We start from the raw sequence: 56,097 nt of genomic DNA, 5'->3' as shown, positions 1-56,097 counted from the left end.
CCACGGGCAGCTGATGTACGACGGGTCGCTGGGCGGGCTGCACACGGCGGGCGGGGCGGGGGAGAGCGAGCGGACCCTGGTGGTGGACCTGGAGCGGGAACTCGCGCCGATCGAGGTGGCGGGGGCGCGGGTGGTGAAGGTGGAGGGACCGCGGCAGTGGCTGGCCTTCCCGGCGCGGGCTTCGGCGGCTCCGCTGGTGGCGGCGGTGGCGGCCGAGTATCCGCTGCTGGACCTGTCGGTGCGGGAGCCGGACATCGAGGACGTGATCGCGCGGATGTACGCGGGGCGGGGGTAGGGCGGGGCGGGCGAGGCCGGGCGGGGCGGTTCGGGCGCGGGCTGTGCGCGGGCTGTGCGGTGGGGCCGGGGATAAATCAGGGACAACCCTGAGGGGGAGCCGGGTCCGAGCCATACAACTCTGAACGGCGACTGCTTAGGCTGGTCCTCATGAGTGACGAGCGGCCTGAGAAGCCGTTGCCCCAGGAGCCGGTGCCGTTCGAGAAGCCGCTGCCGGATCTGCGGGCCTCGGACGCGGACCGGGAGCGGGTGGTGGAGCGTCTGCGGGACGCCGTCGCCGAGGGCCGGCTCGACATGGAGGAGTTCGAGGAGCGGCTGGAGGCGACCTACGCGTCCCGCACCTACGCGGAGCTGGAACCGCTGACGCGCGATCTCCCCGCGCTCGGCGCGACGGCGCCGGTGGCGGCCGCCCCGGTGGGCCCGGTCGGCCTGACGGGGGTGCCGGCCGGATCGGACTCCGGGTGGCCGGCCCGGATCGGGGGTGGCGGCGCGGTCGGCGGCCCCGCCATGGCCGTCGCGGTCATGTCGGGCTTCCAGCGCAAGGGCAACTGGACCGTGCCCTCCCGCTTGCACGCGGTGGCGTTCTGGGGCGGCGGTGAGATCGACCTGCGCGAGGCGAACTTCGAGCGGCGCGAGGTCGTGATCAACTGCGTCGCCGTCATGGGCGGCATCGAGATCACCGTGCCGCCGGGTGTGGAGGTCGACGTACGGGGCATCGGCGTGATGGGCGCCTTCGACCAGCGCGACAACCCCGGGCCGGTGGAGCCGGGGGCCCCGCGGGTGGTCGTGACGGGCTTCGCGTTCTGGGGTGGCGTGGAGATCAAGGTCAAGCCCCCGAAGAGCGCGAAGGCGAGCAAGATCTCGAAGTCGAAGCCGCGCAAGGAGCTCTAGGGACGGCGGCAGCGGCGGTCGCCGGGCCGCAGGAGCAGGAGGAGCGGCCAGAGCAGGCAGAGCGGCCAGGGCAGGAGGAGCGGGAGGAGCCGACCGGCGCGCCGGGAACTCCCAGGGCGCCCCGGGAGTCGGATGCTATGGAGACCGAACCGGCGCCCGGGGGAAAGCAGGAGCACGTGGAGCAGGGCAGCAGCACGAAGAAGGCGGCGCCGCGGGGCGGCTTCGTCTTCAGCGAGGCGGACGAGGAGCGCCGGCGCGGCGTCCGGCAGATGAAGCGGATCGCCACCGGCCTGCTGCTCCTCGTGGCCCTGGTCTACGTCGCGGCGAAATGGGCGGAACACCACGGTGCGGGCGGCTGGGCGGGCTATGTCGCGGCCGCCGCCGAGGCGGGCATGGTCGGCGCCCTCGCCGACTGGTTCGCCGTCACCGCGCTGTTCCAGAGGCCGCTGGGGCTCCCGATCCCGCACACGGCGATCATCCCGACGAAGAAGGACCAGCTCGGCATCTCCCTCGGCGAGTTCGTGGGGGAGAACTTCCTCTCCGCCGACGTGGTGCGTACGAGGCTGCACGCGCTCGGCATCGGCGGCCGGCTCGGTGCCTGGCTGGCCGAGCCCGCGCACGCGGACCGGGTCACGGCGGAGCTGGCCACGGCCCTGCGCGGGGCGCTGACGGTCCTGCGGGATTCCGATGTGCAGGCCGTCGTGGGCGAGGCGATCACGCGGCGTGCGGAGACGGCGGAGATCGCTCCGGGCATCGGCAAGACCCTGGAGAAGGTCGTCGCGGACGGCGGCCACCGCCGGGTCGTGGATCTCGTGTGCGCGCGGGCGCACGACTGGCTGGTTCTCCACGCGGACTCGGTGGAGGCGGCGGTCCAGGGCGGGGCGCCGGGGTGGACCCCCCGCTTCGTGGACCGCAAGATCGGCGACCGGGTCTACAAGGAGCTGCTTCGCTTCGTCCAGGAGATGCGGGACATGCCGGAGCACCCGGCGCGCGGGGCGGTGGACCGCTTCCTCGCGGACTTCGCGGCCGACCTCCAGTCGGACACGGAGACGCGGGCGCGGGTGGAGCGGCTCAAGTCGGAGCTGCTCGCGCGGGACGAGGTGCAGGACGTGATCGCCTCCACCTGGATGGCCGTCCGGTCGATGATCATCTCGGCGGCGGAGGACGAGCGGAGCACGCTGCGCCTGCGGGTCCGGTCCTCGCTGATGGCACTGGGCGCCCGACTGGCCACGGACGGCCGGCTCCAGGACAAGGTGGAGGGCTGGATCGAGGGCGCGGTCGTGTACGTGGTCACCACCTACCGGGCGGAGATCACCTCGCTGATCACGGACACGGTGGCGGGCTGGGACGCCGAGCACACCTCCCGCAAGATCGAGGCCCACATCGGCCGCGACCTCCAGTTCATCCGCATCAACGGCACGGTCGTCGGCGCGCTGGCGGGGCTGCTGATCTACTCCGTGTCGCGTGCTGTGGGCGCGTAGCGGGGCGGGGCGCGTCGGGGTGGGAGGCCTGCGACGGGGGAGGGCGGCCGGGGCGGCAGCCGCGCAGCGCCCCGGCGCGGAGCCGGTTCGGCTCCGCCCCTTCGCCGGTCAGTCGCGGTCGGCGACGGCCCAGGCCGTGGCGGCCACGACGCCCGCGGCTGCGAACACGGCCGGCCAGGCGCCGACCTTCTTCGCCAGCGGGTGCGCGCCCGCGAAGCCGGCGAGGTACAGCGCGCCGAGCCCGGCCGCGACGGGTACTCCGCCGCGCTCGTGCCACTCCCGCCCGGCGGCGATCCCGGCGGCGCCGAGCACGACCCCGCCGAGGGGTCGCTTCTTGGTCCACCGGGCGACGGCGTACCCGCCGACCAGTCCGGCGGCCGCCACTACGGAACTCGGTACCCGTGCCATGCCCCACCACTCCTTCACGTGACAACCGGATCGCGCCGCACCGCGCCGCACCGCGCCGCACCGCGCCGCACCGCGCCGCACCACATATTCGGCGGAACAGTACGCTCATCAGGTCGTACGCTCATAGAAACGTACGCCCGTCCTCCTCCGAGGCTAACGCGGACCCTTGACCACCCGTCGGGCGCCCATCGAACCCGCCAGCACCAGCACGGCTCCGCCGATCACCGGATCCGGCACCGCCTCCCGTACGCCGTGCGGCAGCACCGCGACCACGCCCAGGACGAGAAGGAACGCGAGCACGCATCCGCCGGCGACCCGAAACAGTCTGTCCACGCACTGCTCAACGCGGCCGCCCCGCACCCGACACGGAGCGGGGGAGGGGATTTGTCGCACACTCGCCGGATCCGTGTGATGTCTGCCCAGGCAACCGGATGGGCATAAATTCAATCTCCCACCCAAAGGGGCAAACCACCCAGCCCCCTCCACCCCCAACCTCAACACCAGGAGCAAGGACATCGTGATCTGCTACGGACAGGCCGTCCTCGACCTCGCGGACGAACTGGTCGACGCCTACGCCGACGTCTTCTCCGCCCCGCCGTGGAACGAAGACGAAGAAACCATTCGCCAGTTCGCCGCCCGCCTCCCGGCCGACGCCCGGCGCCGTGGTTTCCGTACGGCCCTCGCCCAGTCCGCCGCCGGCATCGACGGCTTCGCGACGGGCTGGATCACCCCGGCGGCCTTCCCGAAGAACCGTGCGTACGCCCAGGTCGCGGCGCAGCTCGGTCCGGCCCGGGTGAAGGAGCTCCTGACCGGCGCGCTGGAGATAGACGAACTGGCCGTACGCCCCTACGCGCGCGGCCGCGGCACCGGCCGCGACCTGCTGATCGAGATCACCGCCGACGCCCCGGACCGCCGCGCGTGGCTGCTGACCAGCCGCCTGGCCAAGGAGACGGTGGCGACGTACCGCCGCCTGGGCTGGCACGAGGTCACCCCCCTGCCGGGCACGGAAACGGGCGTGATCGTCTTCCTGTCGCCGGACCACCCGAACCGGGCGGCCTAGCCGACCTCCCACGGCAGCTCGGCCCCGGCCGACTCGGCCCCCCGGGGCCCGCGCCGCCGCCGGCCCCCGCTCCGCCGCCGGGGCGAGCCACCGGGCGGTCGACCTCAGCGGGCGGGACGGGGGCGTGGCGGGGGCGTGGCGGGGCAGTAACTCCGGGCGGAGAGGCCCGGAAGCTCAGAGGCCGCCCTCACCGTCTCCGGCATCCCGAGCGCCCGCCCGCTTCGCGCGGCCGCCGACTTCGCCGCCCGCTCCGAGGCTCCCGAACTGATCCGGTCGGTCCTGGCCCACGTCGTCCAGGCGGGCTGGTGCCACCCGCACGACCTGCACACCGAGCTGCGCGCCTCCCGCCTCCTGACCCGCCCCGCGATCCGCGAGGCCGCCGCCGAACTCCTCGCCGGGGTCCGTTCGGTGGCCGAGGCCCAGGCCCGCGACACCCTCTCCGCGACGGACCTCCCGACCCCCCTGTGGAACGCCCGCCTCTACACCCCGGATGGCACCTTCCTGGCGAGCCCGGACGCGTACTGGGCCGACGAGGGCGTGGCCCTGGAGATCGACTCGGCGGAGTACCACTACACCCGCGACTCCTGGCACGCCACTCTCCGCCGCCTGCGCCTGGAATCCCACGGCATCCTCGTCGTCAGCGCCACCCCGTCGATGATCCGCGACACCCCCACCGAAGTCCTGGCCGCCCTGCGCACCTTCCTTACCCTCGCGACCCCCCGCCCGACCCCACCCACAGCCCTGGCCCGCGGCCACCAGCAGCTCCCGCTTCCGTTCCGCGCCTGAGATGCCACGGCCAGCAGGTACGCCACCGGCAGCTACGCCTGCTGCGAGGGCAAGATCTTCGCGATTTCGGCCTTCAGCTCATCGGGCGTGCGCCACGACGCTTCCCTGTGGCTGCGATGACACATGCGGTGGCAGTTGGCGCAGAGCAGAGCGAGATCACTCAACTTCGTCTCGCGAGGGCCCGAGATGTGGAGTGGCAGGACATGATGCACTTCGATGTAGCCATCACCAAGAGATCCGTATGCGGAACGGAAGTCGAAGGTGCAGACAGCGCACTCCAGGGGCAGCCCGAGTTTGCGAACCTGGCTGATCTTGCGCCTGCGCAGCGCTGGGTTCCGCTCGCGAGAGATCGCCCAGCGCGCAAGCAGCCGGCCTTCAGCGGCGGTCGTCCCGTCCTCGTCTGCTTCGTCGGGCTGCTCGGGGATCAACGCAAGCTGGCCGGACCCGATGCCGTCTTCGATGGACTGGGCAGCCTGGAGCATCGCGGCTTCACGGGTGAGGAACGCGTCGATGATCAGCTTGTCCAGACTTCCGCCCTTCGTGGGCTTGCCCGGGTACTCGGGATGGTTGGAAGCAAGATCGGTGGTTTTGCGGGAAACGCTGCCGACCGACCTGTACTCGGGAAGGTGCGCGGCCAGGCCTGTCCGCCCGGGCAGAGGCAGGGACCGGAGCAGATCAGAGAGGTCAGTCACAGCGGGATCGCCGACTCTGAGCTCCCGCCAGCCGTTCTTGACGACGAGCGCGCAGGCCAGCAGCAGTTCATCCCAGGTCCACGCAGGGCTTCGCATGGCAGATATCGTACTGACGTTCGCCCGTGCGTGCGGAGAGTACCGATCGGGTCCAATGGTGTCGCACAATTGGGGAGGTCGTTGTCAGTGGGGTCTGTCACCCTCTGTGAGGACGGATTGCATGGTGTGTCCGTCGCGCAAATCTGGAAGGAGGGTGCATGACCAGCACTGAGAAGAAGTTCACCTCGTTTGAGATCTGCGCAGGGGCAGGTGGGCAGGCCCTGGGGCTCGAGCGGGCAGGTTTCGATCATGCGCTCCTCATCGAGATGGACGAGAACGCGTGCAACACCCTGAAGGCCAACCGGCCGGCATGGGAAGTGCACAGAGGTGACCTGCGCGCCTACGTCGACAGTGGGGCCGCCCTCGACCTCAAGGGCAAGGTTGACCTGCTTGCTGGTGGCGTGCCCTGCCCGCCCTTCTCTCTGGCGGGCAAGCAGCTCGGCAAGGACGACGAACGTGATCTATTTCCGACGATGATCAAGCTGGCCAGTCAGCTGGAGCCGTCAGCGGTCATGATCGAAAACGTCAGGGGCCTGATGCAGGCCAAGTTCGACGGCTACCGCAAGGAGATCATCGCGGAGCTCGAAGGACTGGACTACCGGTGTTCCTGGCAGGAACTCCAAGCCAGCGACTTCGGGGTGACACAGCTCCGCCCCCGAAGCGTTCTCGTGGCGCTGAAGCCTGACTACTGGAAGCACTTCGATGAGGACGGCTGGCATCTGCCTGCCCCCGATCAGAAGGAACCACTCTCGGTCGGTGATCTCCTCAAGCCCTCGATGCAGAAGCGCGGGCTCAAGGGGAAGGCGCTCAAGGAGTGGTACGCGCTGGCTTCCAGAGGTATCGCCCCAACCCTTGTGGGCGGCTCAAAGAAGCACGGCGGGGCGGATCTAGGACCCACACGGGCCAAGAAGGCCTGGGCGAACCTTGGCGTTTCGGGACTTGGCGTAGCCGATGAGCCCGACAAGACAGGTGCGACGAAAAACCCCGCGCGTGACCTTGGAGAGGCTGGCAAGACTCTCCCTATGATTACGGTCAAGCAGGCTGCACTGATCCAGGGATTTGGTCCTGAAGATGGCGAGCCGGCCTGGGAGTTCACGGGGCGTAAGACCGCGGCTTACCGTCAGGTGGGGAACGCGTTTCCGCCTCCCGTAGCGAAGGCGGTGGGTCTCCAGATCAAAGCAGCGCTGGAGGCGCACAGGCGGCACACGGCTGAGGGACCCGCGGTCTCGGTCTCATTTCCCAGCCCCGCGGAGCCGAGTGGCGATATCGACAATCTGACTGGCGCTCGCCTCTGGTGAATCGTGCTCCCAGAAGCGGAGCACGGTCCAGCCGGCCTCACGCAACCGGGAATCGGTGTCCCTGTCGCGGGCCATGTTCCGGGTGACCTTCTCTGACCAGTAGCCACTATTGGTCTTCGGTGGCACATAGTGAGCAGGGCAGCCATGCCAGTAGCAGCCGTCGATGAAGACAGCTAGCTTCGCCGGACGGAAGACAAGGTCTGCCGTCCGGCGGAGATCAGGCAGGGGTTTCGCTGCGACGCGGTATCGGAGACCCCGGGCGTGCACCAAGCGGCGCACCAGCTGTTCAGGTTTGGTGTCGCGGCTCTTAATGGCCTGCATGTTTCGGCGCCGGGCGGCGGATGACGCCCAGGACCCGACAGGCGGCTCCCAGCTCTCCTGGCCCGTCATGGCTGTGTCCTTCCTCGGCGCCTAGAGGATGTTCCCGCTGTTCCGGAGGTCCTCGGTCAGTTTATCGAGTCCGTTCATGGCCATGGTCCTGGCAGCGTGGTCACCTTGTTTGCGCAGGGTGTCCAGATCTGGCCAGGCGAGCGGGCTACCGCTCTTGGGCAGATCGATTACCGCAGACCAGGCACCCACCCAGCTGGGGCACAGGTGGTAGATGCGGTCCTCAATGCTCTCCCGTGGGACGCTGGCGGCGCGGGGGAATTCCGCGGTCGCCATGGCATATGGGACATCTGGCCGGTACTTGGTCAGTGGAACCATCTGGGCTGCTTCGGTTCCGCGGTCGGACCTCCAAGACCACTTCGAGGAGATGGCAGCCACGAGCCGCGAACCGGAGTCGGTGACCAGGATGTCGCTTTTCCGGTCGCCAACGTCCCGGCGCATGTGAAGGCCACGGATATGCGTAAGAGGGACCTCGTGGCGAACCTGCCAACCCTCGGGAAGGCTGCACTGCAAGTAATGCATGAGAAGGTCACGGAAAAGTGCCCCTCGGGCACCACCGCTCAAGTTGTCCGGGCGTTTCAGGTCGATACCGTTGCGGTTGACTGCGTCAGTCCAGAGGGCGAGCAGGGCAATCTCCCCCGAGGTCCGGCGACGGTATGGGAGGCTCCCCGGCTTCTCGGAGTCAGAGATTGCGTCGTGAACCCTGCATGTTCGGACCTCGGGATTCCAGTTAACTATTCCTGATACAGAAGAAGCCCCGGTGATTTCTGTACCGTGAGCGTCAAATGCGGAATATCCGGCATCCAGGAGCCATTGGGGGGTCCATCCCAGCGCTCCGGACGCCTCGCCGAGAGTCTGGCCGGCCTTGATTGTAAAGTTCGCCGCATCAGACAAAGTGGAATGATTTGGCCAGCAGAGGCCTAGAATGATCGCGCTGATCGATTCAGGATTGTCGAGGTGCTTCTCGATCAGATGCTTCTGTGTGGAGCTCAGGGGCATTTCATTCCGCGATTTTCTGTGATAGGCGGGCTATCTGCCGGCGGCGGTATGGTTCGGCAGGCTGGGTGCTGGGTGTATCGGGTCGCTGCCCAGCGCGATCTTCCATGCCTGTCCGTCGAGCTGGACCACGCCGTTGTCGCTCTGGGGTGGTGCAGGAGTGACTCTGATGCTGACAAACTCACCTTCGCGGGGAATGGTCGCGCCGAGGAGAGCTGCAATGTTCCGGTGACTTTCATAGTCCCCCATGATGAGGATCCCCCTTTTCTGCAGGGCGCTCCTCGATCCGCCATTGCCTCGGACCCGCTTCATGTAGTCTTTCTGCTGGGCGACAGTCCGCACGACATTGCGGCCGATCCGCCGGTTCTGCACCCTTAGGAACAGTTCATTCAGCCGGGCTTGGCCAGAAGTGTGCGCGAAGATTCTTCTGCGATCCTCAGGGTCCATATGCAACAGGATGTTCTCTGGGAGCGGCGCATCCCTCCAGAGCCATCTGATCTTGTCGCGGTGAGTCGCGCTGAGTGTCATTTTTTGATCGCGATTGTTTCCCCGGTTTAGCCATTCTTGCCGAATCCTGAGCAGTCCTGCACTCCACGAGGTACTGACGTCGTCCGCCCAGACGAGCAGGCACACGTGACCTAGCGCCTCGGGTGGAATCATCCAGGACCCGAACCGTTGCGAGTACTTGCAGTCGACATCAATGCTGGCGATTTGGTAGTCCATTGCATCGCCGTCTTCGAATCTGAATTCACGCTGAAGGTTGATCTCGACAACAGTTCCTGCGTGCGTCTTCTCCGTTTTAGACAGGGTTTCCCAGTCGTATCTTCCTGTGACCTCGCCATTGAGCAGTTGATCTATGGTGTCTCGCAGGACCCTGGCGAATCGGTCGCCAGTCGGGTCCAGGCCGAGGAGCTCGCGATAGACGGCGTCGAGTTCGCTATCGTTGTCAGAGGGCCGAGTGGCCGAAATGTTTGTTGCGGCTGAAATGTCGAATAGAGGCGTGGGTTCGCCGTCCCAGTTCACTGATTGCCGGTTCGTGCGTGGCAGTCCGCGTACGGGCGGCCCGACGTGCACCAGCACGGGGTGGACGGGGTCGGGGGCCATGAGGTGGCTTTGCCGCGGGCCGCGAGGGTGGTGGCGTATTCCGCCAGGAGGGACGGGGAGGATGGGGAGGTCTTCTCCGAGGCGGCGAAGGCTTCGTACGAGGGGACGCTCGCGGTGACGATGCCGAGGTTGGTCGTGCCCGAGGCGGCCAGGGTGCGCAGGGAGGCTTCGACCTGGGCCAGGTGGGCGTCGTGGGAGGGGTATTCGGCGGCCAGGGTGGGGTACGAGGTGAGGAGTTCCGCCAGCTCCCGCGCCGGCCAGTGGAGGATGGCCACCGGGAAGGGACGGGAGAGCGCGGCGCGGCGGTCGCCGAGTTCGGCGCGCAGACGGGCGATCTCGGCGCGCAGCTCGGCGGGGTCGTCGGAGCCGAGGGCCCAGATGCGCTTGGGGTCGTGGAGTTCGTCCAGCGGGATCGGGCCGATGTGGCGGGTGTCCGCGACCATGTCCCAGTCGTCGTGCGGGAGCCCCAGGAGGCGGCGTACGCGGTGGCGTCCGGTCAGGAGCGCGGTCGTCGCCTGGGTGAGGGGGGCGTGGTCCGGGATGAGGAGGGTGGCGGCCTCGGTGAAGCACTCGTGCGAGGCTTCCAGCTCGTCGTGGGCTTCGAGCGCCTCGGCGATGACCTCCCAGGGCGCGGGGTCCTCGGGAGCGGCCGCGCGGATGCCGGAGATCAGGGCGCGGGCCTCGGGCTCGTGGCCGTACTCCCACAGGTTGGCGGCCTGGAGGGCCTTGATCAGGGAGGGGTCGGCCGTTTCCCCGGCGAGGAGTTGGTCGTAGAGGGCGCTCGCCCGTTCGCGTGCGTCGGCCAGTTCGAGGTGGGCGGCGGCCTGGAGGAGCAGCGGCTCCTGGTCCTCGGGGTAGCGGGTCGCCGTGCGGATGAGGCGCTCGGCTTCGGCGATGTGCTCGGCAGGCGTGTCGGGGCGCATGGTTGACACCGTACTAGCGCTGGTCAGTTGACGGGGGAGGACTTAAGGTGCCGCCCGTGCGAGATCACGTGCGGGTCGTGGTGCAGGGGAGGGGCCGGCGTTCGCGCCGGGCCGGTCTCGCGGGGGTGCTGTGGGCGGCCGGGGAACTGGCCGTGACCCTCGGCGTGGTGGTGTTGTTGCTCGTGGTGCACCAGGTGTGGTGGACCAACCGGCAGGCCCTCGCGGCGGCGCACGAACAGGTGACGGACCTGGAGGGCGCGTGGGCGGCCCTCGGACCGGAGCCGGAGCCGGAGCCGAGCGCGGGTGCGGGTGCCGGTGTCGACGCCACGCCCACGCCGGACCCCGCCGTGACGCCCGAGGACGCGTCGGCCGCGCCCGACGAGAGCCCTGCCGGCCGGTCTCCGGGCCCCGTGCGCAAGCCGTCGGTGCAGGAGGCGGCGTACGGGGTCCTGCGCATTCCCCGTCTCGGCGTCGTCGTGCCCGTCGCGCAGGGGGTGGACAAGCGGTCGGTGCTGGACAAGGGGTACGCCGGTCACTACGTCGGGACCGCGCAGCCCGGGGCGGAGGGCAACTTCGCGCTCGCGGGGCACCGGAACACGCACGGAGAACCCTTCCGCCACATCAACCGGCTGAGGACCGGGGACGAGCTGATCGTCGAGGTGAGGGGGAAGCGGTTCGTGTACGTCGTGGGCAAGACCTTGAGCGAGACGACCGAACGCGATACCGGGGTGATCGCGCCCGTCCCGCGCAGCATCGTCAAACCGGACTACGGCTACGACGAGCCCGGCGCGTACATCACGCTCACCACGTGCACGCCCGAGTACACGTCCAAGTACCGGCTCGTGGTGTGGGGGACGCTCAAGCGTTGACGAGGGAGACGGGCGGTCCGGCGGGGAGGTGCCGGCACGTGATCCACAGCCCTGCCCGTTGTCGGCGGGGGCGGCTAGGATCGGTCTCGAGTTCGACTTCGCATTCGACTTCGGTTCGGGTTCGATGTGGACTCCTCGTCGTGGTTGAGCTGGAGTCGTAGCGGGTTCTGGAGCGGGAAGGGGCGGGTCACATGGCAGGGCGCAGCAGTCTTCGTCCCGCGCGCTTCGCGCCGCCTGCCGCCGGGGGCTCCTCGCGGCTCGTCGCCCGGCTGCTGTCCGTGCTCGTGCCGCTCGTCCTGCTCGCCGGATTCCTCGGGCTGTTCGCCGGTGAGGGCGGGCTCGGAGCGGTCGTGGTCGCCCTGGCGGCCACCCTCGCCGTGGGCGCCTCGGCCATGGCCGCGCGGCTCGTCCGACCCGTGCCGCCGCACCGAATACGCACCGCGATCCGTGATCGTGAGCAGCGCACGGCGTTCCTGCCGCAGCGCGATCCCGATGCCTCGGGCCGGTCGCGGCCCAGGGCACCCGGCCGTCCGGTCCCGACGGCCGCGTAGGGGCGCGCAGCTCCTTCCGATCCTCACGGTTCTTCCCGGTCGCTGACCGTCGACCGCTGATCGCCGATTCCGCAGATCCAGATCCAGTTCCAGATCCAATTCCGGATCCACATCCACTGGTCTGCCGAACCACCGGTCTGCTGCCCTCGGCGCTCTGCCGATCCAGAGAACCGCTGATCACTGTTGTCGCCCCTCGCGGGTCGTCACGCCGAAAACGCATCTCTTTTCGACGTTCGACGAGACCCTTCGGAGGGCCCACGTGTCCGTATTCACCCATCTTGTCGCTCTGCTGGGCCGGTTCCTGGAACCGGTGCTGGCCGAGTCAGCGACCGCTGCCGCGATCGTGTTGTTCACCGTGCTCGTGCGGCTCGCGCTGCACCCGCTGAGCCGGGCCGCCTTCCGCGGGGCGACCCCGGTGGCCGGCTGCCTGCCCGTGCTGCTGCAGTTGCCGGTGTTCTTCGTGATGTACCGGGCGTTTTCCTCGGCGGAGATCGGCGGGGCCGCCAACGAGTTGCTCGGGCACCGGCTGTTCGCCGCGCCGCTGGGGGACCGGTGGGCGGACGCGCTCGGGGAGGGCGGCCTGTTCGGGGCGCGGGGGCTGGTGTTCATCGGGCTGTTCGCCGCCATCGCGGCGGTGGCCGCGTGGAGCGCGGTGCGCGGGCGCAGGACCGCGGCGCTGGCGGCCGGCGTCGCTGCGGAAACCGCTGCTGCCGGTGTTGGGACGAAGTCCGGCGGGACGGCCGGTGCTCGTGCCGGGGCCGGGGCCGGGGCCGGTGTCGGTGGTGCCCGTGCCCGCGCCCGTGCGGGTGCTGGTGCCGGTGCCCGCGCCGGTGTCGGTGGCGCCCGTGTCGGTGCTGGTGCGGGGAGCGTGGTGACTGCCGAGCAGCAGGAGGTCATGCGCAAGCTGGGCGGCGTACTGCCCCTGCTGTCCTTCGGGACGCTGATCACGGCTGCCGTGGTGCCGCTGGCCGCCGGGCTGTACCTGGTCACCACCACCGCCTGGTCCGTGGCCGAGCGGGCGTGGCTCCAGCACCGCAAGGAGCGGGCCGGGCGGAAGACTGCCGAGACTGCCGGAGCAGGGCGTTCCAGTCTGTGAACGGGGTCTTGCGGATTAAGTCGGCATCTTGGAGGATCGACCAATCCTCCGATGGCCGCAACCCATCGGCCGGCCCAGGGCACGCCCATGGGCCGACCACCCACGACCACGGGAGAATGCCCATGAAGCTGCTGCGTGTAGGACCCGCCGGGTCGGAGCGCCCCGCGCTGCTCGACCAGGACGGGACCCTGCGGGACCTGTCCGGCCTGATCACGGATGTGGACGGCGCGCTGCTGGCCGACGACTCCGTGCTGACCCGCGTACGGGACGCGGCCGGGTCCGGTGAGCTCCCGGTGCTGGACGCCGAGGGGCTGCGGATCGGGTCCGCCGTGGGCCGCATAGGCAAGGTCGTGGGCATCGGCCTGAACTACCACGGGCACGCGGCCGAGGTCGGCGCCGAGGCGCCGGCCGAGCCGATCCTGTTCCTCAAGGCCTCCGACACCGTGGTCGGTCCCGACGACACCGTGCTGATCCCGCGCGGCAGCGTCAAGACCGACTGGGAGGCCGAACTCGGCGTCGTCATCGGCGCCACCGCCCGCTACCTGGCCTCGGCCGAGGAGGGTCTCGCGCACGTCGGCGGCTACGTGCTGGTCAACGACGTGACCGAGCGCGCCTTCCAGACCGAGCGCGGCGGCACCTGGGACAAGGGCAAGAACTGCGAGACCTTCACCCCGCTCGGCCCCTGGCTGGTCACCGCGGACGAGGTCCCGGACCCGCAGGCGCTGGACGTGAAGCTGTGGGTCAACGGCGAGCTCAAGCAGGACGGCCACACCTCGGACCAGATCTTCCCGGTGGGCGAGGTCGTCCGCTACGTCAGCCAGTTCATGACCCTGTACCCGGGCGACGTCCTCGTCACCGGCACCCCGGCCGGCGTGGCCGCCGGCCAGCCGGAGCCGAAGCCGTTCCTGCGGGCCGGTGACGTCGTGGAGCTGGAGATCGAGGGCCTCGGCCGTCAGCGCCAGGCGTTCAAGAGCGCGTAGTCCCGCCGCGCGCGGACGCGAGGGGCGGTGCCGTCATCGACGGCACCGCCCCTTTCGCGCCCTCCGGCCCTGCTCGCCCGGCCGCGCGTCCTCCGACCCTTGGTCGCCTGGCCTCCCGTCCTCGGGCCTCGGCCGTCTGGTCCTCGGGCCTGGGGCGTCTGGTTCCCGGCTCCGGTCGTCTGGTCCTTGGGCCTGGGTCGTCTGGTTCCCGGCTCCGGTCGTCCGGTCTCCGGGCCTGGGTCGTCTGGTTCCCGGGCTTCGGGCTTCGGCCGTCCGGTCCCCGGCTTCCGGCCCGGACCCTCGGCCAGGCCACCGAGCCACCGGACCGGGCGACCGGGCCGGTGGGCCTGGCCTCCGGTATGCGGACTCCCGGCCCGGTGGCCTGCCCCCGGCCGCGTGGTCGCTTGGCTCCCCGGCCGCTCGGCCGCTCGGTCGCCCGGTGGCCCGGTCGGGTGGTGTGCGGGCGGCCGGCTGGTCCGGTCGCTCGGTGGCCGGGGCGCCCGGGCGTGCCGGGGGTGTCGGCGTCCTCAGCCGAGCTCGACGGTCACCCCGGCCTGCGAGGACTTGCGCGCCGCCTCCAGTACGTCGAGGCAGTGCGCCGCCTCGAGTGCCGTGACCGGGGCCGGCCCGCCGGTGCGCAGCGCCTCGGCCACGGCCGCGTAGTACGCCGGGTAGTCGCCCGGGGCCGTCGGCACCTGGGTCCCGCCGCCGGTCAGCGGCGACTCCCCGGAGCCCAGCCGGCCCCAGAGGTGCTCGGGCTCCTCGCCCCACGTGCGCCCGGGGTCGCCGGGCCGCAGCCCGTCGCGCAGGGCGCCCTCCTGCGGGTCCAGGCCGTACTTGACGTAGCCCGCGCGGGAACCGAGCACCCGGAACCGCGGCCCCAGCTGGGCCGTGGTCGCGCTCACGTACAGGTGCGAGCGGACCCCGCTCGCGTGCGTGAGCGCGATGAAGGTGTCGTCGTCGGCCTCCGCGCCCGGGCGGCGGACGTCGGTCTCCGCGTAGACCCGTACGGCAGGCCCGAACAGCACCAGCGCCTGGTCGACGACGTGGCTGCCGAGGTCGTACAGCAGGCCGCCGATCTCCTCCGGGGCTCCGGACTCGCGCCAGCCGCCCTTGAGCTGCGGGCGCCAGCGCTCGAAGCGGGATTCGAAGCGCTGGATCTCGCCGAGCTCTCCGTCGGAGAGGAGGCGGCGCAGGGTGAGGAAGTCGTTGTCCCAGCGACGGTTCTGGAAGACGGAGAGGAAGGTCCCGGTCCGGTCCGCGAGCGCGGCCAGCTCGCGGGCCTCGGCGGCGGTCGCGGCGAGCGGCTTGTCCACGACCACCGGGATGCCGGCGGTGAGGGCGGCGGTGGCGAGCGGGACGTGCGTCTTGTTGGGGGAGGCGATGACGGCGAGGTCGAGGGTGGGGCTCTGTTCGAGCAGCTCGGTGGCGGTGGCGGCGATCCGGACGTCCGGGTAGGCCTCGCGGGCCTGGGCGGCGCGGCCCGGGTCCGAGGTGACGACGGTGTCGAGGACGAGGCCGTCGGTCGCGGACACGAGCGGGGCGTGGAAGACGGAACCGGCCAGTCCGTAGCCGACGAGTCCGACGCGGAGGGAGGTGGCGGGGGCGGTGTCGTTCATGCCGAACACTTTGGCAACAGTGTTGCCTAAGTGCAAGGAGGGTGGACAATGGGCAGGTGGACTGGGGTAGCAGGGGCAATGTGAGCGGCGTGAATCTGCCGGTGCTGCGCGGGCACAACGACGCGCTGGTACTGGACCTGCTGCGCGGCGCCGGTCTCGCCGGCCTCCCGGGCCTCGGTCGCGGTGATCTCGCCGACCGTACGGGTCTCACCCCGCAGGCCGTCAGCAAGATCACGGCGCGGCTGCGGGCGGAGGGCCTGGTGGCCGACGCGGGACGCGAGGCGTCGACGGGCGGCAAGCCGCGGACGCTGCTGAGGCTGGTGCCGGAGGCGCGGTACGCGGTCGGGGTGCACCTGGACCGCGACGAGCTGACGGCGGTACGGGTGGACCTGGCTGGTCGCGTCGTCGCCCGCTGGCGGGGCCCGCTGGACTTCGGGGCCGGTCCGGACGGGGCGGTGGAGGAGCTCGTACGGGCGGTCGCGCGGGTGGGGGACGGCGGCGCGGCCGGGCGGCCGCCGGTCCTGGGCGTCGGCGTGGCCGCGCCGGGTCCGCTGGACTGGCGGACCGGGGTGCTGGGGCGGGTGACGGGACATCCGGAATGGGAGGGGTTCCCGTTGCGGGAGGTACTGGAGGGGCGGCTCGGCCTCCCGGTACTGGTGGACAAGGACACGAACGCGGGGGTCGCGGGCGCGGGCTTCGGCGGGGTCGGCTTCGGTGGGGTCGGCTCCGGGCCGACTGGCTCCGGACCGGTTGGCTCAGGGCCGGTCGGCTCCGACGGGGCCGGACTTGGCGGGGCGGACGCCGGCGGGAGCGCCTTGGGCGAGGGCGGCCGCGGCGGTCGGGGCTTCGGCGCGGCCGGGTCCGGCGGTGCCTCCTTTGGTGCGGCCGACTCCGGTGGGGGTGGCTTCAGTGGCGGCGGCCTGGGGGGCGGCAGTTTTGGTGGGGGTGGCTTCGGTCTGGCCGTGGCGTACGTACACGTCGGCACCGGGCTGGGCGCGGGGCTCCGGCTGGGCGCCGGCGGAGAGGTGTACCGGGGACGGCGCTCCGCGGCGGGGGAGTTCGGGCATCAGGTGCTGAGGCTGGACGGGCCGCCGTGCCGGTGCGGTGGGCGCGGGTGTGCGGAGGTGCTGTGCCTGGAGGCGGTGGCCCAGGGTCGGTTGGAGGAGGCCGCGCGGATCGTGGGGGAGGCGGCGGCGAACCTGGTCGCGTTGCTGGATGTGGACCGGGTGTTGCTGGGAGGGCGCGTGGTGGAGGCCGCGCCGGGCGTGTTCCTGGACGGGGTCCGGGCGGTGGTGGGGAAGAGGTCGCTGGCCTTGCCGCTGTCCCTGGCTGACGGTGAGGGAGTGAGGGTCGACCTCGCGGAGGTCGGCGTCGCGGAGGGGGCGGCGGAACTCGTCCTCGCGCCGGTGTTCGGGCGGGGGGCGGGCTGAGCCCGGCGGACGGGCGGGCGGCACGGTGCGGGCGGCGCGGCGGTGGGCAGGGCGCGGCAGTGGTGGGCAGCGTGGCAGTGGTGGGCGTGGCGCGCTGGGGTTTCGGGCTTCCGGTGAGGTCAGGTGGGGGTGGGTTCCCGGGACCGGACGCACGGGCCGGCCGCGGGTTCCCGGGACCGGACGCACGGGTCGGTCGCTGGTTCTCGCGCCCGCAACGCACGTGACCGTGGGTTCCGGGGCCTCGGAGAGTGCCGGTCCGCGGGTTCCGGTGCCCGGAACGCCCGCGCCGCGGGTTCTTGCGCCCGGAGCGCACGTGACCATGGATTCTCGCACCCGGAACACGCGTGTCCGTGGATCCCGGTCCCGGGAGGCACGTGAGGGTGGGTTCCCGGGCCCGGAACCGGAACGCACGTATCCGTGGGTTCCCGGGGCCACGGAGAGCACAGGACCCTGGGTTCCCGAGCCCGGAACGCACATGACCGCCATATGGGGGGAATCGCGGAGGACTCGGGCGTGGTGGTGGACAAGGGGTCGCGGGCGCGTGGGAGGGTGCGGGCAGGGCCGAGGTGATGGTCACCTCGTCCGACGATCGTCCTGTCCGTCGGCGAGTAGTGAAGGTCTTCCATGCGACTGCGCAAAGCCCTTGCCCTCTCCGCCGTTCTCGCCGCCGTCGCCGCCCCCACCGCGGCCGCGGACATCGGCACCGGCGGCGGGGCCCACCCCGCCCCCGCGCTGCCCTCCCGCGTGGAGGCCGTCTGCGGCGACGGGAAGAGCCCCCAGTTCCCCATCAGTGCGCGGATCCGCGGCGGCCCGGCCGTGTACCGCGCCGGCGGTGCCCCGCAGACCTGGTACCTCGACCTCACCAACACCACCGCCACCGAGTGCACCGCCATCCACCCCGTCGTCGTGCTCACCGACACGGCCCGCGTGCTGCGCCCGGCGCATCTCCAGATGGAGTTCGACGCGAAGGCCGGCACCTTCCCCGTCAGTCTCGAGCACACCGACCGGGACGAGATCATCGCCGTCTTCGACGGCGGCGACGCCTTCGCCGGCTTCGCCGTCGGCCCCAACGGATCCCTGACCGTCACCGTCCGCCTCGCTTTCGCCGCCGACGCCCCGCACGGAGAGGTCGTCGCCGACGCCGCCCTCGTCCAGCGCAAGGGGGACGACGGCGACTGGATCGGCGAGGCCGGCGGCTACCGCTTCGACGTCCAGGGGCCCGACGCCGAAACCGGCGAGGCGGGCGCGCTGGCCCGCACCGGCCGCAGCCGCGAGGCGTGGGTGTACGGGGCCGGCGCCGCGACCGCCCTCGCCGTCGGCGGAGGGCTCGTCCTCGGAGCCCGCCGCCTGCGCGCCACCCCGTCCGCCTGAACGGAGCCGAGCACGGGAGCCGAGTCCCCCGGCCGACCTGCCCCGGCCGAACCTGCCCCGGCCGAACCTGCCCCGGCCGAACCCGCCCCGGCCGACCTGCCCCGGCCGACGTGACCCCCCGCGCCCCCGATCACCGCGCCCCGTATCCCGCCGTGCGGCCCACGTAGAGTCCGAGGGTGGAAGAACCGACCCAGTACGCGCACCACCAGCCCGGCCTGCCCGTCCGATCCGGGATCCCGGAGCACGGCCGCATCCCCAAGTACTACGCCGTCAAGGCCCGCATCGCCGGGCTGCTCGACGAGCTCGGCGAGGGGGGACCGCTGCCCACCGAGCGGGACCTCGCCGAGCGGTACGAGGTCTCCCGCGAGACCGTCCGCCAGGCCCTGCGCGAGCTGCTGCTCGAGGGCCGGCTGCGCCGCTCCGGCCGCGGGACCGTCGTCGCCGGGCCGAAGCTCGAGCAGCCGCTGTCGCTGGCCAGTTATACCGAGGGCGTACGACGCCAGGGACGCACGCCCGGCCGGCGCCTCATCGGCCTGGAGCGGTTCCCCTGCCCGGCCGACGTGGCGACGGGCATCGGCGCCGAACCGGGGGAGCCCGTCTGGCACCTGGAACGGGTGCTGCTCGCCGACGAGGAACGGGTCGGACTGGAGAGCACGTACCTCCGCGTCGCCCGCGCGCCGCGCCTCGACCTCGATTTCCAGCCGGACTCCTCCTTCTACGGCTACCTCCGCGACAGCCTCGGCATCTCCTTCGGCGAGGCCGACGAGAAGCTGGAAACGGTCCTCGCGACCCCCCGCGAGGCCCTGCTGATCGGCACGCCGCCCGCGCTCCCGATGCTGCTCATCCACCGTTTCTCGCGGGACCGGGACGGCCGGCCGCTGGAGCGGGTGCGTTCGCTCTACCGTGGCGACCGGTTCAGCTTCACGACCCGCCTGCGCCCCTCCGCGACCGAATGAACCACCACTGAAGCGCATCAATCCGACATCTCTTCATCACGAAAGCATAATGGGTCTAGTCCAAGCGTCGGGGGCTGTTCACCGGCGCGTCGCCCGCGCGATCCTCCCGGGTCACGGGCCGCCACCACCGTGGAGCACGTGAGAGTCATAGTCGTCGGAGGCGGCGTGGTCGGCACCATGCACGCCTGGCAAGCAGTCGAACGCGGCCACGAGGTCGTCCAGATCGAGCGGGAGGCCGAGGCCCGCGGCGCGTCACTGCGCAATTTCGGCCAGATCTGGGTCAGCGGACGGGCCGGGGGCGAGGAGCTCGCCACTGCCCTGCGGGCCCGTCAGCTCTGGGAGGAGATCGGGGAACGGGTGCCCGGCCTGGGCTTCCGCGCCATCGGTTCCCTCACCCCGGTCCGCAACGCCCGCGAGTTCGCCGTCGCCGAGGCGGCCGTCGTCCGCCCCGACGCCGCCGCCCGCGGCTACGCGCTGGTCACCGCCGAGGAGGCCCGGAAGATCAACCCGGCCCTGCGCGGCGCCTTCGAGGCCGCCCTGTGGTGCGAGCGCGACGCCGCCGTCGAGCCGCGCACCGCCCAACCCCACCTGCGGGAGGCCCTCAAGGCCTCCGGCCGCTACACCTTCCTCCCCGGCCGCGAAGTCCGCGAGGTCACCGGCTCCGGCCCGCGATCCGGCGCCGGCCCAAGCTCCGGCTCCGGCTCCGGCTCGGGCCCGAGCTCCGGCCCGAGCTCCCGCTCCCGCCTCGGCCCCGCCGCCGTCCGCGACGACCACGGGGACGTCCACCAGGGCGACGCCGTCGTCCTCGCCACCGGTGCCTGGCTGTCCGGACTCGTCCGCGAGCTGGTCCCCGACCTGCCGGTGCGCCGCGTCCGGTTGCAGATGATGCAGACCGCCCCCCTCGGCGAGGCCCTGACGACCTCGGTCGCCGACGCCGACAGCTTCCGCTACTACCCCGCCTACCGGAGCGGCGCCCTCGACGCGCTCAACGCCGAGCAGGCCCAGGCGCCGATCGCCGCCGCGCACAAGATGCAACTGCTGATGGTCCAGCGCCGGGACGGCGGACTGACCATCGGCGACACGCACGAGTACGAGCACCCCTTCGCGTTCGACACCCTCGAAGACCCCTACGAGCACCTCGCCGAGGTCGTCGAGTCCTTCCTGGGCCGCCCGCTGCCGAAGATCAGGCACCGCTGGGCGGGCGTGTACGCGCAGTGCACCGACACCACCCGCGTCGTCCACCGCCAGCAGGTGAGCGACGGCGTCTGGCTGGTGACCGGACCCGGCGGCCGGGGCATGACCTGCTCGCCCGCCATAGCCGAGACCACCGCGAACGAACTGGGCTGGTAAGCACGATGACCGACAACACCCCCCACGCGCCCCACAATCCCCCCACCCCCCACACCCCCGCCGCCCCCGGCAAGCTGGTCGTCCTCGACATGGCCGGCACCACCGTCGCCGACGGCGGCCTCGTCGAGCGCGCCTTCGAGCGCGCCGCCGAGCGCCTCGGGGTCGAGCCGGGCAGCGCCGACCACGGCGCGAAGCTCCAGTACGTCCGCGCCACCATGGGCGAGTCGAAGATCTCCGTCTTCCGCCACCTGTTCGGCGCCGAGGACCTCGCCCAGCGCGCCAACTCCGCCTTCGAGGAGGCCTACGGAGAGCTCGTCGACGGCGGCCTCGTCGCCCCGGTCCCCGGCGCCCGCGAGGCCATCGAGGAGCTCCGCGCGCAAGGCCGCACCGTCGTCCTGACCACCGGCTTCGCCCGCGCCACCCAGGACGCCCTCCTCGACGCCCTCGGCTGGCAGGGCCTGGCCGACCTCACCCTGTGCCCCGCCGACGCGGGCGGCCGCGGCCGCCCCTACCCGGACATGGTGCTGACCGCCTTCCTGCGCACCGGAGCCGTGGCCGACGTGCGCGAGACCGTGGTCGCCGGTGACACGGCGTACGACATGCTCAGCGGCGTCCGCTCCGGAGCCGGGATCGTGGCGGGCGTCCTCACCGGCGCCCACGACCGCGAGGCCCTGCGCTCCCACGGAGCCACCCACGTCCTCGGCTCCGTCGCCGAACTCCCCGCGCTGCTCGACCGGCAGGACCACCCGCAGGACCACGCGCAGGAGCCGCACCCGACGCGGCGCGAGCAGGAGCCCGGCGCGTGAGCGGCATCCGCTTCGACTCCGTCTGCGTCGCCTACGGCGGCCACACCGTCCTGGACCGGCTCGACCTGACCGTCGAGCCCGGCGAGGTCATGGCGCTGCTCGGACCCTCCGGATCCGGCAAGACCACCGCGCTGCGGGCCGTCGCCGGATTCGTCCGGCCCCTGTCGGGCCGGGTGCTGATCGGCGGCCGGGACGTCACCGGGCTCCCGCCCCACCAGCGCGGCATCGGCATGGTCGTCCAGCAGTACGCGCTCTTCCCGCACATGCGCGTCGCGGACAACGTCGCCTTCGGCCTCAAGGCGCGGAAGACACCCAAGGCCGAGATCCCCGGCCGGGTCGCCGAGGCCCTGGAGATGACCGGGATGGAGGCCTACGCCCGGCGCTACCCCCGCGAGCTCTCCGGCGGACAGCAGCAGCGCGTGGCCATCGCCCGCGCGCTCGCCATCCGCCCCGGGGTGCTGCTGCTGGACGAGCCGCTGTCCGCGCTCGACGCGCAGCTGCGGTCCGGGATGCTCGCCGAACTGGCCCGGCTGCACCGCGAACTGCCCGACGTGTCGATCCTCTACGTCACCCACGACCAGGTCGAGGCGCTGACCCTGGCCGACCGGATCGCCGTCATGGACCGGTCCCGCCTCCAGGACTGCGGCACCCCGCAGGAGCTCTACCGGGCCCCGCGCACCGAGTTCACCGCCTCCTTCGTCGGCAACGCCAACCTGCTGCCCGTCACCGTGGCCGCCACGGGCGCGGTCTTCGCCGGTCACCCCCTCGCGCTCGACCCGGGCCGCGCGGCCGTCGGCGCGCGCGCGACCCTGTGCGTACGCCCGCACCTGCTCGGCCTCGGCGCCGGCCCCAACGCGCTCAGCGGGACGATCACCGAGGTCCAGTGGCGCGGCTCGACCCACCGGCTCCACGTCGACATCGAGGGCCACCGCGTCACGGCGGACCTGCCCGAACTCCGGGAGACCCCGGCCCTCGGCGACCGCGTCACCCTGCACTTCGAGCCGCGCGACGCGGTCCTGCTCTCCGCGGGGGTGTCCGATGGCTGAGGCCACGGAGCGCCGCACACCCCCGCGGGCGGCCGCGGCGCCGGACCCCGAAGCTCCGGCACCGTCCCACCAGCCGGTACGGAGCCCTGCCCCGGGCGAGCCCGGTCCCCCGGCCGGAGCCCCCGACGGCTTCGCGGCGCGGGCCGCACGGGCGCCCCGTACCGTGCCCGGCTTCCTCTGGGCGATTCCTCCCGTGGCCGTGCTCGCCGTGGTCTTCCTCTACCCGCTCGCGCTGGTCGTCCAGCAGTCCCTGCGCCCCGAGAACGGCGGCGGGGCCTTCGACGCCTACGCCTCCGTCTTCGCCTCGCACTCCTTCCGCGAAGCCCTCGGCACCACGGTGTGGCTGGCCGTCGGAGCCACCATCGGCTGTCTCGTCCTCGGTTTCGCGCTCGCGCTGGTCATCGCCTTCGTCCCGTTCCCCGGGGCGCGCGCCGTCGCCAAGTTCATCGACGTCTTCCTCTCCTTCCCCTCCTTCCTCATCACCCTCGCCCTCCTCTTCCTCTACGGCACGGTCGGCATGGCCAACGGCCTGTGGAGCGAGGTCTTCGGGGCGGGGGACGGACCGTTCCACTTCCTGGCCACCCCGTGGGGCGTCCTCCTCGCGGAGATCACCTACTTCACGCCCTTCGTGATGCGCCCGCTGCTGGCCTCCTTCTCCCAACTGGACACCGCCCAGCTGGAAGTGGCCTCCTCGCTCGGAGCGAGGCCCGCCCGCGTCGTCCGGCGGGTGATCCTCCCCGAGTCCCTGCCGGCCCTCGCGGCCGGCGGCAGTCTGGTCCTCGTCATGTGCCTCAACGAGTTCGGGATCGTCCTGTTCACCGGAGCCAAGGGCGTCACCACCCTCCCGACGCTCGTCTACGGCAAGGCGATCCTCGAATCCGACTACGCGGCCGCCTGTGTGGTCGCCGTCGTCAACATCGCGATCTCCGTCGGCCTGTTCGGCCTCTACCGGGTGGTGAGCAAGCGTGCTGGTGCATAGCAGGACCGGCCGGTGGGCCGCCTGGGTCCTCTTCGGCCTCCTCTTCCTGCCCCTCTTCGCCCTGCCGCTCCTCGTGGTCGTGGCCGCGTCCTTCTCCACCCACTGGTCCGGGGCCTTCCCCTCGGGCCCGACCACCGAGAACTACGCCGCCGCGGTGCGGGGCGAATCCCTCCGGGCGCTGACGACCTCGCTGGTCACCGCCGTGGCCGCCAGCCTGCTCGCGCTCACCGTCGGCACCTGGGCCGCGCTCGCCGCGGCGCGGCTGGGCCGGCGCGCCCGGCGCGCCCTGGACGCGCTGTTCGTGCTGCCGGTCGCCGTGCCGTCCGTGGTCGTCGGCCTCGCCGTGCTCGTCGCCTTCAGCAAGCCGCCGCTGCTCCTGAACGGCACCGGCTCGATCGTGATCCTGGCGCACACGATCCTCGTCACCGCCTTCGCCCACCAGTCGGTCTCGGCCGCCCTGGCGCGTCTCGATCCCGCGTACGAGCAGGCGGCGGCCTCCCTGGGCGCCCGCCCCGCGTACGTGCTGTGGCGGGTCAGGCTCCCGCTCCTGCTGCCGTCCCTCACCGCGGCCGCCGGGCTCTGCTTCGCCCTGTCCATGGGGGAGCTGAGCGCCACGATGATGCTCTACCCGCCGGACTGGATGCCCCTGCCCGTCCGCGTGTTCACCGCCACCGACCGCGGTGCGCTCTTCAGCGGCTCCGCCGTCGCCGTGGTCCTCATGGCCACCACCCTGCTCGTCCTGCTCGCCGTCTCGCGCGTCCGCACCAGGGCCGCGTACCGCTAGCGCCGTGACCGCACCACCCCCTGGCACCGCCCCCGCACGTCCGCAAGGCCCCGCCGACTCCCTTTTCCCGTAAGGAAGTGCCATGCCCAGATTCACGCTCCCGCGCGTCACCGCCGCCGTCACCGGCAGCCTCGCACTGGCCGCCGGCCTCACCGCCTGCGGAGGGTCCGCCGCCGTCGGCTCCAAGGACGGCGCGCAGAAGACCGTCACCGTCTACAGCGCCGACGGCCTCAAGGGCGACAAGGGCGACGGCTGGTACGACAAGGTATTCGCCGACTTCACGAAGAAGACCGGCATCGAGGTCCGGTACGTCGAGGGCGGCTCGGGCGAGATGGTCCAGCGCGCCGTCCGCGAGAAGACCAACACGCAGGCCGACGTACTGATCACGCTGCCGCCCTTCATCCAGCAGGCCGGCGGCAAGGGCCTCCTCCAGGCGTACGCGCCGCAGGGCGCCGACAAGGTCAACGGCGCGAACAAGTCCGCCGACGGCACGTGGACCTCGGTCGTCAACAACTACTTCGGCTTCGTCTACAACAAGAAGGAGCTGCCCGCGGCCCCCAAGACCTGGGAAGAGCTGCTGGACGCCACGTACAAGGGCAAGCTCCAGTACTCCACCCCGGGAGTGGCCGGCGACGGCACCGCCGTGCTCGTCAAGTCGATGCACGACTTCGGCGGCAAGGAGCCGGCGATGGAGTACCTCAAGAAGCTCCAGGCCAACAACGTCGGCCCGTCCTCCTCCACCAGCAAGCTCGCGCCCAAGACGGACAAGGGCGAGCTGCTCGTCGCCAACGGCGACGTCCAGATGAACTTCGCGCAGTCCAAGTCCATGCCGAACCTGGGCATCTGGTTCCCCGCCAAGGACGGCGGCAAGCCCACCACCTTCGCCCTCCCGTACGCGGCGGGCCTTCTCGACAAGGCCCCGCACGCCGAGAACGGCAAGAAGCTCCTCGACTACCTGCTCAGCGAGGACGCGCAGAAGCTGGTCAGCGGGGTCGGCGGCGGCTTCCCGGCGCGCACGGACGTCCAGCCCACCGATGCCAACGCCGTCGAACTCACCAGGCTCATGGGCGGAGTCGAGGTCTTCGAGCCGGACTGGTCCGACATCGACAAGAACCTCACCGGCTACGTCGACGCGTGGAAGTCGGCCACCGGAAGCTGACCGGTAGCCTCCCGGCCACCCACGACCGGGACAGTGACACCGAGATAACGGGTCTGGACCGAACCCTCGTCCTCGGTCCGGCCCCGCCGTACGCCCGTACGCCCGTACGCCCGTACGCCCGCACGCGCCCCGCGCCTTCCCCACGACTACTCCCGGAGGAGTACGTGCCCACTGTCCTGTCCGGACGGACCCTCGCCGTGGCGGCCACCGCCACCGCCCTGCTCGCCACCGGCCTCGGCGCTCACGCCGCGACGGCCGGAGAAACCGCCGCCGCGGTCACGAACAAGGTGCTCGTCATCGGTATCGACGGCACGGTCCTGGACCGCGTCAAGGCCGCCGACGCCCCTCATCTGAACGGCCTGATGGCCCAGGGCCTGACCGCCCGCAGCACCCTGTACGCGAACCCGATGGCCGCCACCTCCTCGGGCCCCGGCTGGTCCACCATCGCCACCGGTGTCTGGCCCGACAAGCACGGGGTGAAGGACAACTCCTTCACCGGCAAGAACTACACGGCCCACCCGGACTTCCTCACCCGCATCGAGAACGCCAGGCCGGCGCTCAACACGTACGCGGCCGCCGACTGGGAGCCGGTCACCTCCACCGACCAGAACGGCCCGGTCTTCTCCGCCAAGGTCGACAAGAGGCTCAACCTCAAGGGCGACCGCGACGGTTACGGCAGCGAGGACCCGAAGATCGCCGCGGCCGCCTCCGCGGAGCTGCGCGACCAGAACCCCGACGCCGCCTTCGTCTACCTCGGCGAGATCGACCACGCGGGCCACACCTCCGGCGCCGCGAGCCAGGAGTACCTGAACGCCATCGCCCGCGTGGACAAGCTGGTCGGCCAGCTCCTGACCGCCGTCCAGTCGCGCCCCACCTACGGCCAGGAGAACTGGAAGATCCTGGTCACCACCGACCACGGTCACACCGACCCGGGCGGTCACGGCGGCTCCGGCATCCAGGAGCGCGGCACCTTCGTCATCGCCAAGGGCGCGGGCATTCCCGCCGGTTCGGTACGCAGCGACGTCAGGCTCGTCGACGTCGCGGCGACCGCGCTCGCCCAGGTCGGTGTCCCGGCCGGCTCCGCCGTCGACGGCATCCCGCTGGACGCCCCGGACGACGGCGACGCCTTCGACACCCTGCGCCCGGGCCTCCGGGCGCGCGTGGACGAGACGGGCATCCCGGCCGCCACCAAGGGGTTCACGCACGCCCCGCCGGCCGGCTGGTCGGTCGACAACTCCAGGATGGGCACCGGCGGTGTCTCCGAGTGGGCCGGCTGGGCCTTCGCGACGGACGAGTTCTGGAGCCAGTCGCAGCGCGACCAGTGGCGGGAGCTGAACGTCCGCTCCCGTGACGTGTTCGCCGTCGCCGACTCCGACGAGTGGGACGACAAGAGCCACACCGGCTCCTACGACTCCACCCTGATCACCCCCCAGTGGGCGGTCACCGCGGGCACCACGAGGAACCTGACCTTCCAGACGCACTACCGCCACGAGGCCGGCCAGAGCGCCCAGGTCCTGGTCTCCTACAACGGCGGTGCGCCGACGGTCGCCAAGAGCTACACCGCCGACGCGGTCGCCCAGTCCGAATCGATCGCGCTCCAGGTTCCGGCCGGCGCCACCGACGTCCAGGTCCGCTTCCGCTACAGCGGCAGCAACAACTGGTACTGGACCGTCGACAACGTCCACCTGGGCTGATCCGTGCCCTCCGGTCCGGGCCGTGGACGCCCCGCCCGTCCGCGGTCCGGCCCGGATAGGGTGGTAGAGACCAGAGGTCACCGTGGTCAGACGCCACCGAGAGCGGAGAACAGTCCAGTGGCAGAGCGCAAGCCGATCGAATCCTGGCTCACCGACATGGACGGGGTCCTCATCCACGAGGGCACCCCGATCCCCGGCGCCGCCGCCTTCATCAACCGGCTGCGCGAGTCCGGCAAGCCCTTCCTGGTGCTGACCAACAACTCGATCTACACGCCGCGCGACCTGCAGGCCCGGCTCAGCCGGATGGGTCTGGACGTCCCGGTCGAGAACATCTGGACCTCGGCGCTCGCCACCGCGAAGTTCCTCGACGACCAGCGTCCCGGCGGCACCGCGTACGTCATCGGCGAGGCCGGCCTGACCACCGCCCTGCACGACATCGGCTACGTCCTGACCGACCACGAGCCGGACTACGTGGTCCTCGGCGAGACCCGGACGTACAGCTTCGAGGCCATGACCAAGGCGGTCCGCCTGATCAACGGGGGCGCCCGCTTCATCTGCACCAACCCGGACGAGACCGGCCCCTCCACCGAGGGCCCGCTGCCCGCCACGGGCGCGGTCGCCGCGCTGATCACCAAGGCGACCGGCAAGAAGCCCTACTTCGCCGGAAAGCCCAACCCGCTGATGATGCGGACCGGCCTGAACGCCATCGGCGCGCACTCGCACACCAGCGCGATGATCGGCGACCGGATGGACACCGACATCCTGGCCGGGCTGGAGGCGGGCATGCAGACCTTCCTCGTCCTGACCGGTCTGACCTCCACCGAGGACACCGAGAAGTTCCCGTACCGGCCGACGATGACGTTCGACTCCATCGCGGACCTCGTCGACCTCGTCTGAGGCCTCCGATGAGGGCGTACGGCTGACTCGTACGGGCCAAGAGAGCGCCGCTCCGGATGCGGAGCGGCGCGTCGCGCGTGAATCTCCTTGATGAGGAGGTTCACCATGCGCACCGATCTGATCGCTCTCCGTGTCACCGGGGTGGCCGTCGCCCTGTCGGCCCTTTCCGCCGTGGCCGCACCCATCGCCCTCGCGGAGGAGGGGAACCGCGGCAGCGTCTCGGCCGACCCCAATCCGGCCGAGCCCGGGGCGCAGGTCAAACTGCGCGTCCGGGGCTGTGACGACGACTGGGCCATCGCCCAGTCCTCCGTCTTCGTCTCCGAGGTACGGCTGTCCACGGGGCGCGACGACCGGCACACCCTGTGGGGCGACGCGATGATCCGCTCCTGGGCCGAGCCCGGCCGCCACGACATCAGGGTCAAGTGCGGGGGCCACGGCGACCGCGAGTGGGGCTCGATCGAGATCGAGCGCCGCCGGGAGCACCACCCCGACCCCCACCACACGCCGGTCTGGCCGGTTCACGCGGGCGGCGGAGGCATGTCCGAGGAGATCGCCGCGAAGTCCAGGACGAACGCGGCGGAGCAGTCCAAGGCCGCCGACGTGGCCCGGGCCGCCGACGCGGCGCAGCTGGCCGCGGCGACGAAGAAGAGCCACGGGGGCGACGGCCCCGGGCTGCCGCAGACGGTGATCGGCGCCGTCCTGGCCGCCGTGGCCAGCCTGGCGGTCGCCGGCCGGGCGCTGAGCCTGCGCCGCCGCCGCAGCGGCGGGTGAGCGGCGGGTGAACGGGGAGCCGAAGGGCTCCGGCGGCTCCCGGCTGCTGACCTTCGCCGCCTGGTCGGTGCTGGTGCTCGGGCTGTGGCTGTGGGGCCGCGAGATCACCGGGGTACCCGGGGCGCTGCCCGGTCAGGCCGGTGGGCCGGCGGCCCCGGGGATGCCCTCGGCGCACGTCCCGCTGGGGCCGGCCCCGCCCGCGCGGGTCGACGTGCCGTCCATAGGCATCCAGGCCCCGGTGATCACCCGGGACCTGGACGCACAGGGAGCGATCGAGCCGCCCCCCTACGGGAACCCCGGCACGGTGGGCTGGTGGCGCGGCGGCGCACAGCCCGGCACGGCCGGGACCGCGCTGATGGTCGGCCACGTGGACACGCAGTCGAAGCCGGCGGTGTTCTACGGCCTGAGCTCGGCGAAGCCGGGCGACAAGATCCGCGTGGTGCGGGCGGACGGCTCGGTCGCGGAGTTCACGATCGAGGACGTACGGGTCCACGAGCGCGCGGGCTTCGACCCGGCCAAGGCGTACGGCCCCCGGGTGAAGGGCCGGGCGGAGCTGAGGCTCGTCACCTGCGGCGGCTCGTACGACAAGGCGGCCAAGCAGTACTCGGCGAACGTGGTCGTGTCGGCGTACCTGACGGGCGCCGGGATCCGGCCGGGAACGGCGGCGTAGACCCCGTCCGGGACGGGCGGTCCGCCCCGCCGCGGACGGAAACGAAGAAGCCCCCCGCAGCTTTCGCTGCGGGGGGCTTCTTCCGTCTGTGCGCCGCCAGGGACTCGAACCCCGGACCCGCTGATTAAGAGTCAGCTGCTCTAACCAACTGAGCTAGCGGCGCTTGGTGACAGGGAAAACTCTACCCCACCTGTAGGGGTGCTCGTGACAAGCCGCGCCCGCGCTGTCCGATTAACCCATGTTTAGGGGTTTTGTCGTGCACCATATGTCTGGGTCACCCGGATCTGACGCCTCGCCAGATGCGGTCCCGGCCGCCAGCGGACGAACAGGGAGTGACGGAACCGCATGACGATGCAGCCTCCGACGCACGTGGACGAAGTGACGCCGGCATTCCCGGCCATGCCGATGGCCGCCTTCGAGGAGTACGAGCCCGCCGGCGACTGCCCGTGCCGGGGCTGCGCCCAGCGCCGCCGCGGGCTCGCCCGTGCCCGGGCCATACCGCTGCGCGACGGCGGCCATCCGGCCGCGCGCGGCGCCCGCCGCGCGCTGGTCCTGGCCACCGCCGCGGGGGTGGTCCTCGGCGGCGGCGCGGGATCGGCGGTCGCGGCGGGCGGGCCGGGCCCCGGCGGCACGGTGTCGCTGGACGACCCGGGGCAGCCCCAGGGCAGCCGGGGGCCGCTGCATGGAGGCAAGCAGGGCACGCCCGCGAAGCCGGCGGGCCGGCCGGGAGCGCCCTCGGCGGTGAAGCGGACCGACCGGGCGACGATCATCAACCGGGCGAAGCTGTGGCTGGACGCGCAGGTCCCGTACAGCATGTCCGAGTACTGGGCGGACGGCTACCGGCAGGACTGCTCGGGCTACGTCTCGATGGCCTGGAACCTCGGTACGAACGAATGGACCGGCAGCCTCGACAAGTTCGCCACCCGGATCACGAAGGAAGAGCTGCTGCCGGGGGACATGCTGCTCTTCCACAATCCGGCCGACCCCAACAAGGGCTCGCACGTCGTGCTCTTCGGCGGATGGGGGGACGAGTCGCGGACGTACTACATCGCCTACGAGCAGACGAAGCCCACGACGCGCCGCCAGGCCACGCCCTACGGCTACTGGAGCAACGCGACCAAGTACCTCCCGTACCGCTTCAACGGGGTGAAGGGCGCCGTCGTGCCCGGGACCCCGGTCGCCGACGGGCCGGCTCCGGGCGGCACCCCGGCGGTGTCGGCCACCTTCCCCGGGGCGTCGAAGTTCGGGCCGGGCGCGGACAACGCGTACGTCGCCCAGCTCGGGCGGATGCTGTCCGACCGGGGCGGCTTCCGCTTCTACCCGCGGGGCGTCAGCACGCGGTGGACCGACGCCGACCGGCAGGCGACCCAGGCCTTCCAGCGCGCCCAGGGCTGGACCGGCGCGGACGCCGACGGCATCCCGGGCGCGCACACCTGGCGGCTGCTCGCCCAGCACCAGGGCAAGGACATCCCGCCGACGCAGGGCGCCGCACCGAACCCGCCGACGAAGGCCGGCGCACCGAACCCGCCGACGCAGGCCGGCGCTCCGGGGCCGGCCGGCAAGCCCGCCTACCCCGGCAAGGCGACCTTCCGCCCAGGGGTGTCCCACCCGTCCATCGCCGCCCTCGGCCGCCGGCTGGTGCAGAAGGGCTTCGGCGCGTCCTACACGGCCGGCCCGGGCTCCCGCTGGAGCGAGGCCGACCGCCGCAACGTCGAGGCCTTCCAGCGCGCCCAGGGCTGGCGCGGAGCCGAGGCCGACGGCTATCCGGGCCCGGAAACCTGGCGCCGGCTGTTCGCATGACGAGGGAGGCAACGATGTACCCCACGCGCACGACATCGACCACGGGCACCTTCCACCCGACGGCGCCCACGGCTCCGGCCACGGCCACCGGCCCGGACACGGCCCCGGTCGCCGCCCCGGCGCATTCGGCGGCCCGGGCGCGGGCCGTGGACCCGCTCTTCGACCCGCTCGCGGACCCGCTCCCCGAGCAGCTCGCGGACCCGTTCCTGGACCGGCTCCTGGATCCGCTCGCGGACCCGTTCCTGGAGCCGCTCCTGGTCGGGGCCGCGGGACCGGCTCATGGCCCGGCTCCCGTCCCGGTTCCGGAAGCCGGGGTCCTCGCCGCGGGCCGGGCGATGCCCGAGGTGCCGGGACAGTCTCCGGAACCCCTGGCCGCCGCGACCGGAGCGGCCTGGCCCGAGGCGCACACGCACACGCAGGCGCCGGGACCCGGGGCCGTCGCGTCCGGCCGGGCGGTCCGCGAGGCTCCCCCGGCCGCGGACGGTCTCGACTTCCTACGGGAAGCCGTGCCCGCGATGGCCGGGGCCTCGGCCGACGGCGAGAACCCGCCGGGGCGGCCCGCCCGGGCGCAGGAGCCCGCGGGCGGCGACGTACCGGTGGCGCGGGCCCGGGCCGAGGCGGGGGTGGACATCCCGCACCCCCAGGCGGAGGAGACGCACGCCGCACCCGCCGCCCCGCGCCCGCGGAACCTCGAGGCCGAGACCGCCCGCCCGCACCGGCAGGACGACGCCCGGCCGGTGTCCGCGCCGACGCGGGAGCAGCCCGCGGCGGGCGTGGCACTCCTCGCCGGCGAGGGGCCCCGGCCGCCTGCCCCGGGAGCCGGACCGGCCGGGTGGGACGAGTACCGTCCGGACCCCGTCGCCGGGTACGGGTACGGCTCCCCGGGTGAATCCGCCATGGCGGACGGTCCTTCGGCCGGGGCGGTCCGTGTCCCGGTGCTCGATGGAGCCTTCCGGCAGGCGCTCCCCGAGGGCGAACCGGCCGACGCGCGGGAGCCGTCGGTGCCCGCGCCGGCCGCTGCCGCGCCGGCCGGCCCGGGGGAGCGGACCGCACCCGCGGCGGCCGAGCCCGCGGCGACCGCACCCGTGGGGGCCGAGCCCGCCGCTGTGCGGGAGCTGCCGGTTTCCGCGCTGACCGCTGCCGAGCGCGCCGCTGGGCGCGCGGCGTCGGCGATCGCGCCGGCCGCTGCCGGGCCGGCTGATGTCCGGGAGCCTTCGCCACGGGTTCCGGCCGCTGCCGCGTGCGGCGGCGCCGGGGAGCCGTTCGCGCCCGCCCCCACGGCCCCGGCCGGGCCGCAGGACCTGTTCCGGCCGGAGCCCGCGTCCGTGCGGGCACCCGCTCACGCTCCCACCGAGGGGGACCCGGCCGGTGGGGGCATCGTGCCCGGTCCCGGTCCCGATCCCGGCATCGTGGAGGCGGTCGCGCGGGCCGTGGCGCGGATGGAGGAGGCCGATACGCAGGACCTGCCCCGCGTCGGTGCGGTGCGCGGGGTCGCGGTGAGCGAGGTGCCGGTGCACCTGCCGTTCCTGGGCGCCACCCAGCCGCACCTGTCGCAGTCGCAGTCGCAGTCGCAGTCGCAGTCGCAGTCGCAGTCGCAGGTACAGGAACGGGCACAGGCCGAGCCGCATGCCCAGTTCCTCGGCCACGGCTACGGCCAGGGCCACGACCACGGCCAGAGCCGCGGCCAGGCCCCGGGTCCGGGTCAAGCCCGGTCGCGGGGCCGGACCCAGCCCGCCGCCTCCCGCCGGGTCCCGGCCGCGGCCCGTCCCTCCCCGGGCCGCCGCGTGCCCCGGGGTGACGACCGGCTGCGCGAGCACCGCGGGCCGGTGCTGCCCGGCTGGATCGGCGTGGCCGTCGGCGGGCTCGCGCTCGCCGGCTGCACGGCCGTGCTCTGGCGGGCCGGGGCCGTCCCCGACTCCCTCGCCTTCGCCTTCGGCGTGGAAACCCGGCCCTACCGCGGCCTCCAGGCCCGGTTCTGGCCCCCGCTCGCCTTCCTCGGCATCGTCGCGCTCCTCGCGCTCGGCGGTCTGGGCCGCGGCCGCGCCGGGCACGCCTGGGTGCTGACCCTCTTCGGCCGCTACCGCGGCACCGTCCGGCGCTCCGGGCTGACCTGGATCAGTCCGCTCCTGCTGCGCCGCCGGGTCGACGTCCGGCTCCGGCACTGGCGCAGCGACCCGATGCCCGCCGTCGACTCCGGCGGGCTCGCCCTCCAGGTGGTCGTCCAGGTCGTCTGGCAGGTGAAGGACACCGCCCGCGCGACCCTGGCCGTCGCCGACCACGTGGACTACCTCGCCGAGCAAGTCGAATCGGCCATGGCCCGCGTCCTGTCCCAGCTGCCCGCCGACGCCTTCCACGACGACGCTCCGACCCTGCGCGACGCGGAGGCCGTCGGTGACGCGCTGACCCGGATGCTGGCGGCGGAGACCGAGGCCGTCGGGGTGGAGGTGTTCTCGGCGCAGCCGACCCGGATCGAGTACGCACCCGAGGTCGCGGAGGCGATGCGGCGGCGCAGGGTCGCGGCGATCGACGCCAAGCACCGGGACACGGTCCTGACCTCGGTGGTGGACGCCGTCGACGACACCGTCCACCGGCTGACCTCGCGCGGGCTCGTGGAGCTCGACGACTACGAGCGCAAGGCGCTGGTGAAGGACCTGACCGTCGCCTTCTACACGGGCCGGGCGGAGTAGCGCCCCCGCGCACGGCCTCCAGGCGCTACGGGCGCTCCAGGAGCTACGGGCGCGCAAGAGAACGGGTGGATCCGGTGGGACCGGGCCACCCGTTCTTCCGTTGGTCTGGACATGGCCAACTCCCGTCAATACTGTGGTACTTGGTCTAGACCTAACCCGTCATGAGAGTCGCGAACGAGCCGTGCCGCCACCACCGGTACGGCTCATCCCCACGCGTGCGCGCGCTCTCGCCGAACCTCCCCCCACGTCCAAGGAGCATCATGCGTTCCTTCCGCATGCCCGGATCCCGGAAAGCCGCCGCCACCGCGGTGGGCCTCGGCGTCGCCACGGCCCTCGCGCTCGTCACGGCCCCCACCGCGAGCAGTCACGGCTACACCGACACCCCCATCAGCCGCCAGAAGCTCTGCGCCAACAAGACCGTCGCCGACTGCGGGCCCATCCAGTGGGAGCCCCAGAGCGTCGAGGGCCTCAAGGGCTTCCCCGCGGCCGGTCCCGCCGACGGCCACATATGTTCGGCCAACCACGCCGAGTTCGCCCAGCTCGACGACCCGCGCGGCGGAACCTGGCCCGCCACCCCGGTGGCCAGCGGCCAGAGCTACAGCTTCCGCTGGCAGTTCACCGCGAACCACTCGACCACGGACTTCCGGTACTACGTCACCAAGAACGGCTGGAACCCCGCCAAGCCCCTGACCCGCGCCGACCTCGACCCGCAGCCCTTCCTCACGGTCGCCTACAACGGCGCCCGCCCGGCGATGACCACCGTCCACCAGGGCACCATGCCGAGCGGCAAGAGCGGCCGGCACCTGATCCTCGCCGTCTGGACGGTCAACGACACCGCGAACGCCTTCTACTCCTGCTCCGACGTTCAATTCTGACAGTACGTCAGCTATTCTCCGGCGGCATGCGGACGACGACGACACCCGAAACCGTCGCGGAGCTCATCGCGCGCCAATGGGGCGATCACCGGCCCGGACTGAAGTACGCCGACGGCGTCCTCAGCCACCACCGGACCGCCCTGGAGGCCGCGGCGCGCGCCGCGCTCCTCGTCGACCTCCTGCCGCCGGGGGCGGAGCCGCACATCGGGGTGCTGCTCGACAACACCCCCGAGTTCCCGTTCTGGCTCGGCGCGGCGGCCCTCGCCGGGGCCGCCGTGGCCGGGATCAACCCCACCCGGCGCGGCCCGGAGCTCGCCCGCGACATCCTGCACACCGACTGCCGGATCCTGGTCACCGAGCGCGTGCACCTCCCGCTGCTGCGCGGCCTCGACCTGCCCGGCGTCCGCCTCCTGGTCACGGACACCGACGCGTACGCGGCCCTGCTCGCCCCGTACGCCGGCGCGAAGCCCGGCGACGCGACCCTCGGCTCCGGGCCCGGGCCCTCCTCCCGGCTGCTGCTCTACTTCACCTCCGGCTCCACCGGCGCACCCAAGGCCGCGATCTGCACCCAGGGCCGCGTCGCCGGCGCGGGACACTCGCTCGCCCGGCACTTCTCCGTCACCCCGGACGACGTCCACTACATCTGCATGCCCCTCTTCCACGGCAACGCCGTCATCGCCGACTGGCTGCCGGCCCTCGCGGGCGGAGCCGCGGTGGCCCTGCGCCGCCGCTTCTCGGCCTCCGCGTTCCTGGACGACGTGCGCGCCTACGGGGCGACGTACTTCACCTACGTCGGCCGGGCGGTCCAGTACCTCCTCGCCACCCCGCCCGGCCCGGACGACCGCGCGCACGCCCTGCGCCTGGGTTTCGGCACCGAGGCCGGGGCGGTCGACGCGGCGCGCTTCCACACGCGCTTCGGGGTCCGCCTCGTCGAGGGCTACGGGGCCACCGAGGGCGGGGCCTCCGTCCAGCGGACCCCCGACACCCCGCCGGGAGCCCTGGGGCGCGCGGGCGCGGGCGACGACCTGGCCGTCGTCGACCCGGAGACGGGCCGGGAGTGCCCGCCGGCCGCCTTCGACCCGCGGGGCCGGCTGCTCAACGGCGCCGAGGCCATCGGCGAGCTGGTCAACAAGGGCCGCAGCCTCTTCGAGGGGTACTGGCGCAACCCCGACGCGGAGGCGGAGCGCACCCGCGAGGGCTGGTACTGGACCGGGGACCTCTTCTTCCGCGACGCCGAGGGCTTCCTCTATTTCGCGGGCCGCGCGGACGACCGGCTGCGGGTCGACAGCGAGAACCTGGCCGCGGCGGTGATCGAGAACGTCCTGGCCCGCTGGGCGCCGGCCGCCGCGGTCGCCGTGTACGCCGTACCGGACGAGGTGGCGGGCGACCAGGTCATGGCGGCCGTCGCCCTGCGGGAGGGAGCGGGGTCCGCGTTCTCCCCGGAGGCCTTCGAGGCCTTCCTCGCCGCCCAGCCGGACCTCGGCACCAAGATGGCCCCGCGCTACGTCCGGATCGTCGAGGCCATGCCGACCACGGCGACGAACAAGGTCCACCGGGTCTCCCTGCGCCGCGCGGGCTTCCGGACCCCGGACCCGGTCTGGTGGCGCCGGCCCGGGGAGGCCTCGTACCGCCGGATGGATCCGGCGGATCTGGAGGCGCTCCTGGCCTCGTACGAGGCCCAGGGGCGGGCCGATCTGCTGGGGCGCTGAAAGCGGTTTTGAGCACCCCGGAGGAGCAGGTAGTATTTTCTCTGTCAGCAGGCGCCGCTAGCTCAGTTGGTTAGAGCAGCTGACTCTTAATCAGCGGGTCCGGGGTTCGAGTCCCTGGCGGCGCACCTGTCCTTCGGGCGGTTTCCGGTTCACCGGGAACCGCCCGAAGTGTTTTCCGGGTCCGTCGGCCGCCCCGGCCGGAGTGTTCCCGAGCTTGGTCCGGGACCCCCGCCGCTGGTCAGAGGGTGAGTGACAGCAGGAGCGGCGCTGCCTTCCGGTTCAGTACCTCGGCCGCGGCCCGCAGCCGGTGGGCGTGCTCGACCGGCAGCGAGAGGGCCAGGCAGCCCACCGAGGAGCCGGCGGTGATCGGGACGGCCGCGCAGACCGTGCCGACCGCGTACTCCTGAAGGTCGAGCACCGGCACCGTGGCCGGCTGGCTGTCCAGCTTCGAGAAGAGGATCCGCTCGTTCACGATCGTCTTCGACGTCAGCCGGGCGATCTTGTGCCGGGACAGGTGGTCGCGCCGGCCGTTCTGGTCGAGCTGGGTCAGCAGGCACTTGCCGACGGCGCTGGCGTGCGCCGCCGAGCGGAAGTCGACCCACTCGTGCACCTTGGGAGTGCGCGGGCTGTCCGCGAACTGGGTGATCCGGACCTCGCCGTCCACGTACCGGCTGATGTAGACCGCGGCGCCCACCGAGTCCCGCAACCGGTCCAGGGTGTCCTGCAGCTTGTTCTGCAGGGCCAGCTGGCGGTCGACGCCGGAGCCGAGGAGGACGAGCGAGTCGCCTATGGCATAGGCGCCGTCGGACACCTGCAGCACGTACCCCTCGCGGCGCAGCATGAGGAGCATGGGGGCGAGATGGACCGCCGGGAGGCCGGTCTCCCGCGCGATCTGTATATCGGTCACGCCGCCGGTATGGCGGGCGACCGCTTCGAGTACGCGCAGTGCGTACTGCACCGAGTGGAACGGCGCGGTCGGCTCGGGCTTCAGCGCCACGGTTTCCCCCTAGCAGGTTGTTACCGCTTGCCCCACCACGATAGCCATCAAGAGGGCCGGGTGGAGCGCCTGTTGAAGAACTTGATGGCTCAATTACGACCCTCTGCCTGGATCTACTCCGACGGCATATGCCAAGGTCATGCGCTTGTCCCGTGTGCCGGGAATGCCCGGAGGGCGGCCACGGGTTGGCATGTCCGTGAGGACGGCCGAGTGGAGCGGGGAGCACGATGAGTGACATTGCCGAAGGTGCCGGGACGGCCGGAGGCGCCGGCAGCGCCGGCGGCACCGGCGAGATCCGCGGGACCGCCCTCGGCCGCGCCCCGGTGCCGCTCTCGGTGCTGGACCTCGCCCTCGTCGGCGCGGGCAGCACCGCCCACGACGCCCTGCGCACCAGCGTGGCCCTGGCCCGGCTCGCCGAGTCCCGCGGCTACCAGCGGCACTGGGTCGCCGAGCACCACTCCCACCCCGGCGTGGCCAGCTCCTCCCCGGCCGTGATCCTGGCCCATCTCGCCGCCCACACCTCCCGGATCCGGCTGGGCTCGGGCGGGGTCATGCTGCCCAACCACGCCCCGCTCGCGATCGCCGAGCAGTTCGGCACGCTGGAAGCCCTGGCCCCGGGCCGGATCGACCTCGGTCTCGGCCGCGCCCCCGGCACCGACGGGCACACCGCCGCCGCGCTGCGCGGCGGGCGCCTCGACGAGTCCGCGGACGAGTTCCCCCGGCAGCTCGCGGAGCTGATCCGCTTCCTCGACGACGACTTCCCGGACGGGCACCCGTACGCCCGGGTGCACGCCGTGCCCGGCCGGGTCCAGGGGGGCGGCGTGGGGCGGCCGCCCGTCTGGCTGCTCGGTTCCTCCGGTTTCAGTGCGAGCCTGTCCGGCCGGCTCGGACTGCCCTTCGCCTACGCCCACCACTTCTCCCCGGCCGGCACCCTCCCCGCCCTGGAGCTCTACCGCCGCTCCTTCCGCCCCTCGGCCGTGCTGGACGCCCCGTACGTCATGATCGCGACCGGGGCCCTCGCCGCGGACACCACCGAGGAGGCCCGCGCCCAGGCCCTGGCCGGCGCGCTGTGGGCGCTGCGGCTGCGCACCGGGAACCTCGGGCTGGTCCCGACGCCCGAGGAGGCGGCGGCGCACCCGTACACGCGGGTCGAGCGCGATTTCGTGGACGAGCGGCTCACCGGTGTCGTCCACGGCGCCCCCGACGAGGTCCGCGACGGGCTCGACCGGCTGGTCGGGACGACCGGCGCCGACGAGCTGATGCTCACCTCCAACGCCCATGACGGCGAGGCCCGGTTGCGTTCGTACGAGCTCGTCGCAGATGCGTACGGGATGCCCGCGGACGGCCCGGCGCGCTCCTGACCGCACACGAACGGGGTTTGGCTGGTTTGTTGCCGAAACCTTGCGCGGAGGTGGCATAAGGGGTCCTTAAACTGCTCGTCACCCGGGGTGGCGGGCAGTTTTTGGTATGCATCCACGCCTCTGACAAGGGGATTTGTTCCTCGAGTGGTCTAGTCCTTCTTTGGTCCAAACCATTGACGCGGCCGGACGGTGATCGCTATCACTTCTCCCACCTGATGTTCTCGCTTCCCCCTCCCACCCCCCGGAGGCAGTTCATGCACATCCGTAAACCCCTCATCGCGGCCGCCGCCACGGCAGCGCTGGCAGCCGGAGCGCTGGCCACCTTCGCGGGGCTCGCCACCGCCTCGGCCGCCGAGTCCTCGACGACCGCCACGGCCGGCAACGTCAAGATCGCTTACTACGACCAGTGGAGCGTGTACGGGAACGCCTTTTATCCCAAGCACCTCGATACCCGTGGCATAGCGAGCAAACTGGACGTCATCAACTATTCGTTCGGCAACATCCACCCCACCGACCTCACCTGTTTCGAGGCGAACAAGGCGGCGGGCGACGACAACAACGCCAGTGCCGGTGACGGCGCGGGCGACTCGTACGCCGACTACCAGAAGTCCTTCAGCGCGGCCGACAGCGTCAGCGGCGTCGCGGACAAGTGGGACCAGCCGATCGTCGGCGTGTTCAACCAGTTCAAGCAGCTCAAGGCCAAGTACCCGAACCTGAAGATCAACATCTCGGTCGGCGGCTGGTCCTACTCGAAGTACTTCAGCGACGCGGCCAAGACCGACGCTTCCCGCAAGAAGCTCGTCTCCTCCTGCATCGACCAGTACATCAAGGGCAACCTGCCCGTCGAGGGCGGCTACGGCGGCGCGGGAAGCGCGGCGGGCATCTTCGACGGCATCGACATCGACTGGGAGTACCCGGGCTCGGCGGGCGGCCACCTCGGCAACCACTACGCCCCCGAGGACAAGCAGAACTTCACGCTCCTGCTGAAGGAGTTCCGCACCCAGCTCGACGCCTACGGCGCGGCCAACGGCGGCAAGCACTACCTGCTGACCTCGGCCCTGCCGGCCGGCCAGGACAAGATCAAGTACATCGAGACGGACAAGATCGGCGCGTACCTCGACTACGCGAACATCATGACGTACGACATGCACGGCGCCTGGGACGCGGACGGTCCGACGTACCACCAGTCCCCGCTGCTGAACTCGGCCGCCGACCCGACCGACGTCATCGCCCCGGGAACCGAGAAGTACGGAATCAAGAACGCCATCGACTCCTGGATCGACGGCAACGCGGCCTACGGCATCGCCGGCGGCTTCCCCGCCAACAAGCTGACCCTGGGCTACGAGTTCTACTACCGCGGCTGGAAGGGCGTTCCCGCCGGCACCACCAACGGCCTCGCCCAGCCCGCCACCCAGGCCTCCGCGGCCCGTCCGACCAGCCAGCAGGCCGGCATCGCGCTCTACAAGGAGCTCGGCGGGATCGTCGACAACCCGGCGACCACCTTCTGGGACGACCAGGCCAAGGCCTCGTACTTCTTCAAGGACGGCGAGTTCTTCACCGGCCTGAACCAGCGGTCCATCCAGGCCCGGGTCGACTACGGCAAGCAGCGCGGCCTGGCCGGCGCGATGATGTACTCCCTCCTCGGCCTGGACGCCAACGCCACGCTGCTGAACCAGATCTCGGACTCCCTCGGCGGCACCACCCAGCCGCCGACCACCCCGCCGACCACGCCTCCCACCACCCCGCCCACGACGCCTCCGACCACCCCGCCGACGACGCCCCCGACGACGCCGCCCACCACGGGCTGCACCGCCGCGGCCTACGTCCCCGGCACCGTCTACACCGGCGGCAGCGTGGTCTCGTACAACGGCCACACGTACAAGGCCCAGTGGTGGACGCAGAACGAGGTGCCCGGCACCACCGGTGAATGGGGTGTCTGGAAGGACCTCGGCGCCTGCTGATCTCCCCCCACCCCGCGCCGAGCGCCGGCCGCCCCCGCCCCCTCTCCCAGGGGTGCGGGGGCGGTCGTGCGCCGGTGCCGCGGGGTGCGCGCGGGCTCAGGCCGACGGCGGGCGGGCGGTGATCATCTCGGCGATCCGTTCCGGGGCCACCGCGCGCGAGTACAGCCAGCCCTGGCCGGTGTCGCAGCCGACGCGGCGCAGCCGGGCCGCCTGGCCGGCCGTCTCCACGCATTCCGCCGTCACCGTCAGGCCCAGCCGGTGCGCGAGCTGCACCAGGGCCTCGACGATGGTCTCGTCGGCCGGGTTCGGATGGGCGCCCTCCTCGTAGCGGAAGCCCCGGACGAAGGAGCCGTCCAGCTTCAGCACCGAGACCGGCAGCCGGCTGAGGTAGGCGAGGTTGGAGTACCCGGTGCCGAAGTCGTCGATGGCGATCCGCACCCCCATGTCGCTCAGCGCCTGCAGGGCCTGGAGCGGCCGCCCGGCCGAGCCCATCACCGCCGATTCCGTCAGCTCCAGTTGCAGCAGCTGCGGGGCCAGACCCGTCTCGGAGAGGATCTCGGCGACGTCGCCCACCAGGTCGGAGTCCCAGACCTGGCGCACTGCCACGTTGACGGACACGAAGACGGGGGAGTCGCTGGGCTGCTCGATCTGCCAGCGGCGCGCCTGGCGGCACGCCGTCCGGAGCACCCACCGCCCCAGCTGGACGATGGAGCCGTCCTCCTCCGCGATGCCGATGAACCGATTCGGCGTGAGGGTGCCGAACTGCGGATGGCTCCAGCGCACCAGGGCCTCGACCCCGCGCACCAGCCCGCTCTCCAGGTCCACCAGCGGCTGGTACTCCAGCGTGAACTCGCCGCGCTCCACGGCGGGCCGCAGGGTGGAGGCGAGGGCCTGCCGCGTCATCCGGTGCGCGTTGCGCTCCGGGTCGAAGAGCGTCCAGCGGGCCTTGCCGTCGGCCTTCGCCCAGTACAGCGTGGTGTCCGCGGCCTGCATCAGCGCGGTCGCCGAGGTTCCGGCGGCCGCCCGCTCCACCACCCCGATCGACGCGGAGACCGACAGCCGCTGCCCGGCCAGGTCGAACGGCTCCTGTACGGCGGCCAGCACGCTGCGGGCCAGGTCCGCGAGCTGCTCGGTGCCGGTGGAGTCCTCGACGAGCAGGGCGAACTCGTCGCCGCCGAGCCGCGCCACGAGGTGGCCCCCGGTGCGCCCGTAGCCGGACTGGTCGGCGCACTGCGTCAGCCGGGCGGCGACGGCGGCCAGCAGCCGGTCGCCGACCCGGTGGCCGAGGGTGTCGTTGACGGCTTTGAACCCGTCGAGGTCCAGGTAGCACAGCCCGATCCGGCCGGTGCCGCCGTGCTCGTACGAGGACGCCTCCAGGGCGGCGGAGAGCCGCTCGAAGAACAGCGCCCGGTTGGGCAGCCGGGTGACCGGGTCGTGCATCTGGAGGTGGCGCAGCCGGGCCTGGAGGTCGCGCCGGTCGCTGATGTCGGCGACGGACAGCAGCACTTCGCCGGACCCCGGGACGGGCCCGAGGGTGATCTCGGTCCAGAGCGAGTGCCCGTCGGGGTGCTTGATCCGGCGGGTGCAGCGCAGCCGGGCCTGACGGCCGCGCAGCACCTCCTGGTACGCCTGCCAGGTGCGGGCCTCGGAGGCCAGGTCCACCAGGTCGGCGGCGGACCGCCCGGCGAGGGCCTGGGGCCGGTTGCCGAGGAGGCCGGCGAGCGCCTCGTTCGCGCGGACGACGTGACCGGTGCGGTCGACGACGGCCATCGCGAGGTGGGCCGCGTCGAAGGCGGCCCGGTAGTCGGCCCGGCGGTCGGCCGGGTGCTCTTCCTGCTGCTCGCCCGGGCGGCCGGGCGGGTGCTCGGCCCGGCGCTCGTGCGGGTGGTCCGCCTGCTGCCCGGCCCGGTGTTCCGCCCCGTCGGGGGCCCCGTGCCCGGACCGGCCGCTGTCGTGGGATGCGGACCGCGCGCGGTCCGGGGTGGCCGTCGCCGCCACTGCGGTGTGACGCTGCGTCATGGCCGGTCGGATGCTGTCGGCCGCCGAACCGGTTCCTTCTGAGGTTCCGCTCACCGTTGGCTCCCGCAGTGCGTGTCGGTGTCCGTGCAGGAAAGTCTGCCGATCATAGAGGCTGCCGTGCGGCCCTATCCAGCGGCGTCGCCGTACGGGGCGCGGGAGTTCAGTGGGGTGACGGATCGTCGGTGCGGAGCCGCTTGATCGTTCCTGCTCGGCCGTGGCCGCGTGATGTCCTCCGTTGTCCTGACCTGATCGATCGTGACGTTCCGTAGACAGGCGCGTGAACTCCGGGCGTCACCGGCTTGCCCTAGTGCTCACTCGTGTGGGGCAGCGGAACAGGGCATTAGTAAGACAATCGCCTCAAGGTGGATGAAGAGGGACCAATCCACCACCGGAGGTCGATGTGCCGCGACAGCAGACACCCGGGGGAGTGGACCGCTCCCCTCTGCGGACCACGGCGGCGGCGGTCACTTCCCTGGCGGCGCTGGCCGCCATGTCGCTCGTCGCGGGACCCGCGGTCGCCGCCCCCGGGGCCGGACCCTGCGCGCTGACCCGTACCGCGGCGCACCACTCCCTGGGTCTGGACACCTGGAACGGCGCCTACCCCCGGCCCGAGCGGACCCTCAACGCGGTCATGGTCTTCCTCTCCTTCCCCGACCACCGCACCACCCTGACGACCGAGCAGCTCACCGGCGACTACTTCCCGGCGACCAGCGACTTCTTCGAGCGGGCCTCGTACGGCCGGTTCCGGCTGGTCCCCCACCCGCAGAAGCAGTGGACCAGGATGCCGAAGCCGTCCGCGGCCTACGGGATACAGCGCGACTGGGCCCCGGAGGGCCGCGCCGCCTACCTGCGCGACGCCGTGGCGGCCGCCGACCCGCAGGTGGACTTCAGCCGGTACGACGTCGTCTACTTCGTCGCCGACCCGGACGCCCCCGGCGTCGACTCGGACGCCACCAAGGTCGTCAACTTCGACCGCCCGATCAGCGCCGACGGCACGCAGCTGCGCCGCATCGTCACGGTCTTCGAGAAGCACCCGCCGGACCGCAACGTGCTGGCCCACGAGACCGGGCACGTCTTCGACCTGCCCGACCTGTACCACCGGCCGACGGACGGGAAGGGCGACTGGGACACGTACGTGGGGGACTGGGACGTCATGGGCAGCCAGTTCGGGATGTCCCCGGACCTCTTCGCCTGGCAGAAGTGGAAGCTGGGCTGGCTGGACGCCTCCCAGGTCGACTGCGTGCAGGCGGGCTCCTCCCTGCACACCCTCCAGCCGCTCTCCGCCGCACCGCTCCGGGGCGGCACGGGCGGCACCCGGCTCGCCGTGGTCCGTACGGGTTCCGGCAGCGCGATCGCGGTCGAGGCGCGGGGCTCCGCCGGCAACGACGGGGAGACGTGCACGGAGGGCGTCCTCGTCTACCGCGTCCGCAACGAGGCGGCCTCGGGGGGCGGGCCGATCGAGGTCGTGGACGCGCATCCGGGCACCGAGGCCTGCTGGGACCGGTCGGTGTACCCGCCGCTGGCGGACGCGCCGCTGGAGGTGGGGGAGACGTTCACCGTGCCGGGCGAGCGGATCACCATCAAGGTGGCGGACCGGACGCAGTCGGGCGCCTATACGGTGAAGATCACGCGGTAGCGGTGGCGGCACGTCCGGGCGCGGGACGCCGGACACGAAAAAGACCCCCACGCGTGTGGGGGTCTTTCTCCGTCTGTGCGCCGCCAGGGACTCGAACCCCGGACCCGCTGATTAAGAGTCAGCTGCTCTAACCAACTGAGCTAGCGGCGCTTGGTGACGAGCAAGACATTAGCACCCCGACCGGCGATCGGAAAAATCGATATCCGCAGCTCGGGCGGCCCGGACGAATGCCCACAGCAGGGCCTCGGGTCCGGGCAGCCAGGGCTGGCGGGTGTCGGGCGCCACCAGCCACCGGGACGGCCCGGGCCCGGCGGCCAGCGGGGGCACCGTGATGGCGTCCCCGCGGCCGTGGCAGAGCGGGGCGGCGGGGGTGGTGGAGGCGGTAGGTGTGGCGGGCGTGGCGGGGGTGCCCCATTCCTCCCAGGCGAGGAGTGCCGGGAGCCGGTGGGCGGTGCCGGGAGCGGCGAAGAGCAGCATCCGGCCGCGGTGCACGGCGGCCGGCCCGGAGCCGGGGCCCTCGGCCCAGAGCAGGTCGAGCATGCGGCGGCCGAGCACGAGCGGGACGTTGACGACGTCGAAGGCGGTCCCGCAGGGCAGCGCGGCGGGCGCGGTCGGCCGGGCCTGCCAGGCGCGGAGCGTGCGGTGCGGGTGTGCGGACGCGGAGGCGAGCCAGGCGGCGCCGGCCGGCGTGACGTGCGTGGCGGGGGTCCGCGGAGCCCGCGGGTTCCGCGCGTCGAGGGCGGGGCAGCTCGTCAGGGTCGTCATATGCCAAGGTCTACCGGGCGTAGCGGTTCGGTCCCCGGGAGTTACGGAAAGTGGGGACGGATGGGGTCCGACTGGGGTATGTTGCGCGCCGCATATGCCAGCAGTCGCGCGCGCGGCGCCCCGGAGCGCGGCCGGCGCGGGCTGCGGGGCGGGGCCGGGGGCCGCCGACGCGGCCCGGCCCGTGCCACGCGCTGTGCGTACGCCCGCGGGCCGGCCCGGTCGAACGGCCTACGGGATCTCGGGGGCGGCGCCGCGGAGGAGGGATTCGCCGAACTCGATCATCTTGCGCGCGTAGTCCTCGGTCCACTCCGCCTGCTCCGCGATCGCCGCCGTGGGCAACCGGTCGAAGCGCCTGGGATCCGCCAGCTGCGCCGCCGCCACCGCCTGGAACTCCACCGCCCGCTCCTGCGCCGCCCGGAACGCCAGCGTCAGTTCCGTCGCCCGGATCAGCAGTTCCCGCGGGTCGTCGATCGATTCGAGGTCGAAGAAGTGCTCCGGGTCGGTGACGGTCTCCGACGGCTCGAAGAGCAGCTGCGCGGGCCGCAACCTGCGCCGCGTCCGCTCGGGCTCTGCCATGCGTGTCCTCCTGCTGCGCGTACGAAAAGCTTCCGGGCCACCGTCCATTGTCCAACGTCGCGCAAGATGGCCGGAGAGCGCCCGCACACGAGTGGGAACACGCGTACGACCGATGGTGCGCACGGGGAACCGGACCGGCTCCGCGACGCGGGGGTCGAGCAGGTGAGCGGCTGCTGACGGGCCCACCGGTGTGCGGGTCGCCGCGGCCCGGCCGTTACTCCGGCGACGCCACGCAGGTCACGGGCGTGCGGCCGCCGCGGCGTCCAGCTCCGTCAGCGTCGCGCGCAGCCAGTCGAGTTCGGCCCGGCTGGTCGCCCGCGCGATGGCCAGCATCCCCTGCCGGAACGGGTCGCGCAGTTCCTCCGCGCGCACCGGCCGGTCGCCCTCGTAGAAGAAGCTCGAGGGCTGTTCCAGGAACGCCAGGCGCCGCCGCAGCACCGCCGCCTGGGCCGGGCCGTCGTCGTCCAGGTACCGGAGGAACGCCAGGACCGTGAACCACCGGTTCTCGTCGCTGACCTCCACCTCCGCGGGCTCCGTCAGGCGCCGGCGCACCTCCGCCCTGCCCTGTTCGGTCAGGTCCAGCACGTGCCGGGGAGCGGCTCCCGCGCCGGGCCGGGTCTCCCGCCGCAGCCATCCCGACTTCTCCAGGCGCTTGATCGCCGGGTAGAGGGTGCCCTCCGCGATCGGCTTGACGTGGCCGGTCAGGGCCGCGATGCGACGGCGGAGTTCGTAGCCGTGCAGGGGGGTCTCGTACAGGAAACCCAGGATGGCCAGTTCGAGCATGCCCGTCATTATGCTTCACCGGCGTAGTACAACGCAGTCGACATACATCGATGCCGATGTATAGTCCCGGACGGAATCCCCACCTCTGGAAGGCGGCAGCGATGCGACAGACCGGATTCGGCACCGAAGGCGCGTACATACGCTGGACGGAGGCCGACGGCGCCGGCCCCGCGCGGGTCCACGTACACGGACTGGGCGCCGCGTCCGGGCCGTACACCGCGCACCTCTCGCTGGACCCGGCCCTGGCCGGGCGCCGGACGCTCTTCGTCGACCTGCCCGGCTTCGGGATCAGCGACCGCCCCGCCGGCTTCGGGTACTCCCCGGAGGACCACGCCGAGGCGCTCGCCGCCGTCTTCGCCGCGGCCGGTGTGACCGGCGCCGAAGTGGTCGGCCACAGCATGGGCGGTGCGGTCGCCATCGTCCTGGCCTACCGCTACCCCGCGCTCGTCTCCCGCCTCGTGCTCGGCGAGGCCAGGCTCGACCCGCATCTGGGTCTGCTCCCCGGCGGCAGCGGCATCGTCTCCTACTCCGAGGAGGAGTTCGTGCGCGGCGGGGGGTTCGAGGCCACCCTCGAACGCGTCGGCTGGCGGTGGAGCGCCACGATGCGGCTCGCCGACCCCGTCGGCCTGTACCGCAGCGCGGTGGGGCTGGACCGCGCCACGCGGCCCACCCTGCGGGCCATGCTGGAATCCCTCGGCATCCCGCGGGACTTCCTCATCGGGGAGTTGAGCCCGGACATCTGGGACGCGGCCCGACTCGCCGACGCCGGGGTCCGGGTGGTGACGGTGCCCGACGCGGCGCACTGCCTCATGTTCGACAATCCCCGGGCTTACGCCGCCGCGATCAGCGGCGGGTGAACCCGGTCAGGGCTTCCAGCTCACCCGGTGCTCCGCCAGGTGCGCCAGCACCGAGTGGTTGGCCTCCCAGCCGTCCGGGAACTTCACCGTCACCCCCAGCTGCACCGGCTCCGTCGACGGGTGCTCGTCCAGCAGTTCCGCTATCCCCGCACGGGCCACCACCACGCAGGCGTGCCGGTGCCGCGAGGCCAGGACGCACAGCCGGCCCGTCTCCAGGTGGAAGGCGGTCGCGTCCGGGCGGCCCGACAAGGGGTGGAGGACGACCGTGAGGTCGTACTCGCGTCCCTGCAGCCGGTTCGCGGTGTCCACCGTGACCCCGGTGACGCCCAGCGCGGCCAGCGCCGCGCGGACCGCCGCCGCCTGGTCGCGGTGGGCCGTGCCGACGGCGATCCGGTCGGCCGTCAGCGGGGACGGGCCGCCGGGCTGCTCGTCCACCGTCACCGCGCCCCGGTCCAGCGCCCGGCGGACCACCAGGGCCACCGCCCGCACCGCCTCCGGATCGGTGCGCGGCGTGTGCCGGGCCGGGAGTTCCAGCAGGCCCCAGCCCGACTCGGCGGCCTCGTCCAGGACCCGGTCGGGGCCCGAGCCGTCGCCCGCCACCCCGTAGGACAGCCGGCGTTCGCCGTGGCCCGTACCGCTGCGGAACTGCGTGTACGGGTAGAACGCGCGGGAGACGAGCGGCGCTGCCGAAGCCGGCAGCCGCCACGACACCGGCAGCCGGTGCTGCGGCAGCGTCGGGTTGTGGGCGAGCAGGGTGCTGACCGCCGAGGCGGAGGGGTCGTAGGACAGGCCCGCCCACTGCTCGGCGCCGACCACGCTGAAGGGGTCCAGCTGCCCCGGGTCGCCGACGAACAAGGCCCGGTCGAACAGCCCGGCCACGGCCAGCAGGGCGTCCGAGCGCATCTGGTAGGCCTCGTCCACGATGGCGTGCTCCCAGGGCTCCACGTTCTTGACCCAGGCCCACTTGGCCGCCGTGGAGATGGTGACCGGCAGCTCGGCGAGGTCGGCCGCCTTCGAGGAGAGGACCACCGAGTCCAGCTCGCGCAGGGCGGGATCGTAGGCGTCCGCGTCACTGCTGTGCAGCCGGCCGACCTTCAGCTCCGGGTCCTTGCCGTGGAGCCGCAGCACCAGGTCGTCGACCTGCGCGTTGGTCTGCGCGACCACCATGAGCCGGCGCCCGGCCGCGGCCAGCTCCCGCGCCGCCCGGACCACCAGCGTGGACTTGCCGGCCCCGGGCGGGGAGTCGACGACCACGCCCCGCGCCGTGCCGTGCAGGGTGTCGCGCAGGATGGCCCCGGTGGCCCGGTCGGCCTCGGTGCCCGGATCGAAGCTCACAGCAGGTCCTCGTCGGTCACGGGGTCGGGAAGCGGCAGCGGCGGCGCGGTGGCGGCGCCGGCGGCCAGGTGCGCGGGCGGTCCGCCGTGGGTCCACGGGGTCTGCTCGGGGTCCGGCAGCTTCGGGCCGCCGCGCGCGTCGTGCTCGAAGAGCGTCCAGCACATCCGGTCGCCCTTCTCGGGCACCGAGCCGGCCTCCGGTTCCCTGCCGCGGCCCATCTTGTCGAGGAGGCGCAGCACGAGCCGGCCGTCCTCCTCCCAGCGGACGAACCGGGCGCTCTGCGGGCGGCCGTCCAGCGAGCGGTACACCTTCGGCCCCTGTCCGCCGCCCTCACCGCCGGCGGTCAGCTGAGGCCGGTCCGCCGTGGCCACGGTCACCAGCGGACGCGGGCTCGGCCGCTTCGCGTCCGTCCACTCCATGACCACGTCGACCACCTCGCCGGCGAAGGCCTCGCCGGCGTGCCGACGGCCCGCCATCACCAGCGGGTCGTCCAGGGCCTCGTGGGCGTCGAGCTTGACCTGCTCGCGCTCCCGCGCGGCCAGCTTCGCGGCCGCCGTCACCGCGTCGTCGCGGCGCGGCTGCGGGGCCTCGCCCGAGCGGACCCGGTCCCGGTGCGCGCTGTACGACCAGCGGTCGCCGGTCCAGCGGTCCACGGTCCGCTCCCCGGCGGGCAGTTCGCGCAGCAGCCCGATGGCCCGCCAGGTCGCGTCCCAGGTGTCGCGCATCTGGTCCTCGACGAGCCGGCGCACCACCCGCTCCGCGGACCGCCGCGCCTCGCCGTCCGCCGGTCCGGCCGTCCGCGCCGCGTCGTACTTCGCGATCGCCGGAGCCAGCAGCTTGTTGTCGAAGGCCGGATCGGTGGCCGGTCCGGCCGGCGGGACCAGCAGCTGCCCGTCCCCGCCCCGGCCGAGCTCCGCGCGCAGCGCCCACGCGGCGCCGCACTCGCCCTCCGGCGGGTCGATCCACGCCAGCAGCGCCCCGAGGTGCTGGTCCTCGAGATTGCTCTGGCCCGTCGCCCAGTGCCGGGACAGCAGGTCAGTCGCCGACAGCAGCATCGAGGAGCCCGGCACCCGGGAGCGCTCCGCGAGGTGCGTGAACCAGCGGCCCAGCAGCGGCACCCGCGCGGGCGCCGGATAGGGGTTCTCGGGGTCCTCCTCGGCGGTCCGGCGGAACCGCATGGACCGGCCCAGCAGCCGTACGAACTCGATGCCCGCGCGGCTCGGCACGATCAGCTGCGGCGCGTCGAGGCACAGCTCGGCGGTGGCCTTGAGCCCGGTCTCGGGGTCGGTCTCGTTGCGCTCCACGAGCTCGACCTCGTCCGCGTACCCGTCGATGTACGGGACCACGTACCCGGCCAGCTCCGCCAGGAACTCCCAGCGCAGGTCGCGGTCGCGCGGCTGCGGTAGGGCGAGGATCCGCGGCTCGTCCGGATCGGTGCCGAACATCGCCCCGAGCGGAGCCCCGGCCTCGCCCGCCGTCGTCAGCGGTACGAAAACCAGCGGGCGCTCGCTCAGGTGCCGGTGCCGTACGGTCGCCAGGGCCTGGGCCCGGCCGGCCCGGACGGCCTCGAGCCGGGCCAGGGTGGTCAGCAGGGACATGCGCGGTCCTCCTGGCGGATCAGGGCGGGGGCCTGCTCCAGGGCCTCGGCGCGCAGCCGGGCGGCGTACCGCAGCGCGGCCGCGGTCGGGTCGGCCCCGGTCTCGGCGCTGACGTCGGGGTCGGCGTCGGGGTCGGCGTCGAGGTAGGCCCCGGGTCCGGCTCCGCGGCCGGCGGCGGGTTCGCCCGCCAGGGCCGCCGCGAGGGCGGCCTCCACGGTGGTCAGGGCGCCCAGCTCGCCCCGTACGGAGCGGCCCAGCGCGGTCACCTCGCCGGCCCCGCGCGCCCGTTCCCGACAGTGGAAGGCCAGCTCGCAGGCGGCCAGGCACTCGGGGGCATAGGCGGCGGAGACGGCCGCGACGGCCTCGGTCAGCTCCTCGGCGGAGCGCGCCGGATCGAAGCTGAGCCCCTCGGGCAGGGCCCCGGCCAGCTCCTCGACCCGGGTGAGGCGCTCCAGCTGGCGCAGGGTCACGGAGCGCTCGCGGCGGACGTCGACGGGGGAGGCGGTCGGCAGGTTGGAGAAGTCCTTGGGGCAGACCAGCAGCACGGTGTGCCCGACCTCGGCGCCGGCCAGCTTCGCGGCGGTCTTCTCCAGGGCCAGCACGTAGACCGCGGCCTGGCGGGCGGCGGCGCCCACCTTCGCCGCGTCGGCGGTCCCGTCGATCACCGGGAACGACTTGATCTCCACGACGGTCCAGCGGCCGTCGGGATGCACGACCACGGCGTCCGGTTCCAGGTAGGCCGGGGACCCGGCCACCTCCAGGGCGAGCATGGGGTGGTCGAGCAGGGTCCAGGCCCCGGCGGCGGTGGCGTCGCGCAGCGCGAGCGCGGTGCGGGCGGCGCGGCCCTCCGGCCCGGCGGCGGTGAGGTCGGGCCGGAGGGCGTCCGCGCCGGGCGGCTCCACCCGGGCGCCGGCCGGGGTGCCGGCACCCGGTCCCGCGCCGAGGTGTTCGTACACGAGCCGCAGGAGCTCGGCGCCGCCGTCGCCCTTGACCTTGGCCTCGAAGGAGTTCCCGCGCACGATGGCGAACTGCGACTGGCCGAAGGCGGCGGGCGAGCCGAGGGCCGCCGCCAGGACGGTCTTGTCCACGCCGGCGCCGTCGAGCAGGGCGCGTCTGCCGCAGCCGGGGTTGGCGGCGAGGGCCGCCAGCGCGCGGGCGTCGAGCGGACGGGGCGGTACGGCGGGGCCGCGCAGGTCAGCGAGCCGCTGCCGCAGTGCCGCCGGCTGGGGGGCCCTCGGCTGCGGGGCCGGGGGCCGCGGGGTCCGGGACCGCGGGGGGCGCGAAGCCTGGGCCCGGGGCGGAAGGCTCTGCGGCGGCTGACCGCTGGACGGGTAGGAGCTCACCCGCGGAAGTCTCCCATCCGCCACTGACAATCGTGGACTTACCGTGGAAACCGGCTGTTCGGGCCGTATCCGGGCCGGACGCGGCGGGTGCGGGAGACGCGGCGGGTGCGGCGATCGGGGCGGACGTGGCGGGTGCGGCGGACGCGGCGGACCGGCGGGTCACGGCAGGCATGACGGCGCGGGCCGCGAGCCAGCCGACGCCCATGACGGCCGCCCCGGCGACGGCGTCGAGGAAGTAGTGGTTGGCCGTGCCCATGACCACGAGGGCCGTGACGGCGGGGTACGCGGCGCCGAGCGCCCGCACCACCGGGTGGCGCCCGTGGCGCCACAGCGAGATGCCGCACCACAGGGCCCAGCCCACGTGCAGGCTCGGCATGGCGGCGAACTGGTTGGTGAAGGAGCCGAGCCCGCGCGGGGCACTGGCCTCGCCGCCCCACCAGCCGTACCCGCTGTAGCGGGCCATCGTGTCGACGAAGCCGTACGAGGCGTCCAGCAGCCGGGGCGGGCAGGTCGGGACCAGGGCGAAGCCGATGAGCCCGAGGAGGGTGGAGCACATCAGCCAGGTCCTGGCGAATCGATACTGCACAGGGCGGCGGTGGTAGAGCCAGATCAGCACGGCGGGGGTGACGAGGTAGTGCAGCGAGGCGTAGACGAAGTCGGCGGGTATGCCGAGCGCGCCCTGGTCGGTGAAGAGCCGGTTGAGCGGCCGCTCGAAGTCGATCCGCAGCAGCTCCTCCAGGCGCAGGATCGCGAGTCCGTGGTCCACGGCGAGCCGCAGGTCGCCCCGGACGAGGAGTCTGCCGCCCGAGTACGCCGCGTAGACGAGCCCCAGGAGCAGCAGTTCGGCCCACCATCGTGGGGCTTGCCGCCGATTAGTCATACGCCGTAAGACGTGTGTGAAGTGACGGAGGTTGCACGCCATTCACGTCATGGATGATGGATGGACGACGCAATCCCCGCAAAGCCGTGCGAATGGCTTCGTCGTTCCGTAACCCCCGCCCCTCGACCGGGAGAACTCATATGGCCCCCCGCATCCTCTTGGCCCGTCACGGCCAGACGGCGTGGTCCCAGCTCGGCAAGCACACCGGACGCACCGACGTGCCCATGCTGGAGGAGGGCAGGCGCGGCGCGAAGCTGCTCGGCGAGCGCCTCGCGCGCGATCCGTGGGCGAGCCTGCGCGGCCTGGAGGTGCGCACCAGCCCGCTCGTGCGCGCGAGCGAGAGCTGCGACCTGGCCGGCTTCGGCGTCCAGGCGGAGCCGTGGGACGCGCTGATGGAGTGGGACTACGGCGACTACGAGGGCATGACCCCGGCCGAGATCCAGGCGGTCCGGCCCGGCTGGCTGATCTGGCGCGACGGGGTCCCGGGCGGCGAGTCCGTCGCGCAGATCTCGGCCCGAGCGGACGAGGTCGTCACCTGGGCCCGTTCGGCCGAGCGGGACGTCCTCGTCTTCGCGCACGGCCACATCCTGCGCACCCTGGCGGCGCGCTGGCTCGGCTTCGAGGCCTCCTTCGGCGCCCGCATCCGGCTGGAGCCGACGTCCCTGTCGGTCCTGGGCTGGGCGTACGGGGCCCCCGCGCTGGAGCGGTGGAACGACACGGGCCACTTGGACGTGTGACACCCCCTGTCTCCGCCCCGGCCCCCGCCGGCCCCGGTCCGTCCGCGAACTCCCCGTACGGCGCGAACTCCCCGTACGGCGCGGGCCGGTCGGACGGCGGGGGCGCCGGGCGGGGCCGGTGCCGCCGGGCCTCAGGCCGAGGCGTGGCGGGTCAGGAACGCGCCCACGCGCGGGGAGCGCTGGTGGGGAACCAGGGTGCCGGCCGTCGCCGCGAGCATGGACCGGATGCGGGTCGACTGCACCTCGGTCAGCAGGTCCAGCACCCGCCCGCCCGCCCAGGAGGCCTCGTCGGGGGCGCCGGCGTGCGCCAGGTTGTCGGCCAGTTCGGCGGTGTACAGGGCGACGTTGCGGGCGAAGTGCGGATCCTGGAGGTCCGCCGCCCGCCGCGCGTGCCGCGCCGCGCGGGCGTGTTCGCCGAGCGCCGCCCAGCAGCGGGACTCGAGCGACTCCAGTTCGGCCTCGCCGAAGAAGGACATCCACTCGGGGTCGGCCCCGGCCTCGCCGCGCGAGAACTCCGTGTGGGCCCGGGCCAGCGCCTCCTCGCACGCCTTGCGGTCCGCCAGCCCCGCCCAGCCGCCGGCCTCCCGGAGGGCGAGCAGGGAGAGCAGCCGGGGGGAACCGAGGGCGCGGGCGGCGCGGCGGCCCGCCTGGGCCGCTCGTACCGACTCGCGCGGCCGGCCGCAGTCCCGCGCCAGGAAGGCCATGTTGCTGAAGGCGTGCGCCTCCAGGCCCGGGTCGCCGCAGACCCGGGCCGTGGCGAGGGCCTCCGCGTAGTGCGAGCGGGCGTCGTCGAAGCGGCCCGAGTCGTGCGCGAGCCAGCCCACCGAGACGGCGAGTTCGCCCGCGCCCGCGTGCAGCCGGTCCTCGGTGGACTGCCGGGTGGCCCCCGCGTCGAGCAACGCGTAGGCGGTGCGCAGGGGTTCAGCGGCCCGCCGGTAGAGGTCGTCCGCGCCGTGCCGGTCGTCCAGCAGCCGGATCTGGCGCACGGCGTCCTCGACCGCGGCCGCCTCGGACTCGCCGGCGCGGGAGGGGAGCCGGCGGGCGTCGCCGAGCAGGGTGAGGCTGAGGGTCGCGGCCGCCACGGTCGCGGAGCCGCCCGCCATGAACGCGCGACGCAGCACGTCGCTCTCCTTGGAACGCGAAGGGGAACCCGGCCGGGGACGCTGGGTGAAGGGGGAGAAGGGCGAGGCCTGTTCGCGCTGGGCCAGCCTGCCGCGCACGGTCTCGCGGGGGGAGAACCCGAGGTCGCCCAGGGTGTGGCCGGGGAACATGTGGAGGAAGACCCGCTCATAGGCGTAGTTGGGGCAACGGATCTCGCCGGACTCGACCCGGCCGATGTAACGGGCGTCGCAGGAAACCGTTTCGCCGATCTCCTTCGCCGCCCTGCGCACCATCGCGGCGAACTCGGCCGGGGAGTGCTGCCCGCGCAGCCGCCGGAAAGGGGAATTGGGTGAGTGGGGGGACGCCGCCATGGACGTGGCCTCTCTGGGGCAAGGGACGCGCTGCCGGTGGCTGTGTGACGGGTGTCCGGCGGGCACGAACGTACCGCCAGTGACCGGTGGTTGACGCGGTGTTTGGCTACAAAACGGATATCTCACCCGGGATCCGCCATGAACTGCCATCCTTTGCAGCGTCTTGCCGCCGCACCCGTTGACGTTCCCGCGCGTTGAACCCATGCGGAGTGGGAGGAACCTTTCTGGGTTCCCGCCCTTCCCGTGAGGGTCGTACGCGGATCGAGGAGGGGTTCCCTTGGTGGAGGCCGGCATGGAGAGCACTGGAACGGACACCGCGCCCGAGCCCGGCGCGCCGCTGATGACCGGAGCGCCCCTGGGGTCCGGCCTGTCCGCGGCGCCCGGCGCCCTCCTGATCGCCGGAGCCCCGGATCTGGTCACCGTGCCCACCCGGCAGGGGCTGGAGGCCGTCGACATCATCCGCCGGGCCGCCGGCCAGGCCAGCCAGGCGTGCGGCGTCGGCCCGGTCCTGCACGACGGCTCGGGCAGCACCCTCGGCTTCCTCGTCCCGCCCGGCACGGCCGACGCCTGGGACCTGCCGGGCAGCGCCTGCACGCAGACCAACGGGCGCGGCATGCGCTTCGGCGACGCCTCGCCCACCGCGGGCGACACCGGCTGGCTGCTCCCCCCGGAGGCCGTCGAGCCGGTCACCGACCCGGAGGTGCTGCGCGCGGCGCTCGGCGAGGCGGCCCGGCTGATCGAGGCCGCGGACAACTGTCGCTGACCCCGGCCCCGCCCTGACCAGCCATAATGGGCGGGTGGCAGGCAAGGGCAAGGACAAGCGGCGCGGACGCGACACCTCCGAGGCGGTGATCGGTCAGGTGGACGGCGGGCAGGCCGCGCTGGAGCCCGACCGGGAGCGCCCGCGTGCCTGGACCCTGCTCGTCGACGGAGCCCCGCAGTCGCACGTGGACCTGGACGACCCCGGATACCTGGACTTCTCCTACCAGCGCCGGATCGGCCACCTGATCGACCTCTGCGCGCCCGCCCGGCAGCCCCTGAACGTGCTCCACCTCGGCGGCGGAGCCTTCACCCTCGCGCGGTACACGGCCGCCTCCCGCCCCCGCTCGACGCAGCAGATCGTCGAGATCGACGCCGGGCTCGTGGCCTTCGTCCGCACGCACCTGCCGCTGGTCCCCCCGGCGCGGGTGCGGGGGCGGGGGGTCCACCCGCGCGCGGGGCCGGCCCAGGGCCCCGCCGGCGGGGCGGACCGCGAGTTAGCG

The 56,097-nt window shown here is 72.9% G+C and carries 50 protein-coding genes, 3 tRNA genes and 2 pseudogenes (1 of these 55 only partly in view); 35 read left to right on the top strand and 20 right to left on the bottom strand.

Annotated features, from left to right (window positions below; all coding sequences use genetic code 11):
- The 3 genes from ACWF9Z_RS14165 to ACWF9Z_RS14155 all read left to right on the top strand — a co-directional run.
- Positions 1-295, top strand: partial view of an ABC transporter ATP-binding protein gene (locus tag ACWF9Z_RS14165; protein WP_453601656.1) — the end only. 698 nt of this gene lie to the left of the window's left edge; the window shows 295 of its 993 coding nt (coding positions 699-993); its start codon lies off the left edge, out of view; its stop codon occupies positions 293-295.
- Between the two features lie 149 nt (positions 296-444).
- Positions 445-1,185 carry a DUF1707 SHOCT-like domain-containing protein gene (locus ACWF9Z_RS14160; protein ID WP_453601653.1) on the top strand — a complete coding sequence of 247 codons (741 nt, stop codon included), beginning with the start codon at positions 445-447 and terminating at the stop codon, positions 1,183-1,185.
- A gap of 137 nt (positions 1,186-1,322) precedes the next feature.
- Positions 1,323-2,666 carry a DUF445 domain-containing protein gene (locus tag ACWF9Z_RS14155; protein ID WP_453601650.1) on the top strand — a complete coding sequence of 448 codons (1,344 nt, stop codon included), beginning with the start codon at positions 1,323-1,325 and terminating at the stop codon, positions 2,664-2,666.
- Positions 2,667-2,774: 108 nt separating this feature from the next.
- Here the strand turns inward: ACWF9Z_RS14155 and ACWF9Z_RS14150 are convergent, their stop codons facing one another.
- Together ACWF9Z_RS14150 and ACWF9Z_RS14145 are read right to left on the bottom strand one after the other, a co-directional pair.
- On the bottom strand, positions 2,775-3,074 hold the full coding sequence (locus ACWF9Z_RS14150; protein ID WP_453601647.1) for a hypothetical protein: 300 nt from the start codon (positions 3,072-3,074) through the stop codon (positions 2,775-2,777).
- A 153-nt stretch (positions 3,075-3,227) separates the two neighbouring features.
- Complete coding sequence (locus tag ACWF9Z_RS14145) at positions 3,228-3,407, bottom strand: hypothetical protein (RefSeq protein ID WP_453601645.1); 180 nt, start codon at positions 3,405-3,407, stop codon at positions 3,228-3,230.
- Between the two features lie 184 nt (positions 3,408-3,591).
- Here ACWF9Z_RS14145 and ACWF9Z_RS14140 point away from each other — a divergent pair, with 184 nt between their 5' ends.
- Entirely contained in the window at positions 3,592-4,134 is a 543-nt protein-coding gene (locus ACWF9Z_RS14140) for a GNAT family N-acetyltransferase (RefSeq protein ID WP_453601643.1), read from the top strand.
- A gap of 408 nt (positions 4,135-4,542) precedes the next feature.
- Positions 4,543-4,920: a hypothetical protein gene (locus tag ACWF9Z_RS14135; RefSeq protein ID WP_453601640.1), complete on the top strand. Its 378-nt coding sequence runs from the start codon at positions 4,543-4,545 to the stop codon at positions 4,918-4,920.
- Positions 4,921-4,952: 32 nt separating this feature from the next.
- Here the strand turns inward: ACWF9Z_RS14135 and ACWF9Z_RS14130 are convergent, their stop codons facing one another.
- The gene (locus tag ACWF9Z_RS14130) at positions 4,953-5,708 is read right to left on the bottom strand and encodes an HNH endonuclease (RefSeq protein ID WP_453601638.1); all 756 of its coding nucleotides are present in this window, start codon (positions 5,706-5,708) and stop codon (positions 4,953-4,955) included.
- A gap of 158 nt (positions 5,709-5,866) precedes the next feature.
- Between ACWF9Z_RS14130 and ACWF9Z_RS14125 the strand changes: the two genes are divergently transcribed.
- Positions 5,867-7,006, top strand: coding sequence for a DNA cytosine methyltransferase (locus ACWF9Z_RS14125; RefSeq protein WP_453601635.1), 1,140 nt, complete (start codon positions 5,867-5,869; stop codon positions 7,004-7,006).
- On the opposite strand, the gene ACWF9Z_RS14120 is transcribed toward ACWF9Z_RS14125, so the two are convergent.
- Genes ACWF9Z_RS14120 through ACWF9Z_RS14105 form a run of 4 tightly spaced genes read right to left on the bottom strand, consistent with a single transcriptional unit; the run spans position 6,941 to position 10,416 of the window.
- Entirely contained in the window at positions 6,941-7,396 is a 456-nt protein-coding gene (locus tag ACWF9Z_RS14120; RefSeq protein WP_453601632.1) for a very short patch repair endonuclease, read from the bottom strand. The two genes, ACWF9Z_RS14125 and ACWF9Z_RS14120, sit on opposite strands and share 66 nt — an antisense overlap.
- A gap of 21 nt (positions 7,397-7,417) precedes the next feature.
- Positions 7,418-8,392, bottom strand: a complete 975-nt coding sequence (locus tag ACWF9Z_RS14115; RefSeq protein WP_453601630.1) for a hypothetical protein — start codon at positions 8,390-8,392, stop codon at positions 7,418-7,420.
- A gap of 30 nt (positions 8,393-8,422) precedes the next feature.
- On the bottom strand, positions 8,423-9,376 hold the full coding sequence (locus ACWF9Z_RS14110) for a NaeI family type II restriction endonuclease (RefSeq protein WP_453601820.1): 954 nt from the start codon (positions 9,374-9,376) through the stop codon (positions 8,423-8,425).
- Positions 9,377-9,408: 32 nt separating this feature from the next.
- Positions 9,409-10,416 (bottom strand): SEC-C metal-binding domain-containing protein, encoded by a 1,008-nt coding sequence (locus tag ACWF9Z_RS14105; protein ID WP_453601627.1) that lies wholly within the window; start codon positions 10,414-10,416, stop codon positions 9,409-9,411.
- A gap of 56 nt (positions 10,417-10,472) precedes the next feature.
- Between ACWF9Z_RS14105 and ACWF9Z_RS14100 the strand changes: the two genes are divergently transcribed.
- The 4 genes from ACWF9Z_RS14100 (at position 10,473) to ACWF9Z_RS14085 (ending at position 13,912) form a co-directional block, all read left to right on the top strand.
- The gene (locus ACWF9Z_RS14100) at positions 10,473-11,285 is read left to right on the top strand and encodes a class E sortase (RefSeq protein ID WP_453601624.1); all 813 of its coding nucleotides are present in this window, start codon (positions 10,473-10,475) and stop codon (positions 11,283-11,285) included.
- Between the two features lie 191 nt (positions 11,286-11,476).
- On the top strand, positions 11,477-11,836 hold the full coding sequence (locus ACWF9Z_RS14095; RefSeq protein WP_453601621.1) for a DUF6412 domain-containing protein: 360 nt from the start codon (positions 11,477-11,479) through the stop codon (positions 11,834-11,836).
- 259 nt (positions 11,837-12,095) lie between these two features.
- Positions 12,096-12,932 carry a hypothetical protein gene (locus ACWF9Z_RS14090; RefSeq protein ID WP_453601618.1) on the top strand — a complete coding sequence of 279 codons (837 nt, stop codon included), beginning with the start codon at positions 12,096-12,098 and terminating at the stop codon, positions 12,930-12,932.
- Positions 12,933-13,054: 122 nt separating this feature from the next.
- On the top strand, positions 13,055-13,912 hold the full coding sequence (locus ACWF9Z_RS14085; RefSeq protein WP_453601615.1) for a fumarylacetoacetate hydrolase family protein: 858 nt from the start codon (positions 13,055-13,057) through the stop codon (positions 13,910-13,912).
- A 527-nt stretch (positions 13,913-14,439) separates the two neighbouring features.
- Here the strand turns inward: ACWF9Z_RS14085 and ACWF9Z_RS14080 are convergent.
- Positions 14,440-15,531, bottom strand: a complete 1,092-nt coding sequence (locus ACWF9Z_RS14080; protein WP_453601612.1) for a Gfo/Idh/MocA family oxidoreductase — start codon at positions 15,529-15,531, stop codon at positions 14,440-14,442.
- Between the two features lie 80 nt (positions 15,532-15,611).
- On the opposite strand from ACWF9Z_RS14080, the gene ACWF9Z_RS14075 reads away from it, so the two are divergent.
- The 13 genes from ACWF9Z_RS14075 to ACWF9Z_RS14015 all read left to right on the top strand — a co-directional run bounded on the left by ACWF9Z_RS14075 (position 15,612) and on the right by ACWF9Z_RS14015 (position 29,444).
- Entirely contained in the window at positions 15,612-16,961 is a 1,350-nt protein-coding gene (locus ACWF9Z_RS14075; RefSeq protein ID WP_453601609.1) for an ROK family transcriptional regulator, read from the top strand.
- Between the two features lie 624 nt (positions 16,962-17,585).
- Complete coding sequence (locus tag ACWF9Z_RS14070) at positions 17,586-18,332, top strand: hypothetical protein (protein ID WP_453601606.1); 747 nt, start codon at positions 17,586-17,588, stop codon at positions 18,330-18,332.
- A 176-nt stretch (positions 18,333-18,508) separates the two neighbouring features.
- Entirely contained in the window at positions 18,509-19,288 is a 780-nt protein-coding gene (locus ACWF9Z_RS14065) for a GntR family transcriptional regulator (RefSeq protein WP_453601603.1), read from the top strand.
- Between the two features lie 138 nt (positions 19,289-19,426).
- The gene (locus ACWF9Z_RS14060) at positions 19,427-20,638 is read left to right on the top strand and encodes a TIGR03364 family FAD-dependent oxidoreductase (protein WP_453601600.1); all 1,212 of its coding nucleotides are present in this window, start codon (positions 19,427-19,429) and stop codon (positions 20,636-20,638) included.
- 5 nt (positions 20,639-20,643) lie between these two features.
- Positions 20,644-21,444 (top strand): phosphonatase-like hydrolase, encoded by an 801-nt coding sequence (locus tag ACWF9Z_RS14055; protein WP_453601597.1) that lies wholly within the window; start codon positions 20,644-20,646, stop codon positions 21,442-21,444.
- The gene (locus ACWF9Z_RS14050) at positions 21,441-22,490 is read left to right on the top strand and encodes an ABC transporter ATP-binding protein (RefSeq protein WP_453601594.1); all 1,050 of its coding nucleotides are present in this window, start codon (positions 21,441-21,443) and stop codon (positions 22,488-22,490) included. The genes ACWF9Z_RS14055 and ACWF9Z_RS14050 overlap by 4 nt, the downstream gene beginning before the upstream one ends.
- Entirely contained in the window at positions 22,483-23,469 is a 987-nt protein-coding gene (locus ACWF9Z_RS14045) for a 2-aminoethylphosphonate ABC transporter permease subunit (protein ID WP_453601591.1), read from the top strand. The genes ACWF9Z_RS14050 and ACWF9Z_RS14045 overlap by 8 nt, the downstream gene beginning before the upstream one ends.
- Positions 23,456-24,253, top strand: coding sequence for an ABC transporter permease (locus ACWF9Z_RS14040; RefSeq protein WP_453601588.1), 798 nt, complete (start codon positions 23,456-23,458; stop codon positions 24,251-24,253). Before ACWF9Z_RS14045 ends, ACWF9Z_RS14040 begins: the two co-directional genes overlap by 14 nt.
- Positions 24,254-24,335: 82 nt before the next feature.
- Entirely contained in the window at positions 24,336-25,412 is a 1,077-nt protein-coding gene (locus ACWF9Z_RS14035; RefSeq protein ID WP_453601585.1) for a 2-aminoethylphosphonate ABC transporter substrate-binding protein, read from the top strand.
- A 164-nt stretch (positions 25,413-25,576) separates the two neighbouring features.
- Positions 25,577-27,106 carry an alkaline phosphatase family protein gene (locus ACWF9Z_RS14030; protein ID WP_453601582.1) on the top strand — a complete coding sequence of 510 codons (1,530 nt, stop codon included), beginning with the start codon at positions 25,577-25,579 and terminating at the stop codon, positions 27,104-27,106.
- A 117-nt stretch (positions 27,107-27,223) separates the two neighbouring features.
- On the top strand, positions 27,224-28,003 hold the full coding sequence (locus ACWF9Z_RS14025) for an HAD-IIA family hydrolase (RefSeq protein WP_453601579.1): 780 nt from the start codon (positions 27,224-27,226) through the stop codon (positions 28,001-28,003).
- Between the two features lie 105 nt (positions 28,004-28,108).
- A complete protein-coding gene (locus ACWF9Z_RS14020) occupies positions 28,109-28,774 on the top strand; it encodes a hypothetical protein (RefSeq protein WP_453601577.1) in 666 nt (221 codons plus the stop codon).
- A 7-nt stretch (positions 28,775-28,781) separates the two neighbouring features.
- Positions 28,782-29,444, top strand: coding sequence for a class F sortase (locus tag ACWF9Z_RS14015; RefSeq protein WP_453601574.1), 663 nt, complete (start codon positions 28,782-28,784; stop codon positions 29,442-29,444).
- A gap of 89 nt (positions 29,445-29,533) precedes the next feature.
- Here ACWF9Z_RS14015 and ACWF9Z_RS14010 read toward each other — a convergent pair.
- A tRNA-Lys gene (locus ACWF9Z_RS14010) sits at positions 29,534-29,607 on the bottom strand.
- Between the two features lie 236 nt (positions 29,608-29,843).
- Here ACWF9Z_RS14010 and ACWF9Z_RS14005 point away from each other — a divergent pair.
- From ACWF9Z_RS14005 to ACWF9Z_RS13985, 5 genes are all read left to right on the top strand, one after another.
- On the top strand, positions 29,844-31,244 hold the full coding sequence (locus tag ACWF9Z_RS14005) for a peptidoglycan-binding protein (protein WP_453601817.1): 1,401 nt from the start codon (positions 29,844-29,846) through the stop codon (positions 31,242-31,244).
- Between the two features lie 14 nt (positions 31,245-31,258).
- Positions 31,259-33,931, top strand: coding sequence for an SPFH domain-containing protein (locus ACWF9Z_RS14000; RefSeq protein ID WP_453601572.1), 2,673 nt, complete (start codon positions 31,259-31,261; stop codon positions 33,929-33,931).
- A gap of 260 nt (positions 33,932-34,191) precedes the next feature.
- Positions 34,192-34,806, top strand: coding sequence for a lytic polysaccharide monooxygenase auxiliary activity family 9 protein (locus ACWF9Z_RS13995; RefSeq protein ID WP_453601570.1), 615 nt, complete (start codon positions 34,192-34,194; stop codon positions 34,804-34,806).
- Positions 34,807-34,832: 26 nt separating this feature from the next.
- Positions 34,833-36,515, top strand: a complete 1,683-nt coding sequence (locus ACWF9Z_RS13990; protein ID WP_453601567.1) for an AMP-binding protein — start codon at positions 34,833-34,835, stop codon at positions 36,513-36,515.
- A gap of 51 nt (positions 36,516-36,566) precedes the next feature.
- A tRNA-Lys gene (locus tag ACWF9Z_RS13985) sits at positions 36,567-36,640 on the top strand.
- 113 nt (positions 36,641-36,753) lie between these two features.
- Here ACWF9Z_RS13985 and ACWF9Z_RS13980 read toward each other — a convergent pair.
- Positions 36,754-37,512 (bottom strand): IclR family transcriptional regulator, encoded by a 759-nt coding sequence (locus ACWF9Z_RS13980; RefSeq protein WP_453601564.1) that lies wholly within the window; start codon positions 37,510-37,512, stop codon positions 36,754-36,756.
- Between the two features lie 227 nt (positions 37,513-37,739).
- On the opposite strand from ACWF9Z_RS13980, the gene ACWF9Z_RS13975 reads away from it, so the two are divergent.
- Together ACWF9Z_RS13975 and ACWF9Z_RS13970 are read left to right on the top strand one after the other, a co-directional pair.
- Positions 37,740-38,873, top strand: coding sequence for an LLM class flavin-dependent oxidoreductase (locus ACWF9Z_RS13975; RefSeq protein WP_453601562.1), 1,134 nt, complete (start codon positions 37,740-37,742; stop codon positions 38,871-38,873).
- A 254-nt stretch (positions 38,874-39,127) separates the two neighbouring features.
- Entirely contained in the window at positions 39,128-40,834 is a 1,707-nt protein-coding gene (locus ACWF9Z_RS13970; protein ID WP_453601559.1) for a glycosyl hydrolase family 18 protein, read from the top strand.
- A 96-nt stretch (positions 40,835-40,930) separates the two neighbouring features.
- On the opposite strand, the gene ACWF9Z_RS13965 is transcribed toward ACWF9Z_RS13970, so the two are convergent.
- The gene (locus ACWF9Z_RS13965; RefSeq protein WP_453601557.1) at positions 40,931-42,853 is read right to left on the bottom strand and encodes a putative bifunctional diguanylate cyclase/phosphodiesterase; all 1,923 of its coding nucleotides are present in this window, start codon (positions 42,851-42,853) and stop codon (positions 40,931-40,933) included.
- A gap of 400 nt (positions 42,854-43,253) precedes the next feature.
- On the opposite strand from ACWF9Z_RS13965, the gene ACWF9Z_RS13960 reads away from it, so the two are divergent.
- Positions 43,254-44,489 carry a M6 family metalloprotease domain-containing protein gene (locus ACWF9Z_RS13960; protein WP_453601554.1) on the top strand — a complete coding sequence of 412 codons (1,236 nt, stop codon included), beginning with the start codon at positions 43,254-43,256 and terminating at the stop codon, positions 44,487-44,489.
- Positions 44,490-44,565: 76 nt separating this feature from the next.
- Here the strand turns inward: ACWF9Z_RS13960 and ACWF9Z_RS13955 are convergent.
- The 4 genes and pseudogenes from ACWF9Z_RS13955 to ACWF9Z_RS13940 form a co-directional block, all read right to left on the bottom strand.
- Positions 44,566-44,639 (bottom strand) — tRNA-Lys (locus ACWF9Z_RS13955).
- Positions 44,630-45,254 (bottom strand): annotated as a pseudogene (locus ACWF9Z_RS13950) (bifunctional DNA primase/polymerase). Before ACWF9Z_RS13950 ends, ACWF9Z_RS13955 begins: the two are co-directional and overlap by 10 nt.
- Positions 45,255-45,482: 228 nt before the next feature.
- On the bottom strand, positions 45,483-45,830 hold the full coding sequence (locus ACWF9Z_RS13945) for a hypothetical protein (RefSeq protein ID WP_453601551.1): 348 nt from the start codon (positions 45,828-45,830) through the stop codon (positions 45,483-45,485).
- A 237-nt stretch (positions 45,831-46,067) separates the two neighbouring features.
- Positions 46,068-46,613 (bottom strand): PadR family transcriptional regulator, encoded by a 546-nt coding sequence (locus ACWF9Z_RS13940; protein ID WP_453601548.1) that lies wholly within the window; start codon positions 46,611-46,613, stop codon positions 46,068-46,070.
- A gap of 101 nt (positions 46,614-46,714) precedes the next feature.
- Here ACWF9Z_RS13940 and ACWF9Z_RS13935 point away from each other — a divergent pair, with 101 nt between their 5' ends.
- A complete protein-coding gene (locus tag ACWF9Z_RS13935; protein ID WP_453601545.1) occupies positions 46,715-47,470 on the top strand; it encodes an alpha/beta fold hydrolase in 756 nt (251 codons plus the stop codon).
- Positions 47,471-47,476: 6 nt separating this feature from the next.
- On the opposite strand, the gene ACWF9Z_RS13930 is transcribed toward ACWF9Z_RS13935, so the two are convergent.
- The 4 genes and pseudogenes from ACWF9Z_RS13930 to ACWF9Z_RS13915 all read right to left on the bottom strand — a co-directional run.
- On the bottom strand, positions 47,477-48,805 hold the full coding sequence (locus ACWF9Z_RS13930) for an AAA domain-containing protein (RefSeq protein ID WP_453601544.1): 1,329 nt from the start codon (positions 48,803-48,805) through the stop codon (positions 47,477-47,479).
- Positions 48,802-50,403 (bottom strand): hypothetical protein, encoded by a 1,602-nt coding sequence (locus ACWF9Z_RS13925; RefSeq protein ID WP_453601542.1) that lies wholly within the window; start codon positions 50,401-50,403, stop codon positions 48,802-48,804. Before ACWF9Z_RS13925 ends, ACWF9Z_RS13930 begins: the two co-directional genes overlap by 4 nt.
- The gene (locus ACWF9Z_RS13920) at positions 50,391-51,746 is read right to left on the bottom strand and encodes a hypothetical protein (protein ID WP_453601540.1); all 1,356 of its coding nucleotides are present in this window, start codon (positions 51,744-51,746) and stop codon (positions 50,391-50,393) included. Before ACWF9Z_RS13920 ends, ACWF9Z_RS13925 begins: the two co-directional genes overlap by 13 nt.
- A gap of 199 nt (positions 51,747-51,945) precedes the next feature.
- A pseudogene (locus tag ACWF9Z_RS13915) lies at positions 51,946-52,626 on the bottom strand (phosphatase PAP2 family protein); the annotation flags it as partial.
- 140 nt (positions 52,627-52,766) lie between these two features.
- On the opposite strand from ACWF9Z_RS13915, the gene ACWF9Z_RS13910 reads away from it, so the two are divergent.
- Positions 52,767-53,363 carry a histidine phosphatase family protein gene (locus tag ACWF9Z_RS13910; RefSeq protein WP_453601538.1) on the top strand — a complete coding sequence of 199 codons (597 nt, stop codon included), beginning with the start codon at positions 52,767-52,769 and terminating at the stop codon, positions 53,361-53,363.
- A 131-nt stretch (positions 53,364-53,494) separates the two neighbouring features.
- Here ACWF9Z_RS13910 and ACWF9Z_RS13905 read toward each other — a convergent pair whose 3' ends face one another.
- Positions 53,495-54,835: a tetratricopeptide repeat protein gene (locus ACWF9Z_RS13905; RefSeq protein ID WP_453601535.1), complete on the bottom strand. Its 1,341-nt coding sequence runs from the start codon at positions 54,833-54,835 to the stop codon at positions 53,495-53,497.
- A 292-nt stretch (positions 54,836-55,127) separates the two neighbouring features.
- Between ACWF9Z_RS13905 and ACWF9Z_RS13900 the strand changes: the two genes are divergently transcribed.
- Positions 55,128-55,598 (top strand): hypothetical protein, encoded by a 471-nt coding sequence (locus ACWF9Z_RS13900; protein ID WP_453601532.1) that lies wholly within the window; start codon positions 55,128-55,130, stop codon positions 55,596-55,598.
- Between the two features lie 118 nt (positions 55,599-55,716).
- Positions 55,717-56,097: spermidine synthase (locus ACWF9Z_RS13895; RefSeq protein ID WP_453601814.1), on the top strand; the 381-nt coding region annotated here is incomplete at its 3' end.

The sequence above is a fragment of the Streptomyces sp. NPDC054961 genome (assembly GCF_053609145.1).
Note: the sequence above shows the minus strand (reverse complement) of the source record. Positions and strands in the feature narration are given on the sequence as shown.

Bases quoted from the DNA above. Each gene is read 5' to 3' on its own strand.
- ACWF9Z_RS14080 (WP_453601612.1), bottom strand. From the start codon at position 15,531: ATGAACGACACCGCCCCCGCCACCTCCCTCCGCGTCGGACTCGTCGGC.
- ACWF9Z_RS14105 (WP_453601627.1), bottom strand. From the start codon at position 10,416: ATGCGCCCCGACACGCCTGCCGAGCACATCGCCGAAGCCGAGCGCCTC.
- ACWF9Z_RS13995 (WP_453601570.1), top strand. From the start codon at position 34,192: ATGCGTTCCTTCCGCATGCCCGGATCCCGGAAAGCCGCCGCCACCGCG.
- ACWF9Z_RS14125 (WP_453601635.1), top strand. From the start codon at position 5,867: ATGACCAGCACTGAGAAGAAGTTCACCTCGTTTGAGATCTGCGCAGGG.
- ACWF9Z_RS14150 (WP_453601647.1), bottom strand. From the start codon at position 3,074: ATGGCACGGGTACCGAGTTCCGTAGTGGCGGCCGCCGGACTGGTCGGC.
- ACWF9Z_RS14005 (WP_453601817.1), top strand. From the start codon at position 29,844: ATGCCGATGGCCGCCTTCGAGGAGTACGAGCCCGCCGGCGACTGCCCG.
- ACWF9Z_RS13965 (WP_453601557.1), bottom strand. From the start codon at position 42,853: ATGACGCAGCGTCACACCGCAGTGGCGGCGACGGCCACCCCGGACCGC.
- ACWF9Z_RS14120 (WP_453601632.1), bottom strand. From the start codon at position 7,396: ATGACGGGCCAGGAGAGCTGGGAGCCGCCTGTCGGGTCCTGGGCGTCA.
- ACWF9Z_RS14160 (WP_453601653.1), top strand. From the start codon at position 445: ATGAGTGACGAGCGGCCTGAGAAGCCGTTGCCCCAGGAGCCGGTGCCG.
- ACWF9Z_RS13905 (WP_453601535.1), bottom strand. From the start codon at position 54,835: ATGGCGGCGTCCCCCCACTCACCCAATTCCCCTTTCCGGCGGCTGCGC.
- ACWF9Z_RS14095 (WP_453601621.1), top strand. From the start codon at position 11,477: ATGGCAGGGCGCAGCAGTCTTCGTCCCGCGCGCTTCGCGCCGCCTGCC.
- ACWF9Z_RS14020 (WP_453601577.1), top strand. From the start codon at position 28,109: ATGCGCACCGATCTGATCGCTCTCCGTGTCACCGGGGTGGCCGTCGCC.
- ACWF9Z_RS13970 (WP_453601559.1), top strand. From the start codon at position 39,128: ATGCACATCCGTAAACCCCTCATCGCGGCCGCCGCCACGGCAGCGCTG.
- ACWF9Z_RS13945 (WP_453601551.1), bottom strand. From the start codon at position 45,830: ATGGCAGAGCCCGAGCGGACGCGGCGCAGGTTGCGGCCCGCGCAGCTG.
- ACWF9Z_RS14055 (WP_453601597.1), top strand. From the start codon at position 20,644: ATGACCGACAACACCCCCCACGCGCCCCACAATCCCCCCACCCCCCAC.
- ACWF9Z_RS14045 (WP_453601591.1), top strand. From the start codon at position 22,483: ATGGCTGAGGCCACGGAGCGCCGCACACCCCCGCGGGCGGCCGCGGCG.
- ACWF9Z_RS14115 (WP_453601630.1), bottom strand. From the start codon at position 8,392: ATGCCCCTGAGCTCCACACAGAAGCATCTGATCGAGAAGCACCTCGAC.
- ACWF9Z_RS14130 (WP_453601638.1), bottom strand. From the start codon at position 5,708: ATGCGAAGCCCTGCGTGGACCTGGGATGAACTGCTGCTGGCCTGCGCG.
- ACWF9Z_RS14155 (WP_453601650.1), top strand. From the start codon at position 1,323: ATGGAGACCGAACCGGCGCCCGGGGGAAAGCAGGAGCACGTGGAGCAG.
- ACWF9Z_RS13975 (WP_453601562.1), top strand. From the start codon at position 37,740: ATGAGTGACATTGCCGAAGGTGCCGGGACGGCCGGAGGCGCCGGCAGC.
- ACWF9Z_RS13935 (WP_453601545.1), top strand. From the start codon at position 46,715: ATGCGACAGACCGGATTCGGCACCGAAGGCGCGTACATACGCTGGACG.
- ACWF9Z_RS13990 (WP_453601567.1), top strand. From the start codon at position 34,833: ATGCGGACGACGACGACACCCGAAACCGTCGCGGAGCTCATCGCGCGC.
- ACWF9Z_RS14000 (WP_453601572.1), top strand. From the start codon at position 31,259: ATGTACCCCACGCGCACGACATCGACCACGGGCACCTTCCACCCGACG.
- ACWF9Z_RS13910 (WP_453601538.1), top strand. From the start codon at position 52,767: ATGGCCCCCCGCATCCTCTTGGCCCGTCACGGCCAGACGGCGTGGTCC.
- ACWF9Z_RS13925 (WP_453601542.1), bottom strand. From the start codon at position 50,403: ATGTCCCTGCTGACCACCCTGGCCCGGCTCGAGGCCGTCCGGGCCGGC.
- ACWF9Z_RS14035 (WP_453601585.1), top strand. From the start codon at position 24,336: ATGCCCAGATTCACGCTCCCGCGCGTCACCGCCGCCGTCACCGGCAGC.
- ACWF9Z_RS14070 (WP_453601606.1), top strand. From the start codon at position 17,586: ATGCGACTGCGCAAAGCCCTTGCCCTCTCCGCCGTTCTCGCCGCCGTC.
- ACWF9Z_RS13900 (WP_453601532.1), top strand. From the start codon at position 55,128: ATGGAGAGCACTGGAACGGACACCGCGCCCGAGCCCGGCGCGCCGCTG.
- ACWF9Z_RS13940 (WP_453601548.1), bottom strand. From the start codon at position 46,613: ATGCTCGAACTGGCCATCCTGGGTTTCCTGTACGAGACCCCCCTGCAC.
- ACWF9Z_RS14085 (WP_453601615.1), top strand. From the start codon at position 13,055: ATGAAGCTGCTGCGTGTAGGACCCGCCGGGTCGGAGCGCCCCGCGCTG.